The organism is Streptomyces violaceorubidus (genome assembly GCF_000717995.1).
GTDB lineage: Bacteria > Actinomycetota > Actinomycetes > Streptomycetales > Streptomycetaceae > Streptomyces > Streptomyces violaceorubidus.
The window spans coordinates 1-57,671 of the sequence record NZ_JODM01000034.1; the positions used below are offsets into that span (position 1 = coordinate 1).

The following is a 57,671-nucleotide window of genomic DNA, read 5'->3' on the forward strand; positions in this document are numbered from 1 at the left end:
CTCGGTGCTTTCCAGGTTCCCGCTTCCGCGTTTCCCTTTCCGGCGGTTCCGACTCTATCAGATCCTTTCGGCCCTGATTCCCCGTCAGAAGGGGTTGTCATCCCGGCCGTTGGGCCGTTCCGACGTCTCAAACCTTAGCGGACCCTCTCGGCGATTCCCAATCGAGGTCGATCGGGGCGACGAGTGACCGGCGGAATTGAATTCGGGCGCGCCGAAGTCATTCCCGCTGGGGGATCGTGCTGGTGGTTTGGTTGCCGCTGCTGCGGCGGGAGGTGCTACCGCAGAACCGTTACGGTCCCGTGGCAACCCGAAGAACCTTACGGATCCCGTAGGGGCCTGTCAAGCGTCGGTGTCAAGATCTTTAATCGAGGTCACTGAGACGGCCACCGGCGTCCGGCTGCGCGTGCTCCACCCTGCGCAGGAGGCGGGTGAGCACCTCGCCGAGCGCGGCGCGGTCCTCGGCGGAGAGGTCCTGGAGCAGGTCCTCCTCGAAGACCGTGGCGAGGCGCATGGCCTCCAGCCACTTCTCTCGCCCCTCGGCCGTGATCGCCACGATCACCCGGACCCGGTTGGTCTCGTCGCGCTCCCGGGTGACCAGGCCCTCCGTCACCATGCGGTCGATGCGGTGGGTCATCGCGGCCGGGGTCAGGCCGAGGCGCTTGGCGAGGGCGCCGGGGCCGAGCCGGTAGGGGGCGCCGGAGAGCACGAGGGCCTTCAGCACCTCCCAGTCCGTGTTGCTGATGCCCAGCTCGGCGGTCTGCCGGCCGTACGCGACGTTCATCCGGCGGTTGAGGCGGGAGAGTGCCGAGACGATCTTCTCGACCTGGGGGTCGAGGTCCTGGAACTCGCGCTGGTAGGCGGCGATCTGCTCTTCGAGGGTCGGCTCGCCGGCGCCGGAGGTGTCGCCCATGGCCGCAGTATGGCACGCGGCTCCTTTGCCTTGAAGTCCTTCGGTATGTACTCTTTATCTTTGAACTTTAGCTTCTAAGTCTTCAGCTCTAACGGCTGGAGCGATCGATCCCGAGAGATCAAGAGAGGGTGAACGTGACCAGGGCAATGGGCGCGGCGATGCGCCGGATCCACGTGGGCAACGCACTCAGCGCGTTCGGACTCGGCTTCACGGTCCCCTACCTGTACGTCTATGTGGCGCAGGTGCGGGGACTGGGTTCTGTCACGGCGGGCCTCGTGCTCGCCGTCTTCGCCGTGGCCGCGCTGATCGTGCTGCCGTTCGCCGGGCGGGCCATCGTCCGGCGCGGCCCGCTGCCGGTCCTGCTGGTCGCCCTGGTCACCGCCGCGCTCGGCGCGATGAGCCTCGGACTGTCCGCCTCGGCGGGCACGGTGCTGCTGTCCGCCGCCGCACTCGGCGCCGGGCAGGCCGTGATGCAGCCCGCCCTCGCGACGATGATCGTGGACTGCTCCACCACGGAGACCCGGTCGCGCGCGTTCGCGACGCAGTTCTTCCTGCAGAACCTGGGACTCGGTGTCGGCGGGCTCATCGGTGGTCATCTGGTCGACACCACGAGCGCGTCCTCCTTCACGCTGCTGTTCGCCATCGAGGCGGCGATGTTCCTGGTGCTGGTCGCCGTCATGGCGACGGTGCGGTCGCCGCGCGCTCCGCGGATCGAACAGGCGCCGGGGCAGACCGGGGGCGGCAGCTGGAAGCAGCTGCTCGGCAACCGGGCCATGGTGCAGCTGTGCGTGCTGGGCTTCGTGCTGTTCTTCGCCTGCTACGGGCAGTTCGAGTCGGGGCTGAGCGCCTACGGCGTCGAGGCGGCCGGGATCTCCACGTCCGCGCTGGGAACCGCGCTGGCGGCGAACACGCTGATGATCGTGGTCGCGCAGTTCGCGGTGCTGAAGTTCGTGGAGCGGCGCAAGCGCTCGCGCGTGATCGCGTCCGTGGGGCTGATCTGGGCCGTGGCGTGGGCCGTGGCCGGATACGCGGGGCTGGGGCACGGCAGCCAGACGATGGCCACGGCCGCGTTCATCTCGACGTACGCGCTGTTCGGGCTGGGAGAGGCGATGCTGTCGCCGACGCTGGCGCCGCTGGTGGCGGATCTGGCGCCGACCGGGCTCGCCGGGCAGTACAACTCCGCCTTCGCCCTGGTGAAGCAGCTCGCGCTGGCGATCGGACCCGCGGTGGGCGGGCCGCTGGGTGCTTCGCTGCACGCGCCGTACGTCGTGGCGTTCCTGTTGTTCTCGTTGGGCATCACGGTGCTGGCGGTGCGGCTGGGGCGGCAGCTCACGGATGTACAGAACCAGCCGTCGCTGGCCCGGAGCCGGGTGGTCACGCAGGGCGGGGCGCCTGCCGACGCGGTGGTCGTCGCGGAGGCGTGAGCGGGACGGCGGCCGGGGGCTCGGGGGCCGGAGGCCGGGCACCTCTCCGCCTCCGGCGCCGGGTCACGGCTTCTGCAGGACGAACTCGCACCACACCGCCTTGCCGCCGCCCGGGGTGCGCCGGGACCCCCAGTTGGAGGCGATCGTCGCGACGATGGCGATGCCCCGGCCGGACTCGTCCCCCGGCTCCGCGCGGCGGCGTCTGGGGAGGTGGTCGTCGCCGTCGGTCACCTCGATGATCAGGCGGCGGTCGGTACGGCGCAGGCGCAGCCGCATCGGCGGGGTGCCGTGCTGGAGGGAGTTGGCGACCAGCTCGCTGGTGGCCAGGACGCCGAGGTCGTGCAGGTCGGTCGGGAAGCGCCAGCTGGTGAGGACGCCGGAGGCGAAGGCACGCGCGCGTGGGGCCGCTTCCACCCCGCCGAGCAGTTCCAGCGCGGCGTTGCGGAACAGCTCGGCCTCCGCGCCCCCACGGGCGGGGTGCTGGAGGACCAGGACGGCGACGTCGTCGTCGTGGTCCGGGGTGACGCCCGCCGAGCGGATCAGTCGGTCGCAGACCACCTGGGGGGTGCCGGCGGCGCCGGACAGGGCGCGCTCCAGGGCGGAGATGCCCTCGTCGAGGTCCTCGTCGCGGCGTTCGACCAGGCCGTCCGTGTAGAGGACGGCCGTGGAGCCCGGGGGCAGCGCGATCGAACCGGACGCGTGGATCCAGCCGCCGGTGCCGAGCGGCGGGCCGGTGGGCTCGTCGGCGCGCTGCACGGTGCCGTCCTCGTCGCGGACCAGGATGGGCAGGTGGCCGGCGGACGCGTAGACCAGCCGGCCCTCGTTGGGGTCGTGGATGGCGTAGACGCAGGTGGCGATCTGGTTGGCGTCGATCTCGGCGGCGAGGCCGTCGAGCAGCTGGAGGACCTCGTGCGGGGGCAGGTCGAGGCGGGCGTAGGCACGGACCGCCGTACGGAGCTGGCCCATCACGGCCGCCGCGCGGACGCCTCGGCCCATGACGTCGCCGATGACCAGGGCGGTGCGGCCGCCGCCGAGGGTGATCACGTCGTACCAGTCGCCGCCGACCGCGGCCTCGGTGCCGCCGGGGTGGTAGGTGGCGGCGACGCGCAGGTCGTCGGGCTCCTCCAGCTTCTGCGGGAGGAGGGAGCGCTGGAGGGTGACGGCGGTTTCCCGCTGGCTGCGTTCGCTCGCGCGCAGACGGCCGGCGGCCTCGGCGTGGTCGGTGACGTCGGTCGCGAAGACCAGCACCCCGCGTCCGTCGCCGGGGCGGCCCGCGCCGACCGGGGTGCAGGTGAAGGTGTAGGAGCGGCCGTCCGTGGCCTTGCGGGACTTGAGGGTGCGGGGGCGTCCGCTGCGCTGGACCTGGTCCAGGAGCGGGAAGAGGCCGGGCTCGTCCAGCTCGGGGAGGGCCTCGTGGGCGCGGGCGCCGAGGTCGCGCCTGCCGAAGGCGGCGACGTAGGCGTCGTTGACGTAGGCGAGGCGGTGTTCGGGGCCGTGGAGGAGGGCAACCAGGGCCGGGACGCGATCGAGGACGTCGCGTACGGGCAGCTCGTCGACGCTGGGGACCTCGGGGGCGGCCGGGGACTCGTCGGTCAGCTGCTCGGCGCGGGCGGCGGGGACGGAGCCGTCTGCCCGCCGGTCCGGGGAGAGGGCCGTGGCCGTGTCGGTCCGCGCGGCGGCGCGGCGCTGTGTTCCGGGGAGTCGGGCGCTCCAGCGCGTGAAGTTCACGAATCCTTGCCTCGTGTAGTTGTCGGCGGCCGGGGACCGGGACGGGCCGGGGCGGCCCGGGCCCCGGGGGCCGCGCTGGGGCGAGCGGCGGCGCGCCCGCGGTGGTGGACCAGTCTGGCAGGGTGCCCGCCCGGCCGACATCCGTCAGACGCCCCAGCGGCCGGGGGAGTTCCTGAGTCCGGTCAGGACGACCCCTTCGGGTTGTGCGGGGGCTCCTGATGAGGCTTTCCACCGGCCGCGAGTTCGAACTCCGCCCGCGGATGTTCGAGTGACCCCAGGGAGACGATCTCCCGTTTGAAGAGTCCGGCGATCACCCATTCGGCGAGCACGCGCGCCTTGCGGTTGACGGTGGGGACCCGGCTGAGGTGGTAGGCGCGGTGCATGAACCACGCGGGGTAACCCTTGAGCTTGCGCCCGTAGACGTGGGCGACGCCCTTGTGGAAGCCGAGGGAGGCGACGGAACCGGCGTACGCGTGCGCGTACGTGTCGAGAGGCTCGCCGCGCAGGGCGTGGGTGACGTTGTCGCCGAGGACCTTGGCCTGGCGCACGGCGTGCTGGGCGTTGGGGGCGCATTCCCGGCCGGGTTCGGCGGCGGTGACGTCGGGGACGGCGGCGGCGTCCCCGGCCGCCCACGCGTGCGGGGCACCGTCGACCGACAGGTGGGCGGTGCAGGTGAGCCGGCCGCGCTCGTCGAGGGGCAGGTCGGTGGCGGCGAGCACCGGGTGCGGTTTGACGCCGGCCGTCCACACGACCGTGCGGGTGGGGAAGCGGGAGCCGTCGCTGAGGACGGCGACGCGGTCGGCGCAGGACTCCAGGCGGGTGTCCAGGCGTACGTCGATGTTGCGGCGGCGCAGTTCGGTGACGGTGTAGCGGCCCAGTTCCTCGCCGACCTCGGGCAGGATCCGGCCCGAGGCCTCGACGAGGATCCATTTCATGTCCTCGGGCGTGACGTTGTGGTAGTACCGCGCGGCGTAGCGGGCCATGTCCTCCAGTTCGCCGAGGGCTTCCACGCCCGCGTAGCCGCCGCCGACGAACACGAAGGTGAGGGCGGCGTCGCGCAGGGCGGGGTCTCGGGTGGAGGAGGCGATGTCCATCTGTTCGAGGACGTGGTTGCGCAGGCCGATGGCCTCCTCGACGGTCTTGAAACCGACGCCGTGGTCGGCGAGTCCGGGCACGGGCAAGGTACGCGAGACGGAGCCGGGCGCGAGGACGAGTTCGTCGTACGTGATCCGGCGGGCGCCCGTCCTCTCCTCGTCGGTGGCGAGGGTGGTGACCGTGGCGGTGCGGGACCGGTGGTCGATGGACCCGACCTCGCCGACGACGACCTCGCACTGGCCGAGGACGCGGCGCAGGGGCACGACGACGTGCCGCGGGGAGATCGAACCGGCCGCCGCCTCGGGGAGGAACGGCTGGTACGTCATGTAGGGATCGGGGGTGACGACCGTGATCTCGACCTCGCCCCGCCGCAGTTCGCCCTTGAGGTTCCGTTGCAGCCGCAGGGCCGTGTACATCCCGACGTAGCCACCGCCGACAACGAGAATGCGCGCACGTTCCTTCACCATCCCATGACGCACCCGACGCTTGCGTTTGTCCACAGGCTCGTCAATTTGTGTGACCGGAGATCGCCTGCGCGCCGAGCCGGGCGAATCGCTGCGGCGCCGGATGGTCACGCAGGTCAGCGTGGGTGAGTAGGGGGGTGGCGAGCGGCACATTCGGGGCGTATGCGATCCGTGCGCCGATCGGGGGGCGCTCTGTGCGGAACGTGCCCCTTCTGAATTGACCCCCGCTCAACTATGTTCTTTCCGACGGTGTGCAGGGGGATGTGCTCATGGGGTCCGCGACGGGCGGGCCGCACCACCGGGCCCGTTCCACGCGCTCCGGCTTTCGATGGCGGGGAGTCTCCGGGGGGAGACGTCATTACCGGGGGATTGTCTATGCATGTTCAGGATTCTCATTGGTCGTCCGCGTCGGCCGTCGCGCCCGGCGGTGCGATGAACGCGGGGGTGGGCGGCGCACGCGGCGACGCGGCGCGGAGCGCGCCCCTGCGCGTGGACGCCCAGCGCAATCTGGAGCACGTGCTGCGCGCGGCGCGGGAGGTGTTCGGCGAGCTGGGCTACGGCGCTCCGATGGAGGACGTGGCGCGGCGCGCGCGGGTCGGTGTCGGCACGGTCTACCGGCGTTTTCCGAGCAAGGACGTCCTGGTGCGCCGGATAGCCGAGGAGGAGACGGCGCGGCTGACCGACCAGGCGCGTACGGCCCTCGGGCAGGAGGACGAGCCCTGGTCGGCGCTGTCCCGCTTCCTGCGGACGTCGGTGGCCTCGGGTGCCGGCCGGCTGCTGCCGCCGCAGGTACTGCGGGTCGGGGTGCCGGACGACGCCGACGGTGGCGTCGTCGGTGCCGGTGGTGCGGCGGCCGGTGACGCGCGGGTGCCGCAGCAGCGGATACAGCCGGGCACCGGCGAGCTGCGCCCGGTGCCCGGGGAGCCCGCCAGGACGGGGGCGGCGGCCGGTGCCGCGGGTTCCGCCGCGGACGCGGCGGGCGCGGCGGGCGCGGCGGGCGCGGCGAGTCCCGGCGCCGGGGGCTCTGACGCGGGTGCCGTGGCGATCGACGACGGGGCAGCGGCGCTGCTGGAGGTCGTGGGCCGGCTCGTGGACCGGGCGCGGGCGGCCGGTGAGCTGCGGCCGGACGTGTCGGTGTCGGACGTCCTGCTGGTGATAGCCACGGCGGCGCCCTCGCTGCCCGACCCGGCTCAGCAGGCGGCGGCTTCGGCCCGGCTGCTGGACATCCTGTTGGAGGGACTGCGGTCGCGGCCGGCGTGAGACGGCGGCGTTGCCGCCGGGCGGCCTGCTCATCCTTCCCCGAACGGCTGAGCGTTATTACCGCGTCCCGACAAGTCCCCACAGACGAGTGACGGTGGGCACAGGGGGGTCCTGAACAAAAGCCAATATGGCACGCTGACCCGGTGTTCGGACGGGCTGGGCAGGTTGGCGGGGGCTTTCCGCGATGAGCGTTGACGGGCGGGACGGGTCACTGGGCGACGGGGAGCACCGTCCCGGGGACGTCGAGACAGGCGACACCCGGGACGGTGACGCACCGCAGGTGCCGGGCCAGGGCGGCCGGGGCCGGGCCCGGCGGGACGGTGCTCCCGCGAAGGGCGGCGGCCCGGCCGAGGACACCGGCCGTGGCGGCCCCGCGGAGGACGGTGCCCTCCCCGGTTCCGCGCAGGACGGTGACCGCGTGATCCCCGTCGAGGACGGGGGCGTTGCGGGGGCCGGGCTCCCGGCCCAGCGCGAGCTGCACGAGGACGGCGTCCTGCCCCCGCCCCGGGAGCCGTACGACGGTGGCATCCTGCCCCCGCCGCGGGAGCTGCCGGCCCCCGACGCCGAGCTGATCGAGCGGATGCGCTCGGGCCACGACTCGGCGTACGAGGAGCTGTACCGGCGCCACGCGGACGCGGTGCGCCGGTACGCGCGTACCTGCTGCCGCGACGCCCACACCGCGGACGACCTCACCGCCGAGGTGTTCGCCCGCATGCTCCAGGCGGTGCGCGGCGGTTCGGGGCCCGAGCACGCCGTGCGCGCCTACCTGCTCACCGCGGTCCGGCGGGTCGCCGCCGGCTGGACCAGGTCGGCCGGGCGGGAGCACCTCGTCGAGGACTTCGCGGTGTTCGCCGCGCAGGCCGCGCACACCGCGAAGGCGGACGACGACACCCTGGAGCTGGGCGCCGACGTCCGTGCCATGCACGAGGCCGAGCAGTCGATGGCCATGCGGGCCTTCCGGTCGCTGCCGGAGCGGTGGCAGGCCGTGCTGTGGCACACCGAGGTCGAGGACGAGTCGCCGAGCGAGGTGGCCATGCTCTTCGGGCTGGACGCCAACGGCACCCGCGTCCTCGCCAGCCGCGCCCGCGAGGGGCTGAAGCAGGCCTATCTCCAGGCCCATGTCAGCGATGCCCTCGCCACCGACGAGGAGTGCGCCCGCTACGCCGACCAGCTCGGCACGTACGCGCGCGGCAGGCTGCGTATCCGGGCCGAGCGCGGGCTGCGCAAGCACCTGGAGGAGTGCGCCAGGTGCCGGCTGGCCGCGACCCAGATCGAGGAGGTCGCGAGCGGCATTCCCGCCGTGGTGCCGGTCGCGGTCATCGGCTGGTTCGGCGTCGCCGGGTACGCGAAGGCGGCGGGGCTCATCGCCGGAGGCGCGGGCGCCGGTGCGGCGGGAGCCGCGGGCGCGGCGGCCGCGGCGAGCGGCGGCAGCTCCGGCGGGGCGGGCGCCGGGGGCAGTGCGGCGGCCTCCGAAGGGCTCGGCGCACCGGTGAAGGCCGGTATCGCGGCCGGTGTGGTCGCGGTGGCCGCCGCGGCGGCGCTGGCCCTCGCGCTGGTCGGCAACGACGCCCCGGCCGAGGAGCCGCCGAAGGCCGCCCCGCCGGCCTCCTCACCGGTGGCACAACCCGCCCCGGACACCCCCACGCCCTCGACGCGCCCACCCGCACCGGTGTCGGCACCCAAGCCGCCCCCGAAGCCCGAACCGAAACCGACCCCGAAACCCACCCCCACCCCAACACCCCCACCCCCTAAACCGTCACCGTCACCACCGCCACCGCCACCACCGCCCTCCTCACCGCCACCGCCACCGCCCGCCCCCACCGTCTACGAGTGGAGCGAGCTGGCGTACGACGTGAGCGGCGACGGCACCGGCCCCGAGATGCGGCTGACCGCGAGCAGCTGGGTGTGGCAGCGCTCCGCCCTGTCGATCGACGACGTGTCGTACCCGCACGGCGTCACCGTCAACGGACGCTCCTCGGTCACCATCGACCTCAACCGCGCGTGCTCGTCCTACGACGCCCTGGCCGGCGTCGACGACCTGACGATGAAGCTGGGCAAGGTCCACTTCTCGGTGTACGCGGACGGCGTCCCCGTGTGGAACTCGGGGATGGTCAAGGGCGGGGACCCCGCCGTACCGGTCCACGTGGACATCACGGGGCGCGAGACCCTGCGGCTGGTGACCGAGCCGCACAGCCCCCTCGACTCGCTGGCCCTCGCGGACTGGGCCCAGTCCCGCTTCACCTGCGCGTAGGTGTCCGCGGGACCGGCTGCCCCACCGCCGCCTCCAGCTCGCCCACGACGTCCCCGGGCGTGAGGACGGCTCCCCCGGCCAGTTCGAGGGCGTACCGGTCCCCGCCGAGGGCCTCGCGGGCGGCGGCCTCGGCCCGTTCGGCGTGCGCCCGGTCCGGCACGGGGCGCGGACGGTCGCCGCGCCAGTGGCCCGCGGCGCCGAGCAGCCGTACCGCACGGGCGTGGTCGCCGAGGTCGCTCAGCAGGCCCGCCGCGCTGTCCACGAGGGTCGCGACGACCAGGTCGGCGCACCGCTCCTCGACGGCCGTCCGGAGCGTGTCCGCCAGCAGCGGCAAGGCCTGCCCCGGACCGGACTCGCCCGCCGTCACGAGGGCGTCCACCAGCCCCAGCATGGCCAGGAACTGCGGCGGCGGCGTGCCGCGCAGGCACTCCTCGCGGGCCGCCTCCCACAGGCCGCGCGCCCGCGTGAAGTCCTCCTCCACCACCGCGAGCCCGGCCCTCAGCATCAGGACGAAGGCCTTGGAGTCCACCACGCCGTACCGGTCCGCCGCGGCGCCGGCCTCGTCGAGCACGTCGAGTGCCGTGCCGTGGTCCCCCTCGCGGTAGGCGATCTCGGCGAGCCGGGCGATGAGGAACGGCGCCTCCGCGAAGGCGCCCACCTCCTCGGCGAGCCGCAGCGCCTCCGCGTACTCGGCCCTGGCCTCCTCGTAGCGGCCGCGCACCATGGCGGCCTCGCCGAAGGCGCTGCAGACCTGGGCCTCCACCAGGCGGTCGCCGACCCGGCGGCTGAGTACCCGCAGCTCCGCGAGGTCGTCGTCGATGCCCGCGGCGGCGCCCGAGATGTCGACCACCGCGTGGGTGCGGAACATGAGGCTGGCGGCGATCTCCCACTCACCGCCGTAGGCACGGCAGTTGGCGACGGAGGCGTCCATGGAGGCGCGGACGTCGCCCGAGTCGCTGACGAAGAACTCGGTCAGCGGCCACACGAGACCGGGCACCCGGGCCGCTTCGGGGCCGCCCGCGGCGAAGTGGTCCCGCACCCGCCGGACGTACCGCCGCATCCGCTCGTCCAGCAGTCCCTCCCTCGGCGCCGTCTCGAAGGTGAGGAGGATGTGCATCATCCGCACCCGCATGCGCAGGGAGTCGAGGGGGCGCGGCGGCCCGCCCTCCCCCACGGCGAGCAGTGCGTCGACGGGGTCCGCTGCGGCGGTACCGCGTGCGAGGACGTCGGCCGCGGGCACCCGGCCGCCGCCCTCCGCGTCCAGGGCGGCTCCGAGGCGCAGCACCCGGTCCAGCCACCTGACGCCCTCGTGCCGGTAGTTGCGCAGCCACCAGAACCAGCCCATGGCGAGCGCGAGGGCGGCGGCCTCCGGCTCGTCGCCCGCAGTCAGGGAACGGTCGAGGGCCGCACGGATGTTGTCGTGCTCGGTCTCCAGGCGGGAGATGTACGGCAGTTGTCCGGCCGAGCGCAGCCGCGGGTCGGCCTCCTCGGCCAGGGCGCGCGCCCACGCGCGGTGGGCCCGTTCGGCGGCGGCGCGCAGCACGGGGACCTCACGGGCGCGCTCGTCGGCGTACTCGTGGATGGTCTCCAGCATGCGGTAGCGCATGCCGGCGCCCTCGGCGCCCGGGTCGGCGACGACCAGGGACTTGTCGACGAGGGCCCCGACGAGTTCCGCCGCGGGTCCGCTCGCCACGGCCTCGGCGGCCGGGAGGTCCCAGCCGCCCGCGAAGACGGACAGCTCGCGCAGCATCGTGCGTTCCGCCGCGTCGAGGAGGTCCCAGGACCAGTCGACGACCGCGCGGAGGGTCTGCTGGCGGGGCAGGACGGTGCGGCTGCCCGAGGTGAGCAGGCGGAAGCGGTCGTCGAGCCGGTCGGCGATCTCCCGCGGGGTGAGCAGTCGCAGCCGGGCGGCCGCCAGTTCGATGGCCAGGGGCAGTCCGTCGAGGCGCCGGCAGATCTCGGCGACCGCCTCCTCGTCCCGCAGGACCGCGTCCGCGTCGGGACGCACGGCACTGGCACGCGCGGTGAACAGGCGCCGCGCCTGCTCGGGGGTGAGCGGCTCGACCGGGCGCACCGACTCGCCGGGCACGCCCAGGGGTTCCCGGCTGGTGGCGAGGACGGTGAGGCCCGGGCAGCGGGTCAGCAGGGTCTCGGCGAGCCGGGCAGCCGCGCCGATGACGTGTTCGCAGTTGTCGAGGACCAGGAGTTGGCTGCGCGGGGCGCAGTACTCGACGAGCAGGGCGACGGGATCGTCCTGCACGGCGGGCCGGTCTCCGGTCAGCAGCACGGTCTCGCGCAGCCCGAGGGCGTTGACGACCGCGCCGGGCACCGCTTCCGGGCGGTCGAGCGGGGCGAGCTCGACCAGCCAGGCCTGCGCCAGCCCGGCGGCGGCCTCCTCGGCGAGGCGGGTCTTTCCGGATCCGCCCGGTCCGGTGAGGGTGACGAGGCGGGACCCGCGCAGTTCGCAGCGGATGGCGTCGAGTTCGAGCTCCCGTCCCACGAAGCTGGTCAGCCGGGGCCTGATGTTGCCCCTGCGGCCGTCGGGGGTCCGCTCGAACGGCGCAGGGGCGCGCACCGTGCCCTGTGCGCCGAGCAGTTCGGCGTGCAGGGCGCGCAGCCGGGGGCCGGGTTCGGTGCCGAGGCCTTCGGCGAGGGTGCGGCGGGTGCTCTCGTAGGCGGCCAGGGCGTCCGCGTCGCGGCCGGTGGCGCGCAGGGCGCCGATGAGGAGGGCGTGCAGCGGTTCGTCGTACGGGTGGGCGGCGGTCAGTTCGCGCAGCCGCGGTACGGCGTCGTGGGCGTGGCCGAGGCGCAGGCCGGCCTCGATACGGGTGCGGGTCGCCTCCAGGTGCAGGGCCTCGGGCCCGGCGGCGTGACCGGGGAGGTCGGCGAGGGCGGGCCCGCGCCAGAGGGCGAGTGCCTCGTCCAGGTGCCGGGCGGCGGCGACGGCGTCGCCGCGTTCGAGGGCGGTGGTGCCTTGGCGTACGAGGCGCTCGAAGACGTACAGGTCCACGTCGTCGCGGGTCGCCGCGAGCCGGTAGCCGCCGGGCGCGGAGTCGACGGCCCCCTTGCCGACGGTACGGCGGAGGCGGCCGACCAGTGCCTGGAGGGCGGCGGGGGCGTCCTGGGGCGGCTCGTCCTGCGCCCAGACCTCGTCGATCAGGGTGGCGGGCGTGACGACGTCACCGGGGCGGAGGGCGAGGGCGGTGAGCAGCGCGCGCAGGCGGGGGCCGCCGGGGCTCGCGACGGTGCCGTGGTCCTCCGTCTGGGTGACGCCCAGGATTCTGTACCGCACGGGGTCATTGTCGCCGCAGCGGTGGGGTGGGGGCACCCGGCGTCGTCTTGTCGCCCAGTGTCGACGCGGTCATTTGTCCGGCGCGGACTTGGCGCCCGGGGTGGGTGTGGGCCGGGGGGGGTGGGTCGCGTGGCCCGGCGCTGCCGGGGTGCCGCTGCGCCCACCCGTGCCGCCCCAGCGGCACGACTGCCCGCAGCTGGGGCGGGACGGTGGGAGAGCCGCGTACGGCGAGCGGGGGACGCGGGGCGTGGGCGGCAGCAGCCGCGTACGGCGAGAAGGGGTCGTGTCGGGGGGTGTCCGCCCGCAGCGGTTGGCGCGTCAACGGAGTTCCAGATCCCTGTCCCACCGATTCCGCGCCGTTCCGACCGGAGCCGCACAGGCGCCGCAGGCACCCGCAGGCACCCGCAGGCACCCCGTCACCCCCGCCGCACAACCGCCCCAGCCCCGCCCAGCGCCCCCCGCTGCGGCGCGATGCCCGCAGGTACCGCGCGCTGGCGGGCCGGGGTGCCGGTCCAGCAGGTGCCGCGGCGGGCCAGCAGGCGCCCGAGCCACAGCTCCAGCGAGACGAGGTCGGCCAGCCCGTCCAGCGGCAGCGGCTCACCCGCGGCAGCCGCCCGTACCGCCCTGCGCACCACCCGCGCCTCCACCAGCCCCGCCTCCGCGAGCAGCGGCCGGTCGAAGAGCCCCAGCAGGGAGTCCGCGGCGACCCGCAGCCCCGTCCGCGCCGTCGAGGCGGCCAGCGCCTGCGTGGGCGCCCCCCACCCGCTGGGCAGCTCGCTCACCCCCGCCCCCTCAAGCACCGTCCGCAGGATCGCCGCCCGCGCCCCCGGCTGCACCCGCAGCGCCTCCGGCAGGGCCCGGCAGGCCCGGACGACCTGGTTGTCGAGGAACGGCGTGTGCAACCGCTGGAAGCGGACCTCCGCCGCCTGCTCCAGCACCCGCACCTCCGCGGCCTGCCGCGAGAGAGCGGCCCGCGCCCGGAAGTCGCCCGGCCGCTGCCCCGGACCCACCCCCGACCGCTGCGAGGACGTCTGGAGGCGAACCGATACTTCAGCCAACGCCTCTCCGGTCAGCCACCGCGCCGCCGGCCCCGGCCCCGCCCAGGTCAGCGCGGCCAGCGAGGCGTCCATCGCCCCGTCGCCCGGCGTGTCGAAGCGTCTGCGCAGCAACCGCTCGGCGAGCACTTCGAGCCCGCTCCGGTACGGCGTCCGAGCCAGCCGCCGCGCCGCCCCGTACACGCGCGCGGGGACCAGCACCGACCCGTCGGCCTTGGCGAGCGCGGCCACCGGCCGGACCAGGTGGCGCCGCTTGCGGTCCATCAGCAGGTCGGCCAGCCGCGCCGGATGGGCGTCCAGGACCTGCCGCGCCCCGTATCCCGTGAAGTGGTCCGCGCTTCCCGCGGCCAGCCGCGCCCGGTGCCGGGCGGCGGCGACCAGGACGGAGCCCGGTTCGTCGGTCAGCGGCCCGTCCAGCGCGGCGTACGGCAGCATGTCCTCGCCGCCGGTGACCACCACGTGGTGCAGCCGCGGGTTGGCCGCCAGCGCACCCGCCCGCGCCAGCTCGGGTTCCTGCCCGCCGACCGCGAGGTCGTTGAAGGTGACGGCCAGCAGCCGCTCCCCGGCCCCGGTGCCGTGTCCGAGCACGGTCCCCGGCATCCCCGGCAGCCCGGCCGCCAGCAGCGCCAGCGTGCCCGAGGCCGGCCCGCCGGACAGATCCGCCCCGATCCCCGGCACCGGCATCCCGCGCGCCGCACGGCGTTCCGCGGGCCCCATGCCCGGCACCGGCCCGGGGTCGATGCCGTCCCCGGGGATGTGCCGGGGCGCGGCGAGCCGGGTGCGCACCGCCTCCACCAGGGCGTCCCGCACGCCGTCCACCGCGCGGTCGGGGTCCGCCGCGGGCGCCGCGACGGCGAGCGAGGCCACCGGCTCGTACCCCGCGATCTCGCGCGCCCCGGCGCGCAGAATCAGCGCGTGCCCCGGCGGAACACGCTTCACGCCGTCGTACGGGGTGGAGTCGTCCAGCGCGGCCGGCACATCGGGCGTGGCGAGCAGCGCGGCGAGGTGGCCGAAGTCGAGGTTGGCCTCGACGAGGTCGGCCAGCGGCAGCGCGGCGGTCGCGTAGGCGGTGCCGCCCGCCCAGGGAGTGTGGAAAACCGGCCGCGCGCCCGCGAGGTCGCCGCAGACGGTGATCCGCCGCCCCACCTGGACGACGGCCGTGTAGCTGCCGGGCCACGCCGTCAGATGCCGAAGGGCACCCCCGCGCGCGGCGAACAGCGCGACCCGCAGCTGCTCGTCGCTCGCGCCGCAGATGCCGAGGACGGCGATCCGGGTCTGCGGATCGGCGGTGACGACGCGCACCTCGTCGGGGCGCCAGTCGCCGACCGCCCACAGCGGGTCGGGGTCGCCCCACAACTGCTGGGCGCCCACGGGCTGCACGGTCTCGCCGTCGTAGCCGGTGGCCCCCGCGGAACCGGCCGCCCCGGCGATCCCCGCTGCCCCCACGGCGGCGCTGCTCCACCCCACCAACCACCGCATCGACGCCTCCACAGGCTGGGGACAACCAGTGCACCGCACGAACTGGTTCCCCATGCTGCCATGAAGGGCGCGCCGCAGAGCGCCGCCGGAGCCGCGTGTGCTCCCTCAGTGCGCTCTCGCGGAGACTCACGCGAGGACGCCGGCTCCCTTCCGGCGCCTCCTGGGTGCCGCACCGAAGGGAGTGAAGACGACGCGAATGCGCCCCCGCAACGCGCCCTTTGGCTCCCCTGCGCGCCCTCAACTCCCGTGGTGAGGGCGGTAGTACCCCGGAATCACCAGAGGTGATTTTCAGCCAAATCGACGTCACGCAGTCGCACTCGAACACGCTCCGTACAACTCTGCGCACCAGCGGGTGGAGTACCGCCGGCGCGCAGTCCGGGGGACGGGCCTCGCCCCCCGGACCGGTCCGCCGCCCGCGGGGATGTAGGCGGCGGCGTCCCCCAGCCCACTGGATCCAGTACAGCGGGCCGACCCACGCACCGCCCATGGAATCGCTCCCGCCGTGGCCGGAGAAGAGCGCACGCACGGGCGCACGGCCACACATCGGGAGCACGCGGCAACAGACCGTGCATACACCGCACTTGAGTACGGACCACAATCCCGCCATCCGGAACAATGCCTCTTAACGCATGGGATGCGGCGAACTACGCTGGGTTTACGAATGCCGCGTGGCTATGCCAGCGCGGCAGCCGTCTGTGTCGAGGGGTGGCGCATGTCCAGGGAGCAACGCGGGCCGAACGAGAAGCTCGGCACCGTTCTCGCCCTCGCGGGAATCAGCAACGCAGGACTCGCCCGACGCGTCAACGACCTGGGGGCACAACGCGGGTTGACGCTTCGCTACGACAAGACGTCGGTGGCGCGCTGGGTGTCGAAGGGCATGGTGCCGCAGGGTGCGGCGCCGCACCTCATCGCCGCCGCCATCGGCCAGAAGCTCGGCCGCCCGGTGCCGCTCCACGAGATCGGCCTGGCGGACGCGGACCCCGCCCCCGAAGTGGGCCTCGCCTTCCCCCGGGACGTCGGCCAGGCGGTCACGTCCGCCACCGAGCTGTACCGTCTCGACCTCGCCGGGCGCCGGGCCGGCGGCGGCATCTGGCAGTCGCTCGCGGGGTCGTTCGCGGTCAGCGCGTACGCGACGCCCGCCTCGCGATGGCTGATAACCCCGGCCGACAGCTCGGTGGCGCGCGAGGCGGGCCCCGCCGAGGGCTCCGGCGCACCGCTCAAAGTCGGCCACAGTGACGTGCGGAAGCTGCGCGAGGCCGCCGAGGACGCCCGGCGCTGGGACTCCAAGTACGGCGGTGGCGACTGGCGTTCGTCGATGGTCCCCGAGTGCTTACGCGTCGAGGCGGCTCCGCTCCTCCTCGGCTCCTACAGCGACGAGGTCGGCCGCGCCCTGTTCGGCGCCTCGGCCGAACTGACCCGCCTGGCCGGGTGGATGGCCTTCGACACCGGCCAGCAGGAGGCGGCCCAGCGGTACTACATCCAGGCCCTGCGCCTGGCCCGCGCGGCGGCCGACGTCCCGCTGGGCGGATACGTGCTCGCCTCCATGTCCCTCCAGGCGACCTACCGCGGCTTCGGCGACGAGGGCGTGGACCTCGCCCAGGCCGCCCTCGAACGCAACCGCGGCCTGGCCACCGCCCGCACCATGAGCTTCTTCCGCCTGGTGGAGGCACGCGCCCACGCGCGCGCGGGGGACGCGGTGGCGGCCGGGGCCGCGCTGAAGGCCGCCGAGAGCTGGCTGGAGCGCTCCCGCCCGGGCGACAGCGACCCCTCGTGGCTGGGTTTCTACTCCTACGACCGGTTCGCCGCCGACGCGGCCGAGTGCTACCGCGACCTGAAGGCACCACGCCAGGTCCGCCGCTTCACCGAGCAGGCGCTGTCGCAACCGACGGAGGAGTTCGTACGCTCGCACGGCCTCAGACTCGTCGTCTCGGCGGTGGCCGAGCTGGAGTCGGGCAATCTGGACGCGGCCTGCGAGCAGGGCGTGCGGGCGGTCGAGGTGGCCGGCCGCATCTCCTCGGCCCGCACCACCGAGTACGTGAAGGACCTCCTGCACCGCCTGGAGCCGTACGGCGACGAGCCGCGCGTGGTGGAGTTGCGCGAGCGCGCCCGCCCCCTGCTGGTGACTCCGGCCTGACGGACCGCCCGCTTCCGGGTTTGAAGGCATTGTCAGTGGCGCAGTGCACTATCGAAGCCGGGAGGTGGACCGGGATATGGGACAAGCGCTGGAACAGGCGTTCGACTGCGATGTGCTGGTGATCGGCGGCGGAATCGTCGGCCTGTCGACGGCGTACGCGATCACGCGCGCCGCCCCGGGCACCCGCGTCACCGTCCTGGAGAAGGAGCCGGGCCCCGCCCGCCACCAGACGGGCCGCAACAGCGGGGTCATCCACAGCGGTGTCTATTACCGCCCGGGCTCCCTGAAGGCGCGCTACGCGGTCCGGGGCGCCGCCGAGATGGTCAAGTTCTGCGCCGAGTACGGCATCGCCCACGCCGTCACCGGCAAGCTGATCGTCGCCACCGACCGCGCCGAGCTGCCCCGCCTGCACGCCCTCGTCCAGCGCGGCCGGGAGAACGGCATACCGGTGCGCGAGCTGGGCGGCCCCCAGATCCAGGAGTACGAGCCAAAGGTGCGGGGCCTGGCCGCCATACACGTCGGCACCACCGGCATCTGCGACTACGGCGCCGTGGCCCGGCAGCTGGCCCGCGCGTCCGGCGCGGAGATCCGCTACGGCGCCGAGGTGCACCGCATCGACCGGCGCCCCGGCGTGGGGGTCGCCGTCGGCACCCGTGCCGGGGACGTGCTCCGCGCCCGGGTCCTGGTCAACTGCGGCGGGCTGCACTGCGACGAGATCGCCCGGCTGACCGGGGACGACCCCGGCATGCGGATCGTCCCGTTCCGGGGCGAGTACTACGAGCTGGCCCGGCCCGAGCTGGTGCGCGGCCTGGTGTATCCGGTGCCGGACCCGGCGTTCCCGTTCCTCGGGGTGCATCTGACCCGGGGGATCGACGGCGGCGTGCACGTCGGGCCGAACGCGGTACCGGCGCTGGCGCGCGAGGGCTACGGCTGGGGTGTGGTGCGCCCCCGCGAGCTGGGCGCGACCCTGGCCTGGCCGGGTTCGTGGCGGATAGCCCGGCGGCACTGGAGGTACGGCGCGGGGGAGCTGCGCCGGTCGCTGTCCAGGACCGCGTTCACGACGGCGGTCCGCAGGCTGCTGCCGGCGGTGACGGAGGACGACCTGGTGGCCGCCCCGGCCGGGGTGCGGGCGCAGGCGGTGCTGGCGGACGGCACGCTGGTGGACGACTTCCTGATCAAGGAGGGCGCCCACGCGGTGCACGTACTGAACGCGCCGTCGCCCGCGGCGACCGCGTCCCTGCCCATCGGCCGGGAGGTGGCGCGCAGGGCGCTGGCGCTGCTGGCGGACCGAAGCACCTCCGGCGCCCCCGCCTCCTAGCCGCACCCGGCCTACCACCCTGATGACAGGCTGTAACAACCTCGACAGGCCATCGCAACCGCGTGCGCGGACTAAAATCGACGCATTGTGTCTGACTTCCACCACACCCCCGAAGCCGAAGCCGCTCCCCCGCCCGCGGCCGGGACCTCCCCGCGCCACGGCCGCGCGAAGGGCGAGCCCCGTTTCCCCGACGGGCCGAAGGCCGATCCCGCAGGGTCGCACTTCGAGCGGCGGATCCGGAGCTTCCAGCCACGGCGGAGCCGGGTGACCGCCGGGCAGGCGGACGCCTTGCAGCGGCTGTGGCCCGGGTGGGGACTGGACATCGACGGACAGCGGGTCATCGACCTCGCCGAACTCTTCGGCGACGCCCGCCCCGTGGTCCTGGAGATCGGCTTCGGCATGGGCGAGGCCACCGCGCAGATGGCCGCCGCCGACCCGGACACCAACATCCTCGCCGTGGACGTCCACACCCCCGGTCAGGGAAACCTGCTCGCTCTCGCGGAGCGGGCGGGGCTGTCCAACATCCGGGTGGCCAACGGCGACGCGATCATCCTGCTGCGCGAGATGCTCGCCCCCGGCTCCCTCGCCGGGCTGCGCGTCTACTTCCCCGACCCGTGGCCCAAGAAGCGGCACCACAAACGGCGGCTGATCCAGCCGGAGTTCCTGTCCCTGGCCGCGACCCGGCTCGCCCCGGGGGCCGTCGTGCACTGCGCCACCGACTGGGAGCCGTACGCCGAGCAGATGCTCGACGTGCTCACCGCGCACCCCGACTTCGAGAACACCGTGCCCGGCGGCGGATTCGCGCCGCGCCCCGACCACCGGCCGCTGACCCGTTTCGAGGGCCAGGGACTGGACAAGGGACATGTCGTGAACGACCTGCTCTTCCGTCGCGTACAGCACAAGGAGCTGTCCCCCACCGGTTAGGGTCCATGCCGTGGCCACCTGTCCCCCGTACCCGAGCCGTGCGCACCGGCATACGCACTGGTGGCAGCGCCCCTGGGTCCGTTACGGCGCGCTGATCACCCTGCTCGCGCTCTCCGGCCTGGTGATCCTGGCCCTGGTGCGCGAACAGACCGGTACGCGGGGCTTCCTGGTGGGACTGGGCCTGGCGGTGCTGCCGGTGCCGCTGCTCATAGCCGCGTTCCGCTGGCTGGACCGGGTGGATCCCGGCCCCTGGCGGAACCTGCTCTTCTGCTTCGCCTGGGGGGCCTGCGCGGCGGCGCTGATAGCGATCGTCGCCAACAGCTTCGCGACCCGCTGGATAGCGACCGCGACCGCCGATCCGGCCGGCGCGGACACCCTGGGCGCCACGGTCATAGCGCCGGTCGTCGAGGAGTCGGCCAAGGCGGCCGCCGTCCTCCTGGTCTTCCTCTTCCGCAGACGGGACTTCACCGGCATCGTCGACGGCGTGGTCGTCGCCGGGGTCACCGCCACCGGCTTCGCCTTCACCGAGAACATCCTCTACCTGGGCAACGCTTTCGGCACCGACCAGCTCACCGGCGACCGCGGCATCGCCTCGGTCACCGCGGCGACCTTCGTCGTGCGCGTCGTGATGTCGCCGTTCGCGCACCCGCTGTTCACCGTGCTCACCGGCATCGGCTTCGGCGTCGCCGCGCTCTCGGCGGGCCGGCACCGGCTGCGCCGGGCGCTGCTCCCACCGGCCGGGCTGCTGCTGGCGATGGGAATGCACGCCCTGTGGAACGGCTCGGCCGCCTTCGGCCAGTACGGCTTCTTCGCCGTGTACGCGGCGTTCATGGTGCCGTCCTTCGGCCTGCTGACCTGGCTGGTGATCTGGACCAGGCAGCGCGAACTGGGCACCGTACGGGCCGAACTGCCCGCCTACGTCGCCGCCGGATGGCTCACCCCCGCGGAGCCGTACGCGCTCGGCTCGATGCGGGCCCGCCGCATCGCCCGGCAGTACGCCCGCCGGCACGCGGGGAAGGAGGGGGCGCGGGCGGTGGCGCGGTACGAGGCCTGCGCGACCTCGGTGGCGTTCCTGCGTCGGCGCGCGCGCCGGGGCAGGGTGGGCGCCGACTTCACCGTGCGGGAGCGTGCGCTGCTGGAGGCCCTGTGGCACCTGCGCGACGTGGCCCGCCCGGCCCTGGAGCACGCGGCCCGGGCCACGGCACCGCCGCCCCCGCCGCGGCCCGTACCGCCGTGGGCGTACCCCTACGGCGGGGCGCAGGGCGCGTACGGCCCCCTGACCGCACCCGTTCCCTACGCCCCGCACCCCCTGCACACCCCGTACGCCCCCTACGCGCCGTACGGACCGCACGCGCCATACGGACCGCACGGACCACACGGCCACGCGCCACAGAACCCGCACGCGCCACACAGCCACGCGCCACAGGGCCCTTACGCGCCGCCCGGCCCCCACCGGCCGTAGGTCCGCGCCGGCCGCCCGTCCTGGGGCGGGCGCCGGGTCAGTCGGACGCCCGCGTCAGCCGCTCGACCTCGTCCTCCGCCAGGCTCAGTTCGGCCACGCCCAGCAGGGCAGGCAGCTGCTCCACCGTGCGGGCGGACGCGATCGGCGCCGCCACCGTCGGCCGGGCGGCCAGCCAGGCGAGGGCGACCGTGGCGACGGGGGCGTCGTGGGCCTCGGCGATCTCGTCCAGGGCGGCGAGCACCCGTCGGCCGCGCTCGGTCTCCAGGTGCTTGGCCGCACCGCCCGCCCGCGGACTGTCCACGGACGTGCCCGGCCGGTACTTGCCGGTGAGGAAACCGGCCGCGAGGGCGTAGTACGGCACCGCGGCGAGACCGGACCGCTCGGCGAGGTCGAGCAGCTCGCCCTCGTAGGTGTCCCGGGAGACCAGGTTGTAGTGCGGCTGGAGGGCGACGTAGCGGGCGAGGCCCTCGCGGTCGGAGAACTCCAGGGACGCGGCGAGCCGTTCGGCGGAGATGTTGGAGGCGGCGATGTGCCGCACCTTGCCGGCCTTCACCAGTTCGTCGAGCGCCCCGATGATCTCCTCGACCGGCACTTCGGGCTGGTCGAAGTGGGTGTAGTAGAGGTCGATGTGATCCGTGCCGAGGCGGCGCAGGGAGGCGTCCGCGGCGGCCTTGATGTTCGCCGCGGACAGACCGGGGTACTGGGGGTGCTGGCTGACCTTGGTGGCGAGGACGACGTCGTCACGGTTGCCGCGGGCCGCGAACCACTGGCCGAGGACGGTCTCGGACTCGCCGCCGCTGTTGCCGTCGACCCAGGCGGAGTAGACGTCGGCGGTGTCGACGAAGTTGCCTCCGGCCGCCGTGTAGGCGTCCAGGACGGCGAAGGAGCGGTCCCGGTCGGCGGTCCAGCCGAAGACGTTGCCGCCCAGGGCGAGGGGGAAGACCTCGAGGTCGGAGGAGCCGAGTTTGCGCAGAGAAGTCATGTAGGGCGTCAACGACCGCGCCGGACCGAGCCATTCCGGCGCCCACGCAAAAACCCCGCAAACCGGCAGCCCTGACGTCGGGGGGTTGCCGTCAGGACCGCCGGGGTTCGGCGGGGCACATCAAGGGGCGGGGTGGATCAGCGGGCGGGGGGGTGGATCAGGGGGTCAGGCCCTTGCTCTGCAGCCAGGCCATCGGGTCGATGCCCGAGCCGTCGGAGGTGTGGACCTCGAGGTGGAGGTGGGCCCCGGTGACGTTGCCGGTGGCGCCGACGCGGCCGATGACGTCACCGGTGGTGACCTTCTGGCCGACGCTGACGTTGATGGAGGACTGGTGCGCGTACCAGAGCTCGGTGCCGTCGTCGAGGGTGAGCACGGTCTTGTAGCCGTACGAACCGTCCCAGCCGGCCGACGTGATCGTGCCGCTGTGCACCGCCTTGAGCAGCGTGCCCGTGGGGGCGGCGAAGTCGAGGCCGGTGTGGTGGCCGGAGGCCCACAGGGAGCCGGCCTGGTTGAACGTGGAGGAGATCGTGTACGAGGAGGTCGGCAGCGTGTACTGCTTGGCCAGCTTCGCGAGCCGCTCGGCCTCGGCCTTCTTCGCGGCCTCCTCCTCCGCCTTCTTCTTGGCGGCGGCGGCCTTCTCCTGGGCTTCCTTCTCCGCCTCGGCGGCGGCTTCCGCGGCCTTCTTCTCGGCGGCGGCCTGGGCTTCGGCGGCGGCCTTGGTCTCGACCTGCGCCTGCTGCTGCTCGGCCTGCGCCATGATCCGGGCCCGCAGCGACTCACCGGCGCCGGCGGTGCCGGTGCCCTCCGCGCCGTCGGCGGCGACGGCCTGGGTGATGCCGCTGAGCGGGGTGGCGGAGCCCTCGGGCTCCGGCTCCTCGTCGTCGCCGGGGAGGAGTGAGCCGACGTTCGGCAGGTCCGGCATGGAGATGGACACCGGCGGCTTGCCGGTCTGCGCGCTGGCCATACCGCCCGCGCCGACGGCGGCTATGACCCCGACGCCGAGGACGGTGGAGCTGCGGGCGAGCCCGCCGCGCTGCTTGGCGACGCGGTGCCGGCCGCGCACGGGGCGGATGGACTCCGCGGTGGGGTTCCACTCCTCCCAGGGACCCTCTTCGGCGCGGGGGACGTCGTAGCCGAAGGTGTCGGTGCCGTGCCCGGTGGGCACGAACGGGGCCTCGGGGGCAGGCCGGTTGGACGCCACGTGGGCGTACTCCTTTCCTTCCTTTCGCCTACCGGGTTAGCTGACGGGTTCGGAGCAGGAAGGTCTCCTACGGGTGTGCGCCGACGTGCGGACACGGCGGCATACGCCCGATTCACCCCAATGTGGTGGTTCCCCGGTTCCCTTGCGGGATTCGGCGCGTGCGCACGGAGCCGCCTTCTGTGACGGCTGGGACGACCGCGCTGCGTTATCGAACGTTAATAGACGCGGGGCTCTGATTCCAAGCCGTTCCTCTTGATCGTTAACGGAAACGGCCCGGACGTACCCCTCACGACCGGTGAAAATCGGGCGAGTTGACCCCGCTCCGGTATTCCCTTTCACGCCACGTTCTTCTGATGGTGCGTCAGTTGTTATGCGGAGGGGGTTCGCTCTGTCACGGCTCGTGACAATGATCATGTTCACCCCGCCGGGGACGCCGTACGGCGAGCAGCGCCATGTCGTCCGCCATGCCGCCCCCGGAGTGCCGGCGCACCTCCTCGGCGAGGGTGTCGAGCAGACTCGCCGGATGCGGGAAGACGCGGCCGGTCAGCCGCGCCTGCGGATCGTAGAACTCGCCCTTCGCGTCCCTGGCTTCGGTCAGTCCGTCGGTGTAGAGCAGCAGCGTGGCTCCCGGCGGGAAGGCGGTCTCCTCCGCCCGGTCGGGCCACACGCCCAGCTCGCCCATGCCGAGCGGCAGCGCCGACTCGTGGGCGGGCAGCGGACCGAGGGTGCCGTCGGCGTAGAGCAGCAGGGGCGGCGGGTGGCCGCGGTTGACGATGCGGACCGTCCCGCCGCCGTGCGGGAGTTCGGCGAGTACGGCGGTGGTGAAGCCCTCGAAGGCGTCCAGTCCGTCGCGCCGGGTGCCCTCGCGCGCCAGCGCCCGCTCCAGACGCTGCGCCACCGCCTCCAGCGTCGCCTCCTGTTCGGCGGCCTCCCGGAAGGCGCCGATCACGACGGCGACGGCGGCCACCGCGCCCATGCCCTTGCCGCGCACGTCCCCGACGATGAGCCGGACGCCGCGGGCGCTGTCCTGCACCGCGTACAGGTCCCCGCCGATGAAGGCGTCCGCCTGCGCGGCCTGGTAGCAGACGGCGATCTCGAAGCCCGCGATCCGCTCGGCGGGCGCGGGCAGTACGGCGCGCTGGGCGGCCTCGGCGATCTCGCGGACGGAGACGAGACGCTCGTCGCTGCGCCGGACGAGTCCGTTCACGAGGACGGCGAGCACGGCGACCGTGGCGATGGTGATCAGCTCGGTGAGGGAGTCGACGTAGTGGATGACGCCCTTGCCGAGTTGCAGGCCGACGACCGCGGCGACCACGGCGACGCCGGTGAGCGCCGTGCCGCGCCGCGAGTAGAGCGGGGCGGCGACCAGGGGTGCGGCCGTGTAGAGGGGGCCGGCGGTGAAGTACCTCGGGGTGAAGATGTCGTACAGGATGGCGACGACGATCAGCAGCACGGGGAGCGCGTGCACGAAGGCGCGCCGGAAGCTGGTCCGCCGCCGGGGCGGTCGCCCCTGGGGTGCCAGTGGTCCCGGCTCGTCGCCGAGGCCCGGGTCGGGCACGGGATCGCCGGGGAGTCGGCCGCCCGCTCTGGCGTACGCTCCCTCGTCGTCCACGTCACCTGGCCGCACCACTCGTCTCCCGCCGCCCCGCAGTCCGTGCCGCTCACCGTCCCGGACCCCAGGTTTCCGGGAGCGGGGGCGGGTGGCGAGCGGTGAGGGGCCGACCGGATGACACGACCGGGGGCCGGAACGCACCGAGGGCCGGAACCCTTTCGGATTCCGGCCCTCGGCCTTCAGTAGCGGGGACAGGATTTGAACCTGCGACCTCTGGGTTATGAGCCCAGCGAGCTACCGAGCTGCTCCACCCCGCGTCGTTGTGTTCACCACTGTACGTCATCCGGGGGCCGGAATGCACATCGGTATCTCCCGCCCGTCTCCCTACCCCTCCAGATGGCGGTTCGGCGCCTTCGCGCGCTCCGCGTACTCGTCCAGTACGACGACGGCGGCCCCCTCGGCGGCGAGCACGCCGCTCCCGTCCGCCCCCGCCACGAAGGTGTCCGGCTCCCGCCAGGCCGTGACGACCCGGCGCACCCCGGCGTCGAGGATCAGCCGGGCGCAGGGGGCGGGCCGGGAGGCGCGGCGGGCACAGGGCTCCAGGCTGCTGTACACGGTGGCGCCCGTGAGCCGCCGGTCGGCGGGGTCGACCTTGGCGAGCGCGGCCTCCTCGGCGTGCACGACCGGATCCCCGCCCTCCCGCGAGTGGCCCCGCGCCAGCTCGCTCCCGTCGGCGGCGACCACGACCGCCCCCACGCTGAACGCGGTCTCCGACGGCGGACACAGCTCGGCCAGCTCGCAGGCGAGCTCCAGCCAGTGCCGGTCGGCCGCGGTGACCCGGTCACCGGTGCCGGGGGCGGTGGGCAGGTAGCGGTGGAGCACCACGTCCTCGATCCGCCGCGACTCCACCAGCCGCAGCCGCCCGCCCTGGTAGGCCCCGGGCCCGAACAGCCGGGGCGCGGCCGGGTCCCCCACGATCAGCGGCGCGAGGACGAGCTGGAGTTCGTCGGCGAGCTCCTGCTGGAGCAACCGGGTGTGCACGGTGCCGCCCCCTTCGACCATGAGCCGCCGCACCCCGCGCCGGTCGTGCAGGTACTCCAGCGCCGCCCGCCAGTCGAACACCGGCCCCAGGGACACGGTCTCGGCGCCGATCCCGAGCGCACGGGCCCGACGGGCACCGTCGTCCGTGGTGAGCAGCACCTTCTCCCCGCCCGTGTGCCAGAACCGCGCCGCCGGGTCCAGCTCGCCGGTGCCGCTGACGGTGACCTTGAGCGGGTACTCCGCCCTTCCGGCCGCGGTGCGCGCCGCCCGCCGCTCGGCCGAGTTCACCAGCAGCCGCGGATTGTCGGCCCGGATCGTCCCGGCCCCGACCAGGATCGCGTCGGCCGACGCCCGTACCTCGTCGACCCGGTCGAAGTCGGCGGGCGAGGAGAGCAGCAGCCGTTCGGGGCCGGTGTCGTCCAGGTAGCCGTCCAGGGAGACGGCGGCGGAGAGGAGGACGTAGGGCAGGGGCATGGGTGGCACTCCGGTGGTGCGAGGGGGGCGGACGGGGCGTGGAGTGCCGCCATTGTCGGTCATGGCCCGTGCGGGCCGACGCGCTCCCCGGCGATCACTGGCCCGGCACCGCGCTCGGACGGGCGGCGAAGGGACCGTCCAGGGCCGCCCATTGCAGGAGCATGATGGTCTTGCCGTCGGCGATGCGCCCGTCGCGGATCATGGCGAGCGCCTCGGTGAAGGGCAGTTCGAGCACCTCGATGTCCTCGCCCTCCTCCTCGACCCCGCCGCCGGTCCCGGTCCGGTCGGCCGGGGTGTAGGGCGCGGCGAAGAAGTGGAGCCGCTCGGTGACGGAGCCGGGGCTCATGTAGGCGTCCAGGACGTGGGTGAGCGGGCCGAGCGTCACCCCGAGTTCCTCCGCGCTCTCCCGGCGGACGGCTTCGACCGGGTCGTCGGCGTCGAGGAGCCCCGCGGCGGCCTCGACGAGCATCCCGTCGGGATGGTCGTTGACGTAGGCGGGGTAACGGAACTGACGGGTGAGCAGGACACGGCCGCGGGCGGTGTCGTAGGGCAGGACGACGGCACCGTTGCCGCGGTCGTAGGTCTCACGCCGCTGGGTCTCCCACCGCCCGTCACGGCGACGGTAGTCGAAGGTGGTGCGCCGCAGGACGTGCCAGCCCCGCGAGGTCAGTTCGACGTCGCGGACCACGACGTCGGGGTTGCGGTCCAGGCCGCGTCCGGCCCGGTCGAGGCCGGTACGGCCGCGGTGGTCGGGGACGTCGACACCCGGGCGGGCGGTCACGCGGCCTCCTGCGGGGCGCGGGGGTCCCGGCGGGGGATCTCGGCCGCGTCCCGGTAGACGGGCAGCCCCCTGCGGCGGGCGGTGGCGACGTCCTGGTCGGCTCCGGCGGACTCACCGGGCAGACGCAGTACGGCGTCGCAGTGGGCGAGCAGCCGGTCGGCGGCCGGGTAGAGCACCTGGTCGGCGAGGGGGGCGGTGGGTCCGGCGCCGGCGGAGCGGAGCACGGGGAGGGCGATCCACTCCCCGATCACGGGCAGGTGGCCGGCGGCGAAGACCGGCCAGGCGGCCTCTTCGAGGCGGGCGAGGTTGGCGGCCATGGCCCGGGGGTCGCCCTCGGTGCCGGAACGGTAGGGGCCGGCGATCAGTATCAGCATGGGCTTGTCGGTCATGACGCGCTACGATACATGCAGAAACGTGCAAGAACAGGAGAGAGTGTGCATGCTGGCTGCTGAACGGCGCGATCACCTGCTGAACCTGCTCGCCCGTGAGGGCAAGATCGTCGCCAAGGACGTCGCCGCCCGGCTGGGCATCTCCGAGGACAGCGTGCGCCGCGATCTGCGCGACCTCGCCTCGGAGGGACTGGTCCAGCGGGTCTACGGCGGCGCGCTGCCCGTCTCACCGGCGGTCGTGGACTACGCGGCCCGCCAGAGCGTGGCCCCGGACGGCAAGCAGCGGGTCGCCTCGGTGGCCGCCGGGCTGGTCGGGCCGGGCGGGGCGCTGATCCTCGACGGCGGCACCACCGCCCTCGCCGTGGCCCACGCGCTCCCGAAGGACCTCGACTGCACGGTGATCACCCACAGCCCGACCATCGCCGCGGCCCTGCTCGGCCACCCCCGGGCGGAGCTCTTCCTGCTCGGGGGCCGGGTCTTCAAGCACTCGGCGGTCACCCTCGGGGCCGCCGCCGTCGAGGCCGCACAGAACGTCTCCGCCGACCTGTGCCTCATCGGTGTCACCGGCGTCCACCCCGAGGCGGGACTGACCACGGGGGACGCGGAGGAGGCGGCGATGAAGCGGGCCCTGTCCGCACGGGCCGCCGAGACCTACGTCCTCGCCTCCTCCGAGAAACTCGGCACCGCCTCGCGGTTCCGCGTCCTGCCCTGGGACAAGGTCACCGGACTGATCACCGACGCGGCCCCCGACCACCCGGTCGTCGAGCGGGTCAGGGCGCTCGGCCCGGACGTCCTGGCCGCCGAGGGCCCCGACGACGGGGGCGAGCCCACCGGGTGACGCCCGGTGAGTCCGACCGGCACGTCCCCCGTACGGCTTGACTCTCCAGTAGCTGGAGACCGGAAGGTGGGCGCCATGAACGGCGCGACGCCCCCGTACTCGATCGGTGAACTGTCGGCCCGTACCGGCGTGTCCGTACGGACCATCCGGTTCTACTCGGACACCGGACTGCTGCCTCCCACCGGCCGCACCCCGGCCGGCTACCGCCAGTACGGCGAGGCGGCCCTCGGGCGGCTCCACCTCATCGGCGTCCTGCGGGAGCTGGACGTCGATCTCGGCACGGTCCGCCGCGTCCTGGACGGTGACCTCTCCGTCGCCCGGGCCGCCGCCGCGCACGCCGACGCCACCGCCCTGCAGATCCGCGCGCTGCGGCTGCGGCACAGCGTGCTGCGGCTCGTCGCCCGGCGCGCGGCCGGCCCCGAGGAGACCGTACTCATGCACCGGATCGCCCTGCTCGCCTCCGAGGAACGGCGGCGCCTTATCGCCGACTTCATCGCCGCACTGGACGCCGGCACGCCCCATGCCCGCAGCGCCGCCGACGCCCTGCGCGCCGCCCTGCCCGAGCTGCCCGACGAACCGTCCGACGCCCGGCTCGCCGCGTGGGTGGAGCTCGCCGAACTCGTCGCCGACGACGGCTTCCGCGCGCGCATGGCCCGGGCGGCGTTCCCGCCCGCCGACGAGGACGCCCTGCCGGACGTGGACCGCGAGCGGGCGGCCGAGCTCCTCGGGTTCACCCGACGGGCGGTCGCCGAGGCGAGGGAGGCGGGTATCGAGCCGGAGGATGCCGACGCCCTCCCGGTGGTCGACGCCGTCGCGGGACGCTTCGCCGCCGTGCTCGACCGGCCCGACGGCCCGGAGCTGCGGGAGTGGCTGGCACGGCGGTTCGAGGTGGGGCACGACCCGCTCGTCGAGCGGTACTGGCGCCTGGTCTGGGCCGTCAACGCCTGGCAGGTGATCCCCGGCCACCTCCCCTTCCAGCCCTGGCTGGTGCGGGCCCTGCGCCGCTCCGGCCCGGTCAGCCCCAGTCTCCGTTGACCCACGAGAGCAGGCGGGCGCGCTTCTCGTCGCAGGGGGCGTCGCCGGCACCCCCGGACCCCAGGAAGCCGAGGTCAAGGCCGAGGTGGTCGAAGTACCGTCCCGGGTCGGCCGGTTCCACGGGCGTGGGCGCCCGGTCGGCCCCGGCGGCGAACCGGCCCTCGGCACAGCCGTCGGGCCACACCGGCCGGCCCAGCCACCACCCGGCCAGGAACACGGCGTACAGCGCGGTGACGGCGCCGAGGCGGCGCGGGGTCAGCCAGGACGGCATCGGGCGCTATCCCCAGTCGCCGTCGGACCAGGCCCGCAGGCGGGAACGCTCGCTCATGTCGTTGGCGCAGGCGACGGCGTAGGCGGTGACGGTCAGGGTCTGGACGGACCCCGCGGACCGCGGGGTGGGGACGTCCCCGGGCGCGCCGCGGTCCGGCACCACCGACGCCGCCGGGAGGGGGCTGTACGCACGCGAGGGCGCGACGGACGGCTCGGTCCCGTCCCGTTCGGCGGCGGCCCGGCCGAGCGCGGCCCGGTCGACGTGGCACTCGGGGGTCACCGGCTGACCCAGGTACCAGCCCGCGACGAACACGCCGTAGACCACGGCGGCGGCACCGAGGCGGCGCGGGGTGATCCGGCGGGGCCGGAGGTCAACCCGGCCCGGGGCGGGCGGAGTTGTGCGCATGCCGGAGGACTCTACCCGCCGGCCGGACGGCCCGGACACGCACGCTCGGCCGGGGGACGAAGAAGGCGCCCGCTGCGGCCGGGGGACGAAGAAGGCGCCCGCTGCGGCCGGGGGACGGAGAAGGCGCCCGCTGCGGCCGCCAGCACCGCGTCCGCCGCCGCCGGCCCGCCCACGTGGCGCCGGCGCCGGTAGACCCTGGTGCGGTGCACCCCCCGCGCGGGCGGCGACGCCCTCCGCGGTGAGCCCTTCGTGACCGGTCTCGGGCCGGGCCGGTGGAGCGCGTCACCGAGCCCGTACGGACGATCCTGTCGGGCACCGTCACGGAGCTGGAGCGGGCCGCCGCGCAGGGGGCAGGGGACCCGCGGAACGGACAGGACCCCAGCTCGTTCCTGCGGTGAGCTGGGGTCCGGCGGGTAGGCCCTGTGGGACTCGAACCCACAACCAATGGATTAAAAGTCCACTGCTCTGCCAATTGAGCTAAGGGCCCAGGCGATGTGTCGCGCGGTGTTGCGTGATGTTGCCACACCGAGCATAGCCCGACGCCGCCGGGACGCCGATCGGGTATCGGGGTCACGGCCGCGTCGGAGGGCGTGGGACCCCGGGCTACGGGTCCGCCGGCTCGGGGGCGCCCGCCCGGGCGGCGGCACGGGCGCGGGTGCGTTCGTGGTCGGGGTTGAGGAACCAGTGCCGGGCGGAGGCCAGCCACCAGGTGGCGGCGAAGCCCAGGACGACCAGGACGGCGACGGGTGCGTAGTTGAAGGTCTCCCAGGTGACCGGGGAGACCTGGGGCAGCATGAACAGGACCGTGATGACGACGACCCACGTCACGGCGACCACCCCCACCGGCTGCGACCAGCGGCCCAGGTGCCACGGCCCGCGTTCGAAGGCGGCACCCCTGCGGACGCGCAGCAGGGTCGGGATGACGTAGGCGATGTAGAGGCCGATGACCGCGATGGACGTCACGGCGGCGTAGGCCGTGACGTTGATGAGGTACGGAAGGCCCAGGACGAGCGCGGCCAGGGCGGCCAGCCAGACCGCCGCGACCGGGGTGCGGGTGCGCGGGTTCACCGAGTGCCAGAGGTGCGACCAGGGCAGCGCGCCGTCCCGGGAGAAGGCGTAGATCATGCGGCTGTTGGCCGTCACCGACGCCATCCCGCAGAAGAGCTGCGCGCCGATGACGACGAGCAGCAGCAGCTTGCCCGCCGTCGCGCCGAGGGCGTCGAGCAGGATCTGGGCGGGCGGCGCACCGGTCGGGGACGTCAGGGCGCCGTCGTAGGACTGGATGGCGAAGGTGAAGCCGAGGAGGAGGACGAAGCCCGCGATCCAGGAGGTCCAGATGGAGCGGACGATGCCCTTCGGGCCGGCCGTGGACGCGTCGTGCGTCTCCTCGGTCATGTGGGCGGAGGCGTCGTAGCCGGTGAAGGTGTACTGGGCCATCAGGAGACCGATGAGGACGACGTACGCCCCGCTGCTCCAGCCCGTGTTGTTCACGAACTCGCCGAAGACGAAGGACGCCGACTGGTGGTGGTCCGGCGCGAAGGTCAGCGCGCCGACGATGACCGCGACGCCGAGGACGTGCCACCACACGCTCACGCTGTTCAGCAGACCGACGATGCCGACGCCGAAGGTGTTCAGCAGGCCGTGCAGGATCAGGATGGCCGCGAAGAGCAGGATCGTGCGGCCCGGCGTCACCTCGAAGTCGAACTGCAGGTTCAGGTAGGCGCCCAGGAAGGACGCGGCGCCGAAGTCGATGCCGGCGGTGACCGCGACCTGGCCCAGTACGTTGAACCAGCCCGTGAACCAGGCCCAGGCCGCCGCCGAGCGCGGGGGCGCCAGACGGTGCGCCCAGAAGTACAGGCCCGCCGAGGTCGGGTACGCCGAGCAGATCTCGGCCATCGCCAGACCGACGAAGAGCGTCATCAGGCCGACGGCGACCCAGCCCCACGTGATGACGGCGGGGCCGCCCGTGTTCATGCCGAAGAGGTAGAGGGTCAGGCAGCCCGACAGGACCGAGATGATCGTGAAGGAGACCGCGTAGTTGGAGAACGCCGACATGCGGCGGGCCAGAACCTGGGTGTAGCCGAGCTGGGCCAGCCGTTCCTCGTCCGACAGCCCACTCACCTTGGCGTCATCTGTCATGCCCCCAGCAATTCCCTCACCGTGGGCGTGACATGCGTCACTCCGCAGCCGAAGTCGGACCGCAACGCGAAGCGCCGTGGCCTCCACCCGTTGGGGCGGAGGCCACGGCGCGTCTCACCTGTTCAGGCGTCAGCCGTTGCGCTTCCAGCGCGGCTTGTCGTCACGACGGCCGAAGGACGAACCGCGGTGGTCGTCGCGGCGGCCGTAGGGGCGGTCGTGGCCGCCGGAGCGGAAGCCGGGACGGTCGCCCTGGCGGTCGCGGTTGAACGGACGGTCGCTGCCACGGTGTCCGCCGCGCTCGCCGCGGTCGTCACGGCGGAAGCCGCCACGGTCGTCACGCCGGTCCAAGGAACGGCCACCGCGGTCACCGCGGTCGTCACGGCGCTCGAAGGAACGCCCGCCACGGTCGTCACGCCGGTCGTCGCGACGGTCGTCACGGCGGAAACCGCCACGGTCGTCACGGCGCTCGAACGAACGCCCACCACGGTCACCGCGGTCGTCACGACGCTCGAAGGAACGGCCACCACGGTCGTCACGCCGGTCGTCGCGACGGTCGTCACGGCGGAAACCGCCACGGTCGTCACGCCGCTCGAACGAACGCCCACCACGGTCACCGCGGTCGTCACGACGCTCGAACGGACGCCCACCGCGGTCGTCACGGCGCTCGAAGGAACGCCCGCCACGGTCGTCACGGCGGTCACCGCGCTCGTCACGCCGGTGGTCGCGACGCTCGTACGCGCGCTCCCGGTCGCTGCCGCTGCCGTTGCCGGCGCGCTCCGTCTTCTCCACGTCCAGGGCGCCGGGCTGCTCGGGCAGCGAGACCTCGGCCTCGGCGGACGCGGCGGTCACCTCGGCCAGCACCGTCTCCGGGTCCTCGCCGCGCTCCCGCGCGACCCTGGCGACCAGGCGGTCGGCCTCCTCGCGCAGTTCGGTGGCACGGCGCTGGGCCCGCTCCAGCTCCTTGGTGAGCTGGGTGACCTCGCGCTCGGCCTGCTGCGCCGCGTTGCCCGCGGACTCGGCCTGGACCTCGGTCATCGACCGGGCACCGGTGATCTCGGCGACCTCCGGGTCGAAGGCGGCGCCGCCCTGGATGATGTGGCGCGTGGCGTCGACGCCCGCGTCCTCCATCAGCCGGAAGATCTGGCGGCGCTGGTGCGGCAGGGACAGCGAGACGACCGTGCCGGTGCGGCCCGCGCGCGCCGTACGGCCGGCGCGGTGCAGGTAGTCCTTGTGGTCGCCGGCCGGGTCCACGTTCAGGACGAGGTCGATGCCGTCGACGTGGATGCCGCGGGCGGCGACGTCGGTGGCGACCAGGACGTTGACGTAACCGTCCTTGAAGTCGGCCAGCGTGCGGGTGCGCGCGCCCTGGGTCATGCCGCCGTGCAGCGCGTCCGCCTTGGCACCGGCGTCGCGCAGCTGCTCGGCGACGCGGTCGGCGCCCAGCTGGGTGCGGACGAAGATGATGGTGCGGCCCTTGCGGGAGGCGATGGCCGCGGTGACCGGCGCCTTGTCCTTGGGCTTCACGACCAGGATGTGGTGCGACATGGTCGTCACCGCGCCCTGGGCCGCGTCCACCTCGTGGAGGGCCGGGTCCGTCAGGTACCGGTCGACGAGGGTCTTGATCTCGTTCTCCATGGTGGCGGAGAAGAGCATCCGCTGGCCGCCGGCCGGGACCTGGTCGAGCAGCTCGGTGACCTCGGGCAGGAAGCCCAGGTCGGACATCTGGTCGGCCTCGTCGAGGACCGCGATCTGCACGTTCTCCAGGGAGCAGGCGCCGCGGTTGATGATGTCGCGCAGGCGGCCGGGGGTGGCGACCAGGACGTCGACGCCGCGTTCGAGGGCGTAGATCTGGTTGCCCATCGAGGTGCCGCCGCAGACGACCTTCATCTTCAGGCCGAGGACGTCGCCGTACGGCTGGAGCGCGTCGGCGACCTGCATGGCCAGCTCGCGGGTCGGGGTGAGGATGACGGCGCGGGGCTTGTGCTTCTCGGTGCGGCCGCCCGCCAGCGTGGCGAGGGTCGGCAGACCGAAGGAGAGGGTCTTGCCGGAGCCGGTGCGGCCCCGGCCGAGGATGTCCTTGCCCGCCAGCGCGTCCGGGATGGTCGCGGCCTGGATCGGGAAGGGGGTGGTCACGCCGTTCTGCGCGAGCTTGCGCACGACGCCCTCGGGCAGACCGAGGTCGGCGAACGTCGGCTCGGGGGCCTTGGCGGGCTCCGGGGCCTCGGTGGCCGCGGAGGCGTCCACGGCCTCGACGGCCTCCGGTGCAACCTCGACGCCCTCGGCGTTCTCGGGCACGACGACGTGATCAGTACTGATGATGGACATGCGAATGCGAAACCTTCCGGAGTCTCTCGTCGGCACGCGCCCGTCAACTCCGTGAATCGCGATTCGCAATACGACCGCCTCGATGCGGTCCACCACGGCAGCAAAGGAGAGTACGCGCCACACGGCGCGCTCTGCGGTGGCGCCGGGCAAATGGGATCAAACGATCTACCACCATACGCACCCTCCACCCCTGAAGGCAAACCGGCCGCACATGCCCAGGTCAGCGGCCCGCAGCCGGCGCCCGGTGCCCACCCCCGGCCACCCGGCCGCACTGGGCCCCGCCCGCACGTCGGCCCGTCCGCCCTACGCCGGTGCCCCGGCCGCCGGCGCGGGCTCCCGCTGTTCGAGCTGGGTCCCGGGAGGCTCGTGCGCCGAGGAGGAGGGCTCGGCCACCGTCGGCTCCGGCGTCGGGGAGGCGGGCGGCTCCGCGGTCCGGGTCGGCTCCGGCTCGGCCGTCCGGGTGGGCTCCGCCGGGGGCGTCCCGGTGGGCTCGGGGTCGAGGTTCCCGCCGTTCGGCGGCGGAGCCCCGGTCGGGCGGGCGGCCGGGGGCTCCGAGGCGGCCCCGGCCTCGCCCTTTGCGCGCTTGCCGCCCTCGCCCTTGCCGTCGCCCTTGTCCTTCTCCTTGCCCTTGGCCTTCTTCCCCTTGCCGGGCCCGTCGTCGGCCGCGGCCGCGTCGTACCCGGCGTTGCCTCCGGTGACCGCGGGTCCGCCCTCCGGGACCGCGCCGCCCCGTTCCCCGGCGGAGTGCGACGGCCTGGCGCCCCCGCCGGACTCGTCGCCGACGCTCATGCAGCCGGCGGCAGCGGCGACGGCCAGGGCGGTGGCGGCCAGACGGACGGGTACGTACAAGGGGCGCACGGCGGCCACCTCCGGGGTTCAAGGAGTCGACCTGCCCAACTCCCGTCACCCACAAGAGGACACGCGCCCGGCGGGGCGGACTTGACCCGAGCGCGTCACCCGTACCCGAGGGAGTGCAGCCGCGCGTCGTCGATCCCGAAGTGGTGGGCGATCTCGTGAACGACCGTCACCTCGGTCTCGGCGACCACGTCTTCACGCGTCGCGCAGAACCGCAGCGTCGGCCCCCGGTAGATGGTGATCCGGTCCGGCAGCACGCCCGCGTACCACTCCCCGCGCTCCGTCAGCGGCGTCCCCTCGTACAGCCCCAGCAGCTCGGGATCGTCCGCCGGCGGTTCGTCCTCGACGAACACCGCGACGTTGTCCATCAGCCGCGTCAGCTCCGGCGGGATCCGGTCCAGGGCCTCGGCGACCAGTTCCTCGAACTCCTCGCGCGTCATCTCCAGCACACGCCCATTGTCGGGTACGACCGTGGAGTACGACCCGCATATCCGCCCCGGGGCCCGGGCATACGGGACCAATGGACCGCGTCCTGGCCGCACCCCGCACGCCCTGGCCGAGGTGATGAACCCCATCCGCAACGCCACCCGCCTCCTCACCCGCCGCTACCGCGACCGGCTCGCCCGCCGCGACCGGACCGCGTCCGCCGCCCCCGAGCTCGCCGTCCGCCCCCGCCCCTGGGCCCGCGCCGCCGGTCTGGTCGCCGTCGTCCTGCTCGGCGCCTGGCTCGGGCTGCTGGTCGTCGGCAACGTCCGGGTCCCGGTCGGGCCCATGGACACGACGATGACCCTGCGCCCCTCGCTGGCCGGCGGCACGAAGATCAACGTCTCGCCGCTGGGCGCCCTCCAGCTCGACAGCCACGTCGCCCCGGTCCGCCTCGACGTCAACGTCGACCAGCTGGACCCGGCCCGCGCCCAGGCCCTCGTCGACCACCCCGAACGCCTCTCCGGCCTCCAGGACGAGGTCGCCCAGGACGTGGGGCACGGCGCGCTCGACCTCGCCGTCCGCTCCTGCGTGGCCGTCGTCACCGGCGCCACCGCGCTCGGCCTCGCCGTCTACCGCCGTCCCCGGCGCGCCCTCGGCGCGGGCGGACTCGCGCTCACCCTGCTGGTCGCCTCCGGCGGCACCGCCTACGCAACCTGGAACCCCGACTCCGTCCTGGAACCGAAGTTCTCCGGCCTGCTCTCCTCCGCGCCCTCCCTGGTCGGCAACGCGCGCAGCATCGTGACCGAGTTCGACGTCTACCAGAAGGAGCTGGCCCGCCTGGTGACCAACGTGACCAAGCTCTACGACGTCACCTCCACGCTCCCCGCCTACCAGCCCGACCCGACCACGATCCGCGTCCTGCACGTGTCGGACATCCACCTGAACCCGGCGAGCTGGAAGATCATCGCCTCGCTGGTGCAGCAGTACAAGGTGAACGTGATCGTCGACTCCGGCGACACGATGGATCACGGCACGGCCGCGGAGAACAGCTTCCTGGACCCCGTCGAGGACCTCGGCGCCCCCTACGTCTGGGTCCGCGGCAACCACGACTCGCGCGGCACCCAGGAGTACCTGAAGCACCTGAAGAACGCGCACGTCCTGGACGACGGCCACGCCCGGACCGTGGCGGGACTGCGCTTCGCCGGGATGGGCGACCCGCAGTACACCCCCGACCGCTCCCGGGCGGACGGCGCCGAGGCCTCCCAGGAACTGGCCGGCGCCCGCCTCGCCTCCGCCCTGCGCGACCAGAGCGCGGCCGGCACCCCCGTGGACGTCGCCATCGCCCACGAGCCGTCGGCCGCCCGCGAGGTCGACGGCGACGTTCCGCTGGTGCTCGCCGGCCACCTCCACCACGAGGACATGAAGGTCATGAAGTACGGCACCCGGCTGCGCGTCGAGGGGTCCACCGGCGGCAGCGGACTGCGCGCGGTCGAGGGCAAGTACCCCGACCCCATCCAGGCGTCGATCCTCTACTTCGACCGGGACACCCGGCGCCTCCAGGCCTGGGACGAGATCGAGCTGGGCGGCCTGGGCCTGACGACGGCCGAGGTCAGCCGCCATCTCCCGAAGGAGAACCAGCCCGGCGCCACCCCTTCCCCTTCCGGCACCGGCCCGTCCCCCTCCGCTCCGGGCAGCCCCGCCCCCAGCACTCCGTAAACCGTTTTGGCGATACCTCCCGCCATCCCATATGCTTCTCACGTCCCCGACGCGCTGCGAAGCGCCCAGGCGGGCCGATAGCCCTCATCGTCTAGCGGCCTAGGACGCCGCCCTTTCAAGGCGGTAGCACGGGTTCGAATCCCGTTGGGGGCACGCAGTACATGTGCGACACTGTCGTACGAAGCTTGGTCCTGTGGAGCAGTTTGGAGTGCTCGCCACCCTGTCAAGGTGGAGGCCGCGGGTTCAAATCCCGTCAGGACCGCTGAGGTTTCACGTGAAACCTCGCGGCTGGGTAGCTCAGTTGGTACGAGCGATCGCCTGAAAAGCGATAGGTCGCCGGTTCGACCCCGGCCCCAGCCACAGCAAAGACCCCGATCTTTTGATCGGGGTCTTGTTGTATGCACCCGAGATTGTATGCACCCGAGACAAAAGCGTTCGCCAGGATTTTCCCGAGGATGAGATCCTGGAACCCGTATGTCTACGCATCCCGCCCCCGCCCTCGGCACCCTCGCTTCCCGGCTGACCGAGCTGTCCCTGCGCGACGCGCACCGGCTCGGCCGCAGGCTCGAAGGTGCGCGGAAGATCCGTAAGCCGGAGGCCCGCGCCGCCGTCCTCGCCGAGATCGAGACGGAGGTGGCCAGGGCCGAGCAGCGCATCGGCGAACGCCGAGCGCGCGTCCCGGCCGTCAGCTACCCCGAGCAGCTCCCGGTCAGCCAGAAGAAGGACGAGATCGCGGCGGCCATCCGTGATCACCAGGTCGTGATCGTCGCCGGTGAGACCGGGTCCGGCAAGACCACCCAGATCCCGAAGATCTGCGTCGAGCTGGGCCGTGGCGTCCGCGGCATGATCGGGCACACCCAGCCCCGCCGGATCGCCGCGCGCACCGTCGCCGAGCGGGTCGCGGACGAGCTGGACACCCCGCTCGGGGAGACCGTCGGCTGGAAGGTGAGGTTCACCGACCAGGTGAACCCGCAGTCCACCTTCATCAAGCTGATGACGGACGGCATCCTGCTTGCCGAGATCCAGACCGACCGCGAGCTGCGCGCCTACGACACGATCATCATCGACGAGGCCCACGAGCGGTCCCTCAACATCGACTTCCTGCTGGGCTACCTCTCCCAGTTGCTGCCGAAGCGCCCCGACCTCAAGGTCGTCATCACCTCGGCGACCATCGACCCCGAGCGCTTCTCCCGGCACTTCGGCGACGCCCCGATCATCGAGGTCAGCGGGCGGACCTATCCGGTGGAGGTGCGCTACCGGCCGCTCCTGGAGGAGGACGGCGACGACGCCGACCGGGACCAGATCACGGCGATCACCGACGCCGTCGAGGAGCTGATGGGCGAGGGCAAGGGCGACATCCTCGTCTTCCTCTCCGGCGAGCGCGAGATCCGGGACACGGCGGACGCGCTGGAGAAGAAGAAGTACCGGTTCACGGAAGTGCTGCCGCTGTACGCCCGGCTCTCGCACGCCGAGCAGCACCGGGTGTTCCAGCAGCACACCGGGCGCCGGATCGTCCTGGCGACCAACGTCGCCGAGACCTCCCTGACCGTCCCCGGCATCAAGTACGTCATCGATCCCGGCTTCGCCCGCATCTCCCGCTACAGCCACCGCACCAAGGTCCAGCGGCTGCCCATCGAGCCCATCTCGCAGGCCAGCGCCAACCAGCGCAAGGGCCGCTGCGGCCGTACGTCGGACGGCATCTGCATCCGGCTGTACTCCGAGGACGACTTCGAGGCCCGCCCTGAGTTCACGGACGCGGAGATCCTCCGGACCAACCTGGCGTCCGTCATCCTCCAGATGACCGCGGCCGGCCTGGGCGACATCGAGAAGTTCCCCTTCATCGACCCGCCGGACCACCGCAACATCCGCGACGGTGTGCAGCTGCTCCAGGAGCTGGGCGCGCTCGACCCGGCGCAGAAGGACGTACGCAAGCGGCTCACCGACACCGGCCGCAAGCTCGCCCAGCTGCCCGTGGACCCGCGGCTGGCCCGGATGGTGCTGGAGGCGGACAAGAACGACTGCGTCCGCGAGGTCATGGTCATAGCGGCGGCACTGTCCATCCAGGACCCGCGGGAGCGTCCGGCGGAGAAACAGGCCCAGGCCGACCAGCAGCACGCCCGGTTCAAGGACGAGAGCAGCGACTTCCTCGCGTTCCTCAACCTCTGGCGGTACCTGCGCGAGCAGCAGAAGGAACGCGGCTCGTCGTCCTTCCGCCGGATGTGCAAGCAGGAGTACCTCAACTTCCTGCGCATCCGCGAGTGGCAGGACATCTACACCCAGCTGCGCACCGTCGCCAAGCAGATGGGCATTCACCTCAACGACGAGGAGCACGCCGCTCCCGACGACCGGGTGCACGTGTCGCTGCTGGCCGGTCTCCTCTCCCACGTCGGCATGAAGGACGTGAAGGAGGGCTCGAAGAACGAGTACCTGGGCGCGCGGAACGCCAAGTTCGCGATCTTCCCGGGCTCGGCGCTCTTCAAGAAGCCCCCGCGCTTCGTGATGTCCGCCGAGCTGGTGGAGACCTCCCGCCTCTGGGCCCGCGTCAACGCGAAGATCGAGCCGGAGTGGGTGGAGCCGCTCGCCGGGCACCTCCTCAAGCGCACCTACAGCGAACCGCACTGGGAGAAGGACCAGGCGGCCGTGATGGCGTACGAGAAGGTCACGCTCTACGGCGTGCCGATCGTGGCCCAGCGCAAGGTGAACTACGGGCGGATCGACCCCGAGGTCAGCCGCGAGCTGTTCATCCGCAACGCCCTGGTGGAGGGCGACTGGCGCACCCACCACAAGTTCTTCTCCGACAACCGCCGGCTGCTGACCGAGGTCGAGGAGCTGGAGCACCGCGCCCGGCGCCGGGACATCCTGGTCGACGACGAGACGCTGTACGACTTCTACGACCAGCGGGTACCCGAACATGTCGTCTCCGGTGCGCACTTCGACTCGTGGTGGAAGCACAAGCGGCACGAGCAGCCCGACTTCCTCGACTTCGAGCGCGAGATGCTCATCAACGAGAAGGCGGGCGCGGTCACCAAGGACGACTACCCGGACTCGTGGCGGCAGGGCCCGCTGAAGTTCCGGGTGACGTACCAGTTCGAGCCGGGTGCGGACGCCGACGGCGTGACCGTCCACGTGCCGCTCCAGGTGCTCAACCAGGTCACGGACGAGGGCTTCGACTGGCAGATCCCGGGCCTGCGCGAGCAGGTCGTCACGGAGCTGATCCGCTCCCTGCCCAAGCCGATCCGCCGCAACTACGTACCCGCGCCGAACTACGCCCAGGCGTTCCTGGACCGTTCCGTGCCCCTCCAGGAGCCGCTGACGGTGACCATGGCGCGGGAGCTGAAGCGGATGGTGGGGGTGCCGTTCGACGCCGAGGACTTCGACTGGGGCAAGGTCCCCGACCACCTCAAGATCACGTTCCGGATCGTCGACGAGCGCCGTCGCAAGCTGGACGAGGACAAGGACCTGGAGGCGCTGAAGCTCCGGCTGCGCCCGAAGGCCCGCAAGGCGCTCTCGCAGGCCGCGGCGGCCACCGCGGAGCGCAGCGGCGGCGAGTCCCTGGAACGCTCGGGGCTGACGGACTGGACGATCGGCACGCTGACCCGGGTCTTCGAGACCCGCCGGGCCGGTCAGCCGGTGAAGGCCTACCCGGCGCTGGTCGATGACGGACCGAAGGCCGACACGGTCTCCGTCCGCCTCTTCGACACCGAGGCCGAGCAGGCGCAGGCGATGTGGAAGGGCACCCGCCGGCTGATCCTGCGCAACATTCCGGTCAACCCGGCGAAGTTCGCGTCCGAGAAGTTGACCAACCAGCAGAAGCTGAACCTGTCCGCGAACCCGCACGGTTCGATCCAGGCGCTGTTCGACGACTGCGCGATGGCGGCGGCGGACAAGCTGATCGCGGACTTCGGCGGCCCGGCGTGGGACGAGGAGTCGTACCGGAAGCTCTTCGACAAGGTCCGCGCGGAGATCGTCGACACGACCGTCCGCACGGTGGGCCAGGTGCAGCAGGTACTGGCGGCCTGGCAGGCCTGCGAGCGCCGTCTGAAGGCCGTACGCAGCCCCGCCCTGCTGGCGAACCTCCAGGACGTACGGGGCCAGCTGGACGCGCTGGTGAAGCCGGGCTTCGTCACCGAGGCCGGGATCAAGCGGCTGCCGGACCTGATGCGCTACCTGGTCGCCGCGGACCGCCGGCTCCAGCAGATGCCGACGGGCGTGCAGCGGGACACGTCCCGCATGGAGAAGGTCCACGAGATGCGGGACGAGTACGCGTGGCTGCTGGAGCAGATGCCGCAGGGCCGGCCGGTGCCGCAGCAGGTCCTGGACGTCCGCTGGATGATCGAGGAGCTGCGGGTCAGCTATTTCGCCCACGCCCTGGGCACGGCGTACCCCGTCTCCGACAAGCGGATCGTGAAGGCCATCGACGCCCTCGCCCCCTGACAGAAGCCGTGACCGAGCCTGTACGGAGGGTGAGTTCGACCGGCGGCCCACCCTCCTGTACAGTCTCTTCTCGCAGCGCAACGCACAACAAGCGCCGCGAAACCTGGTCCTGTGGAGCAGTTTGGAGTGCTCGCCACCCTGTCAAGGTGGAGGCCGCGGGTTCAAATCCCGTCAGGACCGCAGCAAGAATCCCCGCACCGAGCAATCGGCGCGGGGATTCTTTCGTACGCCCCCGCCACTCGCGAAGTGTCGCCGCCCTGCCAAGGCGGAGGCCGCGCCCGCGGCGCAGCCGCATGCGGACACAGCAAATCCCGTCAGGACCGCAGCAACAGCCCCCGCACCGAGCAATCGGCGCGGGGGCCCTTTCGTACGCCCCGCCACTCGCGAAGTGTCGCCACCCTGCCAAGGCGGAGGCCGCGCCCGCGGCGCAGCCGCATGCGGACACAGCAAATCCCGTCAGGACCGCAGCAAGAACCCCCGCACCGAGCAATCGGCGCGGGGTTCTTTCGTGCGCCGGCCCCTGCCCGCCCGGCCTGCCCCCGGGCCACCGAGAAGCCCCCGGCGCCCCCGAAGCCCTCAGTGGCCCTCAGCCGCCCTCCCGCGGCCTTGACGGCGTCACTTTCGCTCGGTACTCCAAAGACAGGGCACAACCCCTGTGTGCCCCCTGGAGGTGGCACATGGCGACATCGGTCAGGCACGAGACGCGGGCGCTGCTCCGCGCGCACCTGTCGGCCGCGTCGTCGTACGGTCATGTGACGCGCCACTGCCCGATCTGCCACCGGCTCCTGCGGCTCGCGCTGGACGCGCCGGCCTCACAGTCTCCGACAGGCCGTCAAGAGGGCGTCGAGAGCGGGAGCGCGTCCACGGCGTGAACCCCCGCGAGCCCCAACGCCCTTGCCCCGCAGAGCTCCTGGAGGCCAGGCCTCCTTTAGCGCACCGGCGCCCGGCCCAACAACCACCCGGCGGTGTGACGGGTGTCACCGCATGATTTTTCGAAACGGTGGGCCTTACTCCTCCCCTACAACTGATCAATTTAATATGTGCAATTGCACCACCTCGATGGTGCTCGCACAGCAGATCCGACACGGCCCCCCAGACTCCGACAAGCCCGCTCACAGAACCGGGCCCGGACACGGGTCCGGGGCACGGGTCCGGTGCAGGCGTCCGCGCACAAAAAATCGCGCTGGACCCGGCGGAGTCCAGCGCGATCAACGACGCACCTCTGTTGGGGCAGAGACGGCGTCGCTTGGAGCTGTGGTCCAGGCCGCCCCGGCAGGTTGGGGGACCTGCCGTTCTGCCCGGTTATGGAGTTGTTCAGGCCTCGCTGCGCTGCTGCGGAATGCCCGCGAGCAGGGCGCGGACCTCGGCTTCGCGGTAGCGGCGATGCCCGCCGAGCGTGCGGATCGACGTGAGCTTGCCGGCCTTCGCCCAGCGCGTGACCGTCTTCGGGTCGACGCGGAACATGGTGGCGACCTCAGCCGGGGTCAGCAGCGGCTCGGCATCAGGGGTGCGAGCGGTCATGAGCGGCCTCCTCGGGAGAACCGAACCTTCTCGGTTCATTCCTCTAAATTCTGCACCTTGACCCGCGTTGCCCGAAATGGCGGACGCGAGTCGAGTCGGTTATAGGACGAACGGCTTGTCCTCGGCACTACAACTACACCATCTGTCCAGCCGCGTCGGCCAAACCGATGGAATTGCCCTCCCAGGTGTTCATCAGCGACGGAAGCCGATGGACCATGCCATAGCGGACAGTCACGCCTCTGTGACGATCAGTCACAGGGGCGATCAGGAGTCACCAGACCCCCCAAAGCGTGCAATGCTGAGATTCCACCCACAGTGCATCACGGTAGGACGGAAGGAGCCCTCCCCGGGCTCCTTGTCCTATTTTGGCATGAGGAGGGGGAAGCGGCGCAAGAGTGATGTACGTGCGGTCCGTCACGCTTGACGCATACGCCCGGATCGGGACCTACGTCCCTTGTCGCCGAGAGATCAGCCCACCCCGAACACGTGTCGGAGCGGAAGACGAAACCCCACATCGGGCGGTACGTCAAACGTCAGTTCGCGGAGCGCCGGTCCCGGACCGCCCGCCAGCGCTCCACCAGCCGCCCGTACGCCGCCCCCGCGGCGGCCCCGTCGCCGTGGCGCAGCGCCTCGATGCCCTCGGCGACGTCCGCCGCGGAGTGGTCCGCCTCCAACTCCCCGGCCGGAAGGGCGTGCACCAGTCCGCCGTAGTCCAACTCGACCAGCGACCGCGGATGGAACTCCTCCAGCCAGCGCCCCACGTCCACCAGCCCGTCGATGAGCGGCCCCTCGTCCACGGCCTCCCGCAGGGCCCGCAGCCCCCGGGCCACCCGTCGGCGGGCCTGCACCATCGGCGTCCGGTAGCGCAGCACCGGGGCGGCCGCCCGCCCGCCGTCGCCCCCGTCGTACTCCCGCTCCGCGTCGGAGAAAAGCACGAACCAGTTGATCGGCACCTGCCAGGTGGCCGTGCGGATCCAGGGCCGGGCGTCCGGGTTGCGCTCCAGCCAGCGCGCGTAGTCCTGCGCGCTCTGCCGGCGCACGACCGGCGGGATCAAGGCGTCCAGGACCGGCTCCGGGAAGTCCTCGGCCAGGTCGCCCAACGCCTGCCAGCCGCGCAGCCGGGTCCGCCAGGGGCAGACGCAGACCACGCCGTCCACCTCCGCCACGAAGGCGTCCGCGCTCTCGTGCACCGGCACCGCGACGGGCGGGGTGGGCAGCAGGTCGGCCAGGGAGCGGCGCAACTCGTCCTGGTAGGAGGGCCGGTCGGGACGGCGGGCGTAACGGGTCCAGTGGGCGCGCTCCTCGTCGGGGAAGGCCGCCAGCGGCTCGTACACGCGCAGGTACGCCGCGTAGGGGACGATCACCGAGGACACCTTGGGCACGCCTGCTCCCTCCCCCGCGCACCGACGCGAAAACCTGCGGAAACCCATGGAAAGGGATCACAAACGCGCGAGAATCTCTGCAAATCGTCGCACGCCCGTACTCCGTGCGGAGGTGATCCTGAGCACTGTGCGGCGGGCCGGTACCCCCAGGCTCTAATCTCGTGCCACAGTCCCCGCCACCTTCACGGGGCCTGCCACCCATCGCCGCACCTACACAGGAGTCACCACCGTGACCGACGTAAACGGCGCACCTGCTGATGTACTGCACACCCTGTTCCACTCGGACCAGGGGGGTCATGAGCAAGTCGTGCTCTGCCAGGACCGTGCCAGCGGTCTCGAGGCCGTCATCGCCCTCCACTCCACCGCCCTGGGCCCCGCGCTCGGCGGTACGCGCTTCTACCCGTACGCGAACGAGGCCGAGGCCGTCGCCGACGCGCTGAACCTCGCGCGCGGGATGTCGTACAAGAACGCCATGGCCGGTCTCGACCACGGCGGCGGCAAGGCCGTGATCATCGGTGATCCGGAGCAGATCAAGAGCGAGGAACTGCTCCTCGCCTACGGCAGGTTCGTCGCCTCGCTCGGCGGCCGGTACGTCACCGCGTGCGACGTCGGCACCTACGTCGCCGACATGGACGTCGTGGCCCGCGAGTGCCGCTGGACGACCGGGCGCTCCCCGGAGCACGGCGGCGCGGGCGACTCCTCGGTGCTCACCTCCTTCGGCGTCTACCAGGGCATGCGGGCCGCCGCCCAGCACCTGTGGGGCGACCCGACGCTGCGCGACCGCACCGTCGGCATCGCGGGCGTCGGCAAGGTCGGCCACCACCTGGTCGAGCACCTGCTCGCCGAGGGCGCCCACGTCGTCGTCACCGACGTGCGCAAGGACGTGGTGCGCGGCATCACCGAGCGGCACCCGTCGGTGGTCGCCGTCGCCGACACCGACGCGCTGATCCGGGTGGAGAACCTGGACATCTACGCGCCCTGCGCGCTCGGCGGCGCGCTGAACGACGACACCGTGCCGGTACTGACCGCCAAGGTGGTGTGCGGAGCGGCCAACAACCAGCTCGCCCACCCCGGTGTGGAGAAGGACCTCGCCGACCGCGGGATCCTCTACGCGCCGGACTACGTGGTGAACGCCGGCGGTGTCATCCAGGTCGCCGACGAGTTGCACGGCTTCGACTTCGACCGGTGCAAGGCGAAGGCCGCGAAGATCTACGACACCACGCTGGCCATATTCGCACGTGCGAAGGAGGACGGCATTCCGCCGGCCGCTGCGGCCGACCGGATCGCCGAGCAGCGCATGGCGGAGGCCCGTACCCGGCGGTGATCCGACGGTCGTACGGCGGTGGGCCGGCGGGGTCGTCGCGGGTTTGACCGGTACCCGTCGGGGTGCAGTTGGAGAGAACTCTCACTTATCCCGGCGGGTCGACCGTCGAAAGGTGGTTAAAATCGCCTTTGACCAGCGAGGACGGGGCGCCTCGACGGTCCTGGGCAGGGCCACGTGCTGCGGGCGACGTACCGTATGGGCGTGGGCTCAGGTACCGTGGAAGCCCTACGGACCGGTCTCTCCACGGAGAGCCCGTTCCGGACCATGAACGCGTGTCAAGACTCTGGGGCCGTCGAGCCCCGTCGTTGAGGGGGTCGAGCCATGGGGCGCGGCCGGGCCAAGGCCAAGCAGACGAAGGTCGCCCGCCAGCTGAAGTACAACAGCGGTGGGACTGATCTCTCCCGCCTGGCCGAGGAGCTGGGCGCATCGCCGTCGAATGCACAACCGCCTAACGGCGGACCATTCGAGGACGATGAGCAGGACGATGACGTGTACGCGAAGTACGCCGACCTCTATGAGGACGACGACGAGGACGAGGACGGCCAGTCCCCTTCCCCTCAGCGACGCGGCGCTTGACCTTGCACTGAACACTTTCCCGGTCGGTGACCTCTGTCACCGACCGGGTTCTGTGCTACCCGCAGCATCTGCGGCGCCCGCGGTGTCTCAGGCGGCGTAGTCGCCCACGAGCTCGGCGCCGGTCGAGTGCTCGCCGCGGTCGGTGATCTCGCCGGCCACCCAGGCGTCCACGCCTCGGTCGGCGAGGGCCGTCAGGGCCACGTCCGTCGACTCCTCGGGCACGATCGCGATCATGCCGACGCCCATGTTCAGGGTCTTCTCCAGCTCCAGGCGCTCGACCCGGCCGGTCCGGCCGACGAGGTCGAAGATCGCGCCCGGGGTCCAGGTGGAGCGGTCGACCACGGCGTGCAGGCCGTCGGGGATCACCCGGGCCAGGTTGGCCGCGAGTCCGCCGCCGGTGACGTGGCTGAAGGCGTGGACCTCGGCGGTGCGCATGAGGGCCAGGCAGTCCAGGGAGTAGATCTTGGTCGGCTCCAGCAGCTCCTCGCCGAGGGTGCGACCGAGACCGTCCAGGTGGGCGTCGAGTGCCAGACCGCCCTCGTTCAGCAGGACGTGGCGGACCAGCGAGTACCCGTTCGAGTGAAGCCCGGAGGACGCCATGGCGATCACCGCGTCACTCGTACGGATGCGATCCGCGCCGAGCAGCCGGTCGGCCTCCACGACGCCCGTACCGGCGCCGGCGACGTCGAAGTCGTCCGCGCCCAGCAGGCCGGGGTGCTCGGCCGTCTCGCCGCCCACCAGGGCGCACCCGGCGAGCACGCAGCCCTCGGCGATGCCCTTGACGATCGCGGCGACACGCTCGGGGTGGACCTTGCCGACGCAGATGTAGTCGGTCATGAACAGCGGCTCGGCGCCACACACCACGATGTCGTCCATGACCATGGCGACCAGGTCGTGGCCGATGGTGTCGTAGACGCCCAGCTGCCGGGCGATGTCGACCTTGGTGCCGACGCCGTCGGTGGCGGAGGCGAGCAGCGGACGCTCGTAGTTCTTGAGGGCGGAGGCGTCGAAGAGCCCGGCGAAACCGCCGAGGCCGCCGAGGACCTCGGGGCGACGGGTCTTCTTGACCCATTCCTTCATGAGCTCGACGGCGCGGTCGCCCGCCTCGATGTCGACGCCGGCGGCTGCGTAGCTGGCACCAGTTGTGTCAGGCATGACGATGAGAACCTTCGTGTCGTACGGCAGGGAGGCCAGGAAGCCGGGAGGAACGGACGGCTACGGGCGACGGATGGCGTCGGCGGCGGCCGTACCGGCGGGCCCGGCGGCCAGCTCGGTCTCCAGGAGCTGCTTGCCGAGCAGCTCGGGGTCGGGAAGCTCCATCGGGTACTCCCCGTCGAAGCAGGCGCGGCACAGGTTCGGCTTGGCGATGGTGGTCGCCTCGATCATGCCGTCGATGGAGATGTACGCCAGGGAGTCGGCGCCCATCGAGGTGCCGATCTCCTCGACGCTCATGCCGTTGGCGATCAGCTCGGCCCGGGTGGCGAAGTCGATGCCGAAGAAGCAGGGCCACTTCACCGGCGGGGACGAGATCCGGATGTGGATCTCGGCGGCACCGGCCTCGCGGAGCATGCGGACCAGGGCCCGCTGGGTGTTGCCGCGGACGATGGAGTCGTCGACGACGACCAGCCGCTTGCCCTTGATGACTTCCTTCAGGGGATTCAGCTTCAGGCGGATGCCGAGCTGGCGAATGGTCTGCGAGGGCTGGATGAAGGTCCGGCCGACATAGGCGTTCTTCACCAGACCGTTGCCGAAGGGGATGCCCGAGGCCTCGGCGTAGCCGATCGCGGCGGGGGTGCCCGACTCCGGGGTCGCTATGACGAGGTCGGCCTCCGCGGGGGCCTCCTTCGCGAGCCTGCGGCCCATCTCGACGCGCGAGAGGTAGACGTTGCGGCCGGCGATGTCGGTGTCCGGGCGGGCCAGGTACACGTACTCGAAGACACAGCCCTTCGGCTTCGCTTCTGCGAATCGCGAGGTGCGCAGGCCGTTCTCGTCGATGGCGACGAACTCGCCCGGCTCGATCTCGCGGACGTAGGAAGCGCCGCAGATGTCGAGGGCGGCGGACTCGGAGGCGACCACCCAGCCGCGCTCGAGGCGGCCCAGGACCAGCGGACGGATGCCCTGCGGGTCGCGGGCGGCGTAGAGGGTGTGCTCGTCCATGAAGACGAGGGAGAAGGCGCCGCGCACCTGGGGCAGCACCTTGGCGGCCGCCTCCTCGAGGGTCAGCGGCTTGCCGTCGTCGTCGACCTGGCCCGCGAGCAGAGCGGTGATCAGGTCGGTGTCGTTGGTCGCCGCGACCCGGGTGGAGCGGCCGTCCTGCTTGGGCAGGTCGGCGACCATCTCGGCGAGCTGGGCGGTGTTGACGAGGTTGCCGTTGTGCCCGAGCGCGATGGAGCCCTGCGCGGTGGCACGGAACGTCGGCTGGGCGTTCTCCCACACGGAGGCGCCGGTGGTCGAGTAGCGGGCGTGACCGACCGCGATGTGACCCTGGAGCGAACCGAGCGAGGTCTCGTCGAAGACCTGGGACACCAGGCCCATGTCCTTGAAGACGAGGATCTGGGAGCCGTTGCTGACCGCGATTCCCGCGGATTCCTGGCCCCGATGCTGGAGGGCGTAGAGCCCGAAGTACGTGAGCTTTGCGACCTCTTCGCCAGGAGCCCAGACACCGAAGACGCCGCAAGCGTCCTGGGGGCCCTTCTCGCCGGGAAGCAGATCGTGATTGAGTCGACCGTCACCACGTGGCACGTCTTTGAGTGTAGGCGAGATCGACCACTGGTCCGAATTGGGGATGCGGGCTCACCGGCGGCTCACCGGTCGGCGACGGCCCGGACCGTGGCGCCGTCTTCGCTGGTCAGCGTGAGGGTTTCATGATCGATCCGGTAGTCGACCCGGCCCTCGAAGAGGCCCAGCAGCCGCTTCTCGGCAGCCATGAGTGAGCCTTCGCACATCATTCGGGTGGTAGAGGGGGTGCCGAGGGTGATACGGCCGTCGCTGACGGTGGCCCCGGCGTTGACCTGGTTGCAGGGGAGCCGTCCGGAGACGGTCTTCGCCTCCTGGTCGAAGGTGAGATGGGCGCGGCCCTTGCCGCCCTGGTGGCCCGGGGTGTCCACGGTCCACTTCGTGCCGTGGAGGGGAGCGTCCTCGGACCTGCTGAGCCGCACGGTGTCGCCCCCGGCGGTGGTGAGGGTGAGCCGCCCGCCCTCGCTCCTGGTGGTGAGCGAGCCGGTGGTGAGGGCGCGGCCGAGGGACTTCTCGAAGTCGGCGGGGATCTGGGCGCAGGCCTTCTCGGTGAACATGGCGTCGCTGAGCCGGACGCGTTCGCCGTCGACGTCGGCGCGGGCGCTGAAGCTGTTGCACCCGGTGCTGCCCGCGGCCTCGCCGCGGTCGTCGATCCGCAGGTGTGCCGTGTCCGGCGCGCGGTGGGTGGCGCCCGACACGGTGACGCTGTCGATGCTCCACCGGACGCCGGTGATGCGCTCCGCGCCCGTGCTCGCGCCCACGGAGGCGCTGCCTCCGCCGCCGTCGGCCTTCTCGGTGCCGCAGGCCGCGGCGAGCGGGACGAGCGCGGCGACGGCCGCCACGGTCAGGGTCATGCCGCGCTGCTGCTTCGGCTGCTTTTGCGGCTTCTGCTGCTTCTGCTGCTTCTGCCTGTACATGCCGATTCGACGGAGAGGGGGAAGATCCGGTTCCCGGCCCGTTCCCCCGGTTTCCTCCGTCAGCCCAGCAGTGGCAGCAGGGCTCCCAGGTCGGCCCGCTCCCCGCTCGCGCTCACCCGCGCGTCGTCGAGGGCGTCCTGCCAGGTCAGCCGTCCGGTGGCCAGCCGCAGCCAGGTCAGCGGGTCGGTCTCCACGACATTGGGCGGGGTGCCGCGGGTGTGCCGGGGACCCTCCACGCACTGCACGACCGCGAACGGCGGGATCCGCACCTCCGTCGAACCGCCGGGCGCCTTCACGGCGAGCGCGTCGGCCAGCAGCCGGGTCGCGGCGGCCAGCGCCTGCCGGTCGTACGGGATGTCGAGGCCGGGCACCGCGGCGTTGAGGTCGTCGGTGTGCACGACCAGCTCGACGGTCCGGGTGACCATGTAGTCGGCCAGCGGCAGGGCGCCCGCGCTGGTGGGGAGCCGCCTGCTCCCGGGGTGGGTGTCGAGTCGCCCGGTGAAACGCCGCTCCACGTCGGCGAGGTGGGCGTCGAGGTCGGGGTGCTCGGCGGCGAGCCGGCGGGCCGTCCCGGCGATGGCGTCCGCGTCGGCGGCGATGGCGAACGGCCAGTCGGGCAGCCGGCCGTCCTGCCGCGCCGGCTCGGGCTCGTCCAGCAGCCGGTCCACGGCGGTCAGGGCCATCCCGACGTGCGCGACCAGCTCCCGCACGGTCCAGTCCCCGAGCCGGGTGGGCAGCGCGAGCTGCTCGGCGGTGAGGGTGCGGACGGCCGCCCGTACGTTGCCGAACTGGGCGAGGACGGCGGCACGGGTGCGGACGGGGTCGTAGGCGCGGGGGCGCTTTCTGGCCGGAGGCATGGGGTGAGCCTATGCGGGCGGCGATCACTCGTCTGTGTGTCCGGCCGCGGAAGACCACCCCCGGGGCGCCGAACCCTGGAAACGCTGGTCGGCGCCTGGAAGGAGGTGCAACATGACGGTTATGGCCGAGCACACGTCTCAGATGTCGGTGGACGAGTTCGAAACGATCGCTTCCGCCGCTCCCGAGACCGTCACGTTGGAGTTCATTGACGGACGGATCGGGACCAAAGCAGTGACCGACGGAGACCACACCACCATCTTGTCTTGGCTGACCCGGCGCTGTATGCGGAGCCGGCCCGAATTGGACCTGGCGCAGGGCCAGGGCCTGCGGGTCGACGCGTATCGGCGGAGCAGGGCGAAACCGGATGCCGTCCTCACGCCGGAGGCCCACTTCGCCGGAAGCGGGGAGTGGGCCGACCCGGATGGCGCGCTCATGGTCGTCGAGGTGACCTCGTACGACGCGGACACGGACCGCCGGGACCGGCACGAGAAGCCGGCTGCCTACGGACAGGCGGGCATCCCCCTGTACCTGCTGATCGACCGGGACAACTGCACCGTCACCGTGTACAGCTCCACGGACCGGCAGGTCGGCGGCTACCGGGACTCCCGCGCCACCAAGTTCGGCGAGACGTTGGTCCTGCCGGACCCCGTCGGCATCGAACTCGACACGGAGATCCTCAAGAACTACGTGCGATAGCGACGAAGGACGAAAGAACAGCGAGGCCCCGTCCGCGACCGGACGGGGCCTCGCCGTGTGGGTCTGCTACGCCAGCAGCCCCGGGATCGTCCCCTCGTGCGCCTCGCGCAGCTCGGTCAGGGGGAGGGTGAACTCGCCCTGGACCTCGACCGCGTCGCCGTCGACCACGCCGATGCGGGTGACGGGCAGGCCGCGGGCGCCGCACATGTCGTTGAAGCGGACCTCTTCCGAGCGCGGGACGGCGACGACCGCACGGCCCGCCGACTCCGAGAACAGGAAGGTGAAGGCGTCCAGCCCGTCCGGTACGACCAGACGCGCGCCCTTGCCGCCCTGGAGCGCCGACTCGACGACCGCCTGGACCAGACCGCCGTCGGACAGGTCGTGCGCGGAGTCGATCATGCCGTCGCGGGAGGCGGAGATCAGGATCTCGCCGAGCAGGCGCTCGCGCTCCAGGTCGACCTTCGGGGGCAGGCCGCCGAGGTGGTCGTGGATCACCTGGGACCAGGCCGAGCCGCCGAACTCCTCGTGTGTGTCGCCCAGCAGGTACAGCAGCTGGCCGTCCTCCTGGAAGGCGACCGGGGTGCGGCGGGCCACGTCGTCGATGACGCCGAGGACCGCGACCACCGGGGTCGGGTGGATGGCGGCCTCGCCGGTCTGGTTGTAGAGCGAGACGTTGCCGCCCGTGACCGGGGTGCCGAGCTGGAGGCAGCCGTCGGCCAGGCCGCGCACGGCCTCCGCGAACTGCCACATGACCGCCGGGTCCTCCGGCGAGCCGAAGTTCAGGCAGTCGGAGACCGCGAGGGGCTTCGCACCGGTGGTGGCGACGTTGCGGTACGCCTCCGCCAGGGCCAGCTGCGCGCCCGTGTACGGGTCGAGCTTGGCGTACCGGCCGTTGCCGTCCGTGGCGATCGCGACGCCGAGGCCGCTCTCCTCGTCCACGCGGATCATGCCCGAGTCCTCGGGCTGGGCGAGGACGGTGTTGCCCTGCACGAAGTGGTCGTACTGCTGGGTGATCCACTGCTTGGACGCCTGGTTCGGGGAGGACACCAGCTTCAGGACCTGGTCCTTGAGCTCCTCACCGGACCGCGGCCGGGGCAGCTTGCCCGCGTCGTCGGCCTGGAGGGCGTCCTGCCAGTCGGGGCGGGCGTAGGGGCGCTCGTAGACCGGGCCGTCGTGGGCGACGGTGCGCGGGTCGACGTCGACGATCTTGCCGCCGTGCCAGAAGATCTCCAGCCGGTCGCCGTCGGTGACCTCACCGATGACGGTGGCGATGACGTCCCACTTCTCGCAGATCTCCAGGAAGCGGTCGACCTTCTCCGGCTCCACGACCGCGCACATGCGCTCCTGCGACTCGCTCATGAGGATTTCCTCGGGCGAGAGGGTCGAGTCGCGCAGCGGGACGTCGTCCAGGGTGACGCGCATCCCGCCGGAGCCGTTCGACGCCAGTTCGCTGGTCGCGCAGGACAGGCCCGCCGCGCCCAGGTCCTGGATGCCGACGACCAGCTTCTCGGCGAAGGCCTCCAGGGTGCACTCGATGAGGAGCTTCTCCTGGAAGGGGTCGCCGACCTGGACGGCGGGGCGCTTGGACGGCTTGGCGTCGTCGAAGGTCTCGCTCGCCAGGATCGACGCGCCGCCGATGCCGTCGCCGCCGGTGCGGGCGCCGTACAGGATGACCTTGTTGCCCGCGCCGGACGCCTTCGCGAGGTGGATGTCCTCGTGCCGCATCACGCCGATGGCACCGGCGTTGACCAGCGGGTTGCCCTGGTAGCAGGCGTCGAAGACGACCTCGCCGCCGATGTTGGGCAGGCCCAGGCAGTTGCCGTAGCCGCCGATGCCGGCGACGACGCCCGGCAGGACGCGCTTGGTGTCGGGGTGGTCGGCGGCGCCGAAGCGCAGGGGGTCGACCACGGCCACCGGACGGGCGCCCATCGCGATGATGTCGCGCACGATGCCGCCGACGCCGGTCGCGGCGCCCTGGTAGGGCTCCACGTACGACGGGTGGTTGTGCGACTCGACCTTGAAGGTGACCGCGTAGCCCTGGCCGACGTCGACCACACCGGCGTTCTCGCCGATGCCGACGAGCATCGCCTCGGACTCGGGGGCCTTCTCGCCGAACTGGCGCAGGTGCACCTTGCTGCTCTTGTACGAGCAGTGCTCGGACCACATGACGGAGTACATCGCCAGCTCCGCGCCGGTGGGGCGGCGGCCGAGGATCTCGACGACCCTCTCGTACTCGTCCTTCTTCAGGCCCAGCTCGGCCCAGGGCAGCTCGACGTCGGGGGTCGCGGTCGCGTGCTCGACCGTGTCCAGAGGCGTCCGGCTCATGCGTTGACCAGCTTCTTGAGGATCGAGGTGAAGAACGGCAGCCCGTCGGTACGACCCGTACCGATCAGCGACTCGACGGCGTGCTCGGGGTGCGGCATGAGGCCGACGACGTTCCCGGCGGCGTTGGTGATGCCGGCGATGTCGTTGAGCGAGCCGTTGGGGTTCATGTCCAGGTAGCGGAAGGCCACCCGCCCCTCGGCCTCCAGCTCGTCCAGCGTGCGCCGGTCGGCCACGTAGCGGCCGTCCATGTTCTTCAGCGGGATGTGGATCTCCTGGCCCGCGGTGTAGTCGCTGGTCCAGGAGGTGTCCGCGTTCTCCACCCGCAGCTTCTGGTCGCGGCAGATGAAGTGCAGGTGGTCGTTGCCCAGCATGCCGCCCGGCAGCAGGTGGGCCTCGGTGAGGATCTGGAAGCCGTTGCAGATGCCCAGCACCGGCAGGCCGGCCTTCGCCTGGTCGATGACGGTGTCCATGACCGGCGAGAAGCGCGCGATGGCACCGGCGCGCAGATAATCGCCGTACGAGAAACCCCCGCACAGCACCACGGCGTCGACCTGCTTGAGGTCCTTGTCCTTGTGCCAGAGGGCGACGGGTTCGGCGCCGGCGACGCGGATCGCGCGCTGCGTGTCCCGGTCGTCGAGAGAGCCGGGGAAAGTGACGACGCCAATACGAGCGGTCACTTCGCAGCCCCCGCGACCACGTCCTCGGACTCGACCTTGACGGTGAAGTCCTCGATCACGGTGTTGGCGAGGAAGGATTCCGCAAGATCATGGATGCGGGCGAGGGCGGCGTCGTCGACCGGCCCGTCCACTTCCAGTTCGAATCGCTTTCCCTGACGGACGTCCGAGATCCCTTCGAAACCCAGTCGCGGCAGTGCGCGCTGCACCGCCTGGCCCTGGGGGTCGAGGATCTCCGGCTTGAGCATGACGTCGACTACGACGCGTGCCACTGGCACTCCCGGTGTGTGGTGCTGAGCAGGTTCCTTCAGACTACCCGTACAAAATTTCTACGCGCGTAGCCTTGGAGGAAACTACGTGAGCCCAGTCACGATCCGGCATCGGGACGGGGTCGTCACGAAAAACTTCGGGAAAGATCCGGGATCGACCGCCGACACCTATTGCCCAGGGGACACGCGGGCAGATTTAGTCGGTCTTCCCATTGCAATGCCGGGCACTGTACAAATGAAATGTCATTAGCCGATACTTTGCCCAATTACAGGCGAACAGTCGGCATCATCGCGGCGTCTTGGCACGTTCGGGCACGTCATCGCGGAGATGCCGCACGAAGGGACCGATATTCGTGGCGCAGCGTGTCGTAGTCACTCTCTTTGACGACATCGACGGCTCGGAAGCGGCGGAGACGATCGCCTTCGGAGTCGACGGCCGGATGTACGAGATCGACCTGAACGAAGCCAATGCCCGGAAACTGCGCAAGACGCTCGAGCCGTACGTCTCGGCCGGCCGCAAGCGCTCCCGGTCCGGCAAGGCCTACCGGCAGACGGAGGTCGCCCCCGACCCGGCGGCGGTCCGCGCCTGGGCCCAGGCGAACAAGATGGACGTGCCCGCGCGGGGCCGGATCCCGAAGAAGGTGTACGAGGCGTTCGCCGAGGCGCAGTGAGCCGTGCGTCCGGCACGGGCGGCCGACGGGCGCTCAGTCGCCCCTCGCGGCAACCGACTTGCGCGGCACCCCGGGTGATCAGCTAAAGTCTGGAGCACGCCGAGGGGCGAGGCCGAAGGGCCCAGCTCACGGAACACGCGGGTGTAGTTCAGTAGTAGAACATCCCCCTTCCAGGGGGAAGGCGCAGTGTGCAATTCCTGTCACCCGCTCTGCATCGCCGTACCGGCCACTCGATTGGATCAGGTAGGCTGGTGCTCGCACCGATCGGTGAAGGCCGGTCGGAGGCAATGCGGACGTAGCTCAGTTGGTAGAGCGCAACCTTGCCAAGGTTGAGGTCGCGAGTTCGAGCCTCGTCGTCCGCTCGGGAATCAGACCCCGGTCCTCCAGGACCGGGGTCTTTTCGTGTGCCCGGCCGCCGTGCTCCTCCGCCGGTCCGTCCCTGACATTTGTCATGCCCGGTGATGACGGGTCGCACTGTCGTCCCGCCCCGCGCGCCGGAATGCTCGAAGCATGCCAACGAACGAACACGAACACGTGATTGAGGTCACCGACCTGCGGCGTGTGTACGGGGGCGGGTTCGAGGCCGTGCGCGGGATCGACTTCTCCGTCCGCCGCGGCGAGGTCTTCGCGCTGCTCGGCACCAACGGCGCCGGCAAGACGTCGACGGTCGAACTCCTGGAGGGGCTCGCCGCTCCGGCCGGCGGGCGGGTGCGCGTCCTCGGGCACGACCCGTACACCGAGCGGGCCGCCGTACGCCCCCGCACCGGGGTCATGCTCCAGGAGGGCGGCTTCCCCTCCGAACTGACGGTCGCCGAGACGGCCCGGATGTGGGCGGGGTGCGTGAGCGGCGCCCGGCCGCCGGCCGAGGTGCTGGCGCTGGTCGGCCTGGAGGCGAAGACCGGCACCCGCGTGAAGCAGCTGTCCGGCGGCCAGCGGCGCCGCCTGGACCTGGCGCTCGCGCTGCTCGGCGAACCCGAGGTGCTCTTCCTCGACGAGCCCAGCACCGGCCTGGACGCCGAAGGACGCCGGGACACCTGGGAGTTGGTGAGCGGACTGCGCGAGGCCGGTACGACGGTGCTGCTGACCACGCACTACCTGGAGGAGGCCGAGAACCTCGCCGACCGGCTCGCGATCATGCACGAGGGCCGGATCGCCGCCACCGGCACCCCGGCCGAGGTGACCGCCGCCCAGCCGTCCCACATCTCCTTCGAACTGCCCACCGGGTACTTCGTGGGCGACCTGCCGCCGCTGGCCGAACTGGGCGTGAGCGACCACGACACCGACGGCCGGACGGTGAGGCTGCGCACCCGGGAACTCCAGCGCGCCGCCACCGGCCTGCTGGTGTGGGCCGGACAGGCCGGAGTGGAGCTGCGCCGCCTGGACGTGCGCTCGGCGTCCCTGGAGGAGGCCTTCCTCAGCATCGCCAGGGAGGTGTCCGCGAGGGCGGACGCCCCCACGACGAAGAAGGAGTACGCGGCATGAGCCCCACCGACGCACCGGCCCGCGGAAAGCGCCCCGCCACAAGCGCCACCACCACGCCGACGGGCCGCATGACCGCCCTCGCCCGCGCCGAACTGACCCTGCTCGGGCGGAACAAGGGCACCGTCTTCGCCGCGCTGTTCGTGCCGCTCGTGCTGCCGTTCAGCGTGCGGGCGGGGGCCAAGGAGATGGACCTCGCCGGGGCCGGACTGACCACCGGCACGCTCGTGCTGCCCGCCGCGATCGGCTTCTCCCTGCTGTTCGCCGTCTACTCGGCCCTCGTCGGCGTCTTCGTCGTCCGGCGCGAGGAACTCGTCCTCAAGCGGCTGCGCACCGGCGAGCTGCGGGACGTGGAGATCCTCGGCGGGTCCGCACTGCCGGCCGTCCTCTCCGGGCTCGTGCAGTGCCTGCTGCTCGCGGTGGGCTGCGCGGCGCTGCTCGACCTGTCCGCGCCGTCGGCACCGCACCTGGCCGTCGTCGGTCTGCTGCTGGGCCTGGTCCTGTGCGCCGCCCTCGCGGCCGTCACCGCGAGCTTCACCAGGACCGGGGAGAGCGCGCAGGTCACGCCGCTGCCGTTCCTGTT

General features: G+C 72.4%; 44 protein-coding genes, 8 tRNA genes and 1 riboswitch (1 of these 53 running past the window's edge). Of the genes, 24 read left to right on the plus strand and 28 right to left on the minus strand.

Features of this window, described 5'->3' with window-relative positions; translation table 11 throughout:
- Window positions 1–361: 361 nt before the first annotated feature.
- On the minus strand, window positions 362–910 hold the full coding sequence (locus tag IE94_RS0129525) for a MarR family winged helix-turn-helix transcriptional regulator (protein WP_030190270.1): 549 nt from the start codon (window positions 908–910) through the stop codon (window positions 362–364).
- 146 nt (window positions 911–1,056) lie between these two features.
- On the opposite strand from IE94_RS0129525, the gene IE94_RS0129530 reads away from it, so the two are divergent.
- Window positions 1,057–2,334, plus strand: a complete 1,278-nt coding sequence (locus IE94_RS0129530; RefSeq protein ID WP_030190272.1) for an MDR family MFS transporter — start codon at window positions 1,057–1,059, stop codon at window positions 2,332–2,334.
- 63 nt (window positions 2,335–2,397) lie between these two features.
- Here the strand turns inward: IE94_RS0129530 and IE94_RS0129535 are convergent, their stop codons facing one another.
- Together IE94_RS0129535 and IE94_RS0129540 are read right to left on the minus strand one after the other, a co-directional pair.
- The gene (locus IE94_RS0129535) at window positions 2,398–4,062 is read right to left on the minus strand and encodes an ATP-binding SpoIIE family protein phosphatase (RefSeq protein WP_030190273.1); all 1,665 of its coding nucleotides are present in this window, start codon (window positions 4,060–4,062) and stop codon (window positions 2,398–2,400) included.
- 182 nt (window positions 4,063–4,244) lie between these two features.
- Window positions 4,245–5,624 carry an NAD(P)/FAD-dependent oxidoreductase gene (locus IE94_RS0129540; protein ID WP_030190274.1) on the minus strand — a complete coding sequence of 460 codons (1,380 nt, stop codon included), beginning with the start codon at window positions 5,622–5,624 and terminating at the stop codon, window positions 4,245–4,247.
- A gap of 372 nt (window positions 5,625–5,996) precedes the next feature.
- Between IE94_RS0129540 and IE94_RS0129545 the strand changes: the two genes are divergently transcribed.
- Window positions 5,997–6,881, plus strand: a complete 885-nt coding sequence (locus tag IE94_RS0129545; protein ID WP_030190275.1) for a TetR/AcrR family transcriptional regulator — start codon at window positions 5,997–5,999, stop codon at window positions 6,879–6,881.
- A gap of 184 nt (window positions 6,882–7,065) precedes the next feature.
- Window positions 7,066–9,132 (plus strand): sigma-70 family RNA polymerase sigma factor, encoded by a 2,067-nt coding sequence (locus IE94_RS0129550; RefSeq protein WP_030190276.1) that lies wholly within the window; start codon window positions 7,066–7,068, stop codon window positions 9,130–9,132.
- Here IE94_RS0129550 and IE94_RS0129555 read toward each other — a convergent pair.
- Window positions 9,119–12,424: an ATP-binding protein gene (locus IE94_RS0129555; protein ID WP_037923882.1), complete on the minus strand. Its 3,306-nt coding sequence runs from the start codon at window positions 12,422–12,424 to the stop codon at window positions 9,119–9,121. The two genes, IE94_RS0129550 and IE94_RS0129555, sit on opposite strands and share 14 nt — an antisense overlap.
- 416 nt (window positions 12,425–12,840) lie before the next feature.
- Window positions 12,841–14,958, minus strand: coding sequence for an asparagine synthase-related protein (locus tag IE94_RS0129565; RefSeq protein WP_030190281.1), 2,118 nt, complete (start codon window positions 14,956–14,958; stop codon window positions 12,841–12,843).
- Window positions 14,959–15,670: 712 nt separating this feature from the next.
- Between IE94_RS0129565 and IE94_RS0129570 the strand changes: the two genes are divergently transcribed.
- From IE94_RS0129570 to IE94_RS0129585, 4 genes are all read left to right on the plus strand, one after another.
- Window positions 15,671–17,092 carry an NsdA family TPR-like regulatory protein gene (locus tag IE94_RS0129570; RefSeq protein ID WP_030190284.1) on the plus strand — a complete coding sequence of 474 codons (1,422 nt, stop codon included), beginning with the start codon at window positions 15,671–15,673 and terminating at the stop codon, window positions 17,090–17,092.
- A gap of 76 nt (window positions 17,093–17,168) precedes the next feature.
- Window positions 17,169–18,410 carry an L-2-hydroxyglutarate oxidase gene (lhgO, locus tag IE94_RS0129575; RefSeq protein WP_030190288.1) on the plus strand — a complete coding sequence of 414 codons (1,242 nt, stop codon included), beginning with the start codon at window positions 17,169–17,171 and terminating at the stop codon, window positions 18,408–18,410.
- A gap of 87 nt (window positions 18,411–18,497) precedes the next feature.
- On the plus strand, window positions 18,498–19,334 hold the full coding sequence (gene trmB / locus IE94_RS36215; protein ID WP_030190291.1) for a tRNA (guanosine(46)-N7)-methyltransferase TrmB: 837 nt from the start codon (window positions 18,498–18,500) through the stop codon (window positions 19,332–19,334).
- 10 nt (window positions 19,335–19,344) lie between these two features.
- Window positions 19,345–20,796 carry a PrsW family glutamic-type intramembrane protease gene (locus IE94_RS0129585; RefSeq protein WP_030190293.1) on the plus strand — a complete coding sequence of 484 codons (1,452 nt, stop codon included), beginning with the start codon at window positions 19,345–19,347 and terminating at the stop codon, window positions 20,794–20,796.
- Window positions 20,797–20,833: 37 nt separating this feature from the next.
- Here the strand turns inward: IE94_RS0129585 and IE94_RS0129590 are convergent, their stop codons facing one another.
- From IE94_RS0129590 to IE94_RS0129620, 7 genes are all read right to left on the minus strand, one after another.
- Entirely contained in the window at window positions 20,834–21,778 is a 945-nt protein-coding gene (locus tag IE94_RS0129590) for an aldo/keto reductase (protein WP_030190294.1), read from the minus strand.
- Between the two features lie 157 nt (window positions 21,779–21,935).
- Window positions 21,936–22,979, minus strand: a complete 1,044-nt coding sequence (locus tag IE94_RS0129595; protein WP_030190296.1) for a M23 family metallopeptidase — start codon at window positions 22,977–22,979, stop codon at window positions 21,936–21,938.
- Between the two features lie 10 nt (window positions 22,980–22,989).
- Window positions 22,990–23,146: riboswitch (cyclic di-AMP (ydaO/yuaA leader) on the minus strand.
- Window positions 23,147–23,370: 224 nt separating this feature from the next.
- Complete coding sequence (locus IE94_RS0129600; RefSeq protein WP_051777740.1) at window positions 23,371–24,591, minus strand: PP2C family protein-serine/threonine phosphatase; 1,221 nt, start codon at window positions 24,589–24,591, stop codon at window positions 23,371–23,373.
- 183 nt (window positions 24,592–24,774) lie between these two features.
- A tRNA-Met gene (locus tag IE94_RS0129605) sits at window positions 24,775–24,848 on the minus strand.
- 67 nt (window positions 24,849–24,915) lie between these two features.
- The gene (locus IE94_RS0129610; RefSeq protein ID WP_030190305.1) at window positions 24,916–26,046 is read right to left on the minus strand and encodes a dihydrofolate reductase family protein; all 1,131 of its coding nucleotides are present in this window, start codon (window positions 26,044–26,046) and stop codon (window positions 24,916–24,918) included.
- A 94-nt stretch (window positions 26,047–26,140) separates the two neighbouring features.
- Window positions 26,141–26,827, minus strand: a complete 687-nt coding sequence (locus IE94_RS0129615; protein ID WP_030190307.1) for an NUDIX domain-containing protein — start codon at window positions 26,825–26,827, stop codon at window positions 26,141–26,143.
- Window positions 26,824–27,216: a hypothetical protein gene (locus IE94_RS0129620; RefSeq protein ID WP_030190309.1), complete on the minus strand. Its 393-nt coding sequence runs from the start codon at window positions 27,214–27,216 to the stop codon at window positions 26,824–26,826. The genes IE94_RS0129615 and IE94_RS0129620 overlap by 4 nt, the downstream gene beginning before the upstream one ends.
- A gap of 49 nt (window positions 27,217–27,265) precedes the next feature.
- Between IE94_RS0129620 and IE94_RS0129625 the strand changes: the two genes are divergently transcribed.
- Window positions 27,266–28,054, plus strand: a complete 789-nt coding sequence (locus IE94_RS0129625; protein ID WP_030190311.1) for a DeoR/GlpR family DNA-binding transcription regulator — start codon at window positions 27,266–27,268, stop codon at window positions 28,052–28,054.
- Window positions 28,055–28,129: 75 nt separating this feature from the next.
- Entirely contained in the window at window positions 28,130–29,089 is a 960-nt protein-coding gene (locus tag IE94_RS0129630) for a MerR family transcriptional regulator (protein WP_030190313.1), read from the plus strand.
- On the opposite strand, the gene IE94_RS0129635 is transcribed toward IE94_RS0129630, so the two are convergent.
- The 7 genes from IE94_RS0129635 to IE94_RS0129670 form a co-directional block, all read right to left on the minus strand.
- The gene (locus IE94_RS0129635; protein ID WP_030190315.1) at window positions 29,070–29,360 is read right to left on the minus strand and encodes a hypothetical protein; all 291 of its coding nucleotides are present in this window, start codon (window positions 29,358–29,360) and stop codon (window positions 29,070–29,072) included. The two genes, IE94_RS0129630 and IE94_RS0129635, sit on opposite strands and share 20 nt — an antisense overlap.
- Before the next feature lie 6 nt (window positions 29,361–29,366).
- Complete coding sequence (locus IE94_RS0129640) at window positions 29,367–29,765, minus strand: hypothetical protein (protein WP_030190317.1); 399 nt, start codon at window positions 29,763–29,765, stop codon at window positions 29,367–29,369.
- 414 nt (window positions 29,766–30,179) lie between these two features.
- A tRNA-Lys gene (locus IE94_RS0129650) sits at window positions 30,180–30,252 on the minus strand.
- A 116-nt stretch (window positions 30,253–30,368) separates the two neighbouring features.
- On the minus strand, window positions 30,369–31,904 hold the full coding sequence (locus IE94_RS0129655) for an amino acid permease (protein ID WP_030190319.1): 1,536 nt from the start codon (window positions 31,902–31,904) through the stop codon (window positions 30,369–30,371).
- A gap of 129 nt (window positions 31,905–32,033) precedes the next feature.
- Window positions 32,034–34,229, minus strand: a complete 2,196-nt coding sequence (locus IE94_RS0129660; protein ID WP_030190322.1) for a DEAD/DEAH box helicase — start codon at window positions 34,227–34,229, stop codon at window positions 32,034–32,036.
- Between the two features lie 303 nt (window positions 34,230–34,532).
- Window positions 34,533–35,087, minus strand: a complete 555-nt coding sequence (locus IE94_RS0129665; protein WP_030190325.1) for a hypothetical protein — start codon at window positions 35,085–35,087, stop codon at window positions 34,533–34,535.
- 95 nt (window positions 35,088–35,182) lie between these two features.
- Window positions 35,183–35,533, minus strand: coding sequence for a metallopeptidase family protein (locus IE94_RS0129670; RefSeq protein WP_011029427.1), 351 nt, complete (start codon window positions 35,531–35,533; stop codon window positions 35,183–35,185).
- A 115-nt stretch (window positions 35,534–35,648) separates the two neighbouring features.
- On the opposite strand from IE94_RS0129670, the gene IE94_RS0129675 reads away from it, so the two are divergent.
- From IE94_RS0129675 to IE94_RS41300, 7 genes are all read left to right on the plus strand, one after another.
- A complete protein-coding gene (locus tag IE94_RS0129675) occupies window positions 35,649–37,226 on the plus strand; it encodes a metallophosphoesterase family protein (RefSeq protein WP_030190329.1) in 1,578 nt (525 codons plus the stop codon).
- A gap of 80 nt (window positions 37,227–37,306) precedes the next feature.
- Window positions 37,307–37,379 (plus strand) — tRNA-Glu (locus tag IE94_RS0129680).
- Window positions 37,380–37,413: 34 nt separating this feature from the next.
- Window positions 37,414–37,488: transfer RNA gene (locus IE94_RS0129685), tRNA-Asp, on the plus strand.
- A gap of 24 nt (window positions 37,489–37,512) precedes the next feature.
- Window positions 37,513–37,586, plus strand: a tRNA-Phe gene (locus tag IE94_RS0129690).
- A 114-nt stretch (window positions 37,587–37,700) separates the two neighbouring features.
- Window positions 37,701–41,660, plus strand: coding sequence for an ATP-dependent RNA helicase HrpA (gene hrpA, locus IE94_RS0129695; protein ID WP_030190331.1), 3,960 nt, complete (start codon window positions 37,701–37,703; stop codon window positions 41,658–41,660).
- 105 nt (window positions 41,661–41,765) lie between these two features.
- Window positions 41,766–41,840 (plus strand) — tRNA-Asp (locus IE94_RS0129700).
- 497 nt (window positions 41,841–42,337) lie between these two features.
- A complete protein-coding gene (locus IE94_RS41300) occupies window positions 42,338–42,532 on the plus strand; it encodes a DUF6274 family protein (protein WP_030190337.1) in 195 nt (64 codons plus the stop codon).
- Between the two features lie 442 nt (window positions 42,533–42,974).
- On the opposite strand, the gene bldC is transcribed toward IE94_RS41300, so the two are convergent.
- Window positions 42,975–43,181, minus strand: coding sequence for a developmental transcriptional regulator BldC (gene bldC / locus IE94_RS0129710; protein WP_003949541.1), 207 nt, complete (start codon window positions 43,179–43,181; stop codon window positions 42,975–42,977).
- 533 nt (window positions 43,182–43,714) lie between these two features.
- Window positions 43,715–44,563: a DUF8083 family protein gene (locus IE94_RS0129715; RefSeq protein WP_030190339.1), complete on the minus strand. Its 849-nt coding sequence runs from the start codon at window positions 44,561–44,563 to the stop codon at window positions 43,715–43,717.
- 229 nt (window positions 44,564–44,792) lie between these two features.
- Here IE94_RS0129715 and IE94_RS0129720 point away from each other — a divergent pair, with 229 nt between their 5' ends.
- Window positions 44,793–45,887 (plus strand): Leu/Phe/Val dehydrogenase, encoded by a 1,095-nt coding sequence (locus IE94_RS0129720; RefSeq protein ID WP_030190342.1) that lies wholly within the window; start codon window positions 44,793–44,795, stop codon window positions 45,885–45,887.
- 321 nt (window positions 45,888–46,208) lie between these two features.
- The gene (locus IE94_RS0129725; RefSeq protein WP_030190344.1) at window positions 46,209–46,463 is read left to right on the plus strand and encodes a DUF3073 domain-containing protein; all 255 of its coding nucleotides are present in this window, start codon (window positions 46,209–46,211) and stop codon (window positions 46,461–46,463) included.
- A gap of 87 nt (window positions 46,464–46,550) precedes the next feature.
- Here the strand turns inward: IE94_RS0129725 and purM are convergent, their stop codons facing one another.
- The 4 genes from purM to IE94_RS0129745 form a co-directional block, all read right to left on the minus strand.
- Window positions 46,551–47,618, minus strand: a complete 1,068-nt coding sequence (purM, locus tag IE94_RS0129730; protein WP_030190347.1) for a phosphoribosylformylglycinamidine cyclo-ligase — start codon at window positions 47,616–47,618, stop codon at window positions 46,551–46,553.
- Window positions 47,619–47,678: 60 nt separating this feature from the next.
- Window positions 47,679–49,205 carry an amidophosphoribosyltransferase gene (gene purF / locus IE94_RS0129735; protein ID WP_030190348.1) on the minus strand — a complete coding sequence of 509 codons (1,527 nt, stop codon included), beginning with the start codon at window positions 49,203–49,205 and terminating at the stop codon, window positions 47,679–47,681.
- A 62-nt stretch (window positions 49,206–49,267) separates the two neighbouring features.
- The gene (locus IE94_RS0129740; protein ID WP_106978082.1) at window positions 49,268–50,116 is read right to left on the minus strand and encodes an META domain-containing protein; all 849 of its coding nucleotides are present in this window, start codon (window positions 50,114–50,116) and stop codon (window positions 49,268–49,270) included.
- Between the two features lie 59 nt (window positions 50,117–50,175).
- Window positions 50,176–50,973, minus strand: a complete 798-nt coding sequence (locus IE94_RS0129745) for a maleylpyruvate isomerase family mycothiol-dependent enzyme (RefSeq protein WP_030190351.1) — start codon at window positions 50,971–50,973, stop codon at window positions 50,176–50,178.
- A gap of 112 nt (window positions 50,974–51,085) precedes the next feature.
- Between IE94_RS0129745 and IE94_RS0129750 the strand changes: the two genes are divergently transcribed.
- Window positions 51,086–51,670, plus strand: coding sequence for a Uma2 family endonuclease (locus IE94_RS0129750; RefSeq protein ID WP_030190353.1), 585 nt, complete (start codon window positions 51,086–51,088; stop codon window positions 51,668–51,670).
- A 66-nt stretch (window positions 51,671–51,736) separates the two neighbouring features.
- Here the strand turns inward: IE94_RS0129750 and purL are convergent, their stop codons facing one another.
- From purL to purS, 3 genes are read right to left on the minus strand one after another with little or no spacing between them, the layout of a single operon-like run.
- On the minus strand, window positions 51,737–53,995 hold the full coding sequence (gene purL / locus IE94_RS0129755; RefSeq protein ID WP_030190355.1) for a phosphoribosylformylglycinamidine synthase subunit PurL: 2,259 nt from the start codon (window positions 53,993–53,995) through the stop codon (window positions 51,737–51,739).
- On the minus strand, window positions 53,992–54,672 hold the full coding sequence (purQ, locus tag IE94_RS0129760; RefSeq protein WP_003974894.1) for a phosphoribosylformylglycinamidine synthase subunit PurQ: 681 nt from the start codon (window positions 54,670–54,672) through the stop codon (window positions 53,992–53,994). The genes purL and purQ overlap by 4 nt, the downstream gene beginning before the upstream one ends.
- A complete protein-coding gene (gene purS / locus IE94_RS0129765; protein ID WP_003974895.1) occupies window positions 54,669–54,941 on the minus strand; it encodes a phosphoribosylformylglycinamidine synthase subunit PurS in 273 nt (90 codons plus the stop codon). The genes purQ and purS overlap by 4 nt, the downstream gene beginning before the upstream one ends.
- A gap of 350 nt (window positions 54,942–55,291) precedes the next feature.
- Between purS and IE94_RS0129770 the strand changes: the two genes are divergently transcribed.
- The 5 genes from IE94_RS0129770 to IE94_RS0129790 form a co-directional block, all read left to right on the plus strand.
- Window positions 55,292–55,609, plus strand: a complete 318-nt coding sequence (locus tag IE94_RS0129770) for a histone-like nucleoid-structuring protein Lsr2 (RefSeq protein ID WP_030190358.1) — start codon at window positions 55,292–55,294, stop codon at window positions 55,607–55,609.
- A gap of 137 nt (window positions 55,610–55,746) precedes the next feature.
- Window positions 55,747–55,818, plus strand: a tRNA-Gly gene (locus tag IE94_RS0129775).
- 80 nt (window positions 55,819–55,898) lie between these two features.
- A tRNA-Gly gene (locus tag IE94_RS0129780) sits at window positions 55,899–55,971 on the plus strand.
- A gap of 148 nt (window positions 55,972–56,119) precedes the next feature.
- Window positions 56,120–57,091, plus strand: a complete 972-nt coding sequence (locus IE94_RS0129785; RefSeq protein WP_030190363.1) for an ABC transporter ATP-binding protein — start codon at window positions 56,120–56,122, stop codon at window positions 57,089–57,091.
- On the plus strand, window positions 57,088–57,671 hold the 5' portion of the coding sequence (locus tag IE94_RS0129790; protein WP_030190366.1) for an ABC transporter permease. The gene runs 232 nt beyond the window's last position; the window shows 584 of its 816 coding nt (coding positions 1–584); it begins with the start codon at window positions 57,088–57,090; the stop codon falls past the right edge of the window. Before IE94_RS0129785 ends, IE94_RS0129790 begins: the two co-directional genes overlap by 4 nt.

Excerpts from the sequence above, each read along its gene's own strand:
- IE94_RS0129525 (WP_030190270.1), bottom strand. The coding sequence starts at position 910 with ATGGGCGACACCTCCGGCGCCGGCGAGCCGACCCTCGAAGAGCAGATC.
- IE94_RS0129530 (WP_030190272.1), top strand. The coding sequence starts at position 1,057 with ATGGGCGCGGCGATGCGCCGGATCCACGTGGGCAACGCACTCAGCGCG.
- IE94_RS0129540 (WP_030190274.1), bottom strand. The coding sequence starts at position 5,624 with ATGGTGAAGGAACGTGCGCGCATTCTCGTTGTCGGCGGTGGCTACGTC.
- IE94_RS0129545 (WP_030190275.1), top strand. The coding sequence starts at position 5,997 with ATGCATGTTCAGGATTCTCATTGGTCGTCCGCGTCGGCCGTCGCGCCC.
- IE94_RS0129550 (WP_030190276.1), top strand. The coding sequence starts at position 7,066 with ATGAGCGTTGACGGGCGGGACGGGTCACTGGGCGACGGGGAGCACCGT.
- IE94_RS0129565 (WP_030190281.1), bottom strand. The coding sequence starts at position 14,958 with ATGCGGTGGTTGGTGGGGTGGAGCAGCGCCGCCGTGGGGGCAGCGGGG.
- IE94_RS0129570 (WP_030190284.1), top strand. The coding sequence starts at position 15,671 with ATGTCCAGGGAGCAACGCGGGCCGAACGAGAAGCTCGGCACCGTTCTC.
- lhgO (WP_030190288.1), top strand. The coding sequence starts at position 17,169 with ATGGGACAAGCGCTGGAACAGGCGTTCGACTGCGATGTGCTGGTGATC.
- IE94_RS0129590 (WP_030190294.1), bottom strand. The coding sequence starts at position 21,778 with ATGACTTCTCTGCGCAAACTCGGCTCCTCCGACCTCGAGGTCTTCCCC.
- IE94_RS0129610 (WP_030190305.1), bottom strand. The coding sequence starts at position 26,046 with ATGCCCCTGCCCTACGTCCTCCTCTCCGCCGCCGTCTCCCTGGACGGC.
- IE94_RS0129620 (WP_030190309.1), bottom strand. The coding sequence starts at position 27,216 with ATGACCGACAAGCCCATGCTGATACTGATCGCCGGCCCCTACCGTTCC.
- IE94_RS0129625 (WP_030190311.1), top strand. The coding sequence starts at position 27,266 with ATGCTGGCTGCTGAACGGCGCGATCACCTGCTGAACCTGCTCGCCCGT.
- IE94_RS0129630 (WP_030190313.1), top strand. The coding sequence starts at position 28,130 with ATGAACGGCGCGACGCCCCCGTACTCGATCGGTGAACTGTCGGCCCGT.
- IE94_RS0129635 (WP_030190315.1), bottom strand. The coding sequence starts at position 29,360 with ATGCCGTCCTGGCTGACCCCGCGCCGCCTCGGCGCCGTCACCGCGCTG.
- IE94_RS0129640 (WP_030190317.1), bottom strand. The coding sequence starts at position 29,765 with ATGCGCACAACTCCGCCCGCCCCGGGCCGGGTTGACCTCCGGCCCCGC.
- IE94_RS0129655 (WP_030190319.1), bottom strand. The coding sequence starts at position 31,904 with ATGACAGATGACGCCAAGGTGAGTGGGCTGTCGGACGAGGAACGGCTG.
- IE94_RS0129660 (WP_030190322.1), bottom strand. The coding sequence starts at position 34,229 with ATGTCCATCATCAGTACTGATCACGTCGTCGTGCCCGAGAACGCCGAG.
- IE94_RS0129675 (WP_030190329.1), top strand. The coding sequence starts at position 35,649 with ATGAACCCCATCCGCAACGCCACCCGCCTCCTCACCCGCCGCTACCGC.
- hrpA (WP_030190331.1), top strand. The coding sequence starts at position 37,701 with ATGTCTACGCATCCCGCCCCCGCCCTCGGCACCCTCGCTTCCCGGCTG.
- IE94_RS41300 (WP_030190337.1), top strand. The coding sequence starts at position 42,338 with ATGGCGACATCGGTCAGGCACGAGACGCGGGCGCTGCTCCGCGCGCAC.
- bldC (WP_003949541.1), bottom strand. The coding sequence starts at position 43,181 with ATGACCGCTCGCACCCCTGATGCCGAGCCGCTGCTGACCCCGGCTGAG.
- IE94_RS0129725 (WP_030190344.1), top strand. The coding sequence starts at position 46,209 with ATGGGGCGCGGCCGGGCCAAGGCCAAGCAGACGAAGGTCGCCCGCCAG.
- purM (WP_030190347.1), bottom strand. The coding sequence starts at position 47,618 with ATGCCTGACACAACTGGTGCCAGCTACGCAGCCGCCGGCGTCGACATC.
- IE94_RS0129740 (WP_106978082.1), bottom strand. The coding sequence starts at position 50,116 with ATGTACAGGCAGAAGCAGCAGAAGCAGCAGAAGCCGCAAAAGCAGCCG.
- IE94_RS0129745 (WP_030190351.1), bottom strand. The coding sequence starts at position 50,973 with ATGCCTCCGGCCAGAAAGCGCCCCCGCGCCTACGACCCCGTCCGCACC.
- IE94_RS0129750 (WP_030190353.1), top strand. The coding sequence starts at position 51,086 with ATGACGGTTATGGCCGAGCACACGTCTCAGATGTCGGTGGACGAGTTC.
- purL (WP_030190355.1), bottom strand. The coding sequence starts at position 53,995 with ATGAGCCGGACGCCTCTGGACACGGTCGAGCACGCGACCGCGACCCCC.
- IE94_RS0129785 (WP_030190363.1), top strand. The coding sequence starts at position 56,120 with ATGCCAACGAACGAACACGAACACGTGATTGAGGTCACCGACCTGCGG.